Raw genomic sequence first — 53,607 nt, forward strand, 5'->3', positions numbered from 1 at the left:
CGGAGGAAACGAATGGCGCGCTACGATCGAGTGATCCGCGGCGGCATGATCGTCGACGGCAGCCGGCTGCCGCGCTTTCGCGGCGACATCGGCATCAAGGATGGCCGCATCGCCGAGATCGGCCAGATCTCACCGAACGACGCCGGCGAGGTGATCGACGCCGGCGGCCTGATCGTGGCGCCGGGCTTCGTCGACCTGCACACCCATTACGACGCACAGCTCTTCTGGGATCCCTACTGCACGCTCTCTTCGTGGCACGGCATCACCTCGGTGGTGATCGGCAATTGCGGCTTCGGTTTCGCGCCGGTTCGGCCGGCCGAGCGCGAGCGCGCCATGATGTCGATGACCCGGGTCGAGGCGATCCCCATGGCCTCGATGAAGGAGGGCATGCCTTGGAACTGGGTGACGTTCCCCGAGTTCCTCGACAGCGTCGATGCCGCGCCCAAGGCCGTGAACGTCCTGCCCTATGTGCCGGTGTCGCCGCTGCTCATCTGGGTGATGGGATTCGAGGCGGCGAAGGCTGGGAAGATGCCGACGCCGGAGCAGCATGCCGAACTCAGGCGCCTGCTCAACGAGGCGATGGACGCCGGCGCCTGCGGCTGGTCGGCTCAACGCATGAAGCCCACCGGGCCGGCGGCGGTGCAGCGTGACTATGACGGAACCCCGATGCCCACCGACGTGATGCATGACGAGACCTGCCGCGAGCTCGCGCGCGTGCTGGCCGAGCGCAACGAGGGCTTCATGCAGATGCTGCTGATCTCGGGCGACAACGCGGCCGACCGAGCCTTCTATGAGGAGCTCTCGATCCTGAGTGGCCGGCCCATGATCATGAACGTGATCCAGGCCTTCGATCACCGGCCCGAAATCCACCGGCGCGGACTCGCTTGGCTGAAGAGCTGCCGCGAGCGCGGCATCCGGGTCGTAGGGCAGGGCCTCACGACCGACGCGGGCTTCACCTTCACCTTCGAGGATTGGAACCTGTTCGACGATTCGCGGGACTGGTGCGACGCCACGACCGGCACGCGCGAGGAACGGCTGGCCAAGCTCGCCGATCCGGCGCGCCGTGCCCGTCTGCGCGAAAACCTGCCGATCACCGCGACCGGTCCGCTGCCGCAGATCGCCATCGTCGGGCCCAAGACCGAGCGCAACAGGAAGTGGCTCGACCATACGCTGGCCCATGCCGGCGAGAAGATGGGCAAGCATCCGGTCGACGTCATGCTCGACATGGCGGTCGAGGAGAATCTCGAAACCGAGTTCTTTGCCGCACCGCCCAATGGCAGCATCGAGTATCTCAAGGAACTGGTGGACGATCCGTACATCCTGTTCGGCGTGTCCGACGGCGGCGCCCACACCAAGTTCCTGACGGCCGGCCGCTATCCGACCGAGACGATCTGCAAGGTGGTTCGTCAGCACGGCATGCTGAGCCTGGAGGACGTGCACTGGCGGCTGTCGGCGCTGCCGGCCGAGGTCGCAGGTTTCCGCGGCCGCGGCATGCTGAAGAAGGGCGCGCCGGCCGACATCGTGATCTACGACTATGACGGGCTGAAGGTCCTGCCCGACGAGATCGCACACGACCTGCCGGGTGGCGAATGGCGTCGCGTGCAGCGCGCCTCGGGCTACAAGTACATCCTGGTCAACGGCCAGGTGACGATGCGCGATGACCGGCCGACCAATACCTACTCAGGCCGCCTGCTGCGGCATGGGGCTTGAGTGCCTTACTGGCAGCTCTGGCCCTTTACCGGCACGCGCAGTTTCCAGCACAGAGTCTCGCCGTCGGCGGCGCGGCCGGAATTGCAGAAGTAGACGTCCTTGTCCTTCTGCATCCACAGGCCGCCGGGGATCGCCGCCTTGATGTCGAAGCCCGTGGAGATCAGCAGGCCCGGTGACATCGCCGGCGCCTCGGAATATTGCGACACGCGGGTCGGCGGCTTCTGCTGGGGCGGCTGCTGCGGCTGTGCCCACGCTGCGCCGCTTGTCAGGCAACCGAGCGCGAGCGGCAAAAGCGTTTTCATTGGAACTCCGTACGCCAGAATGCAGCAATTCTAGGTTGATAACGGATTTCATGCAACGCAGGCGAGTAGGCGTCACTCCTGTGCGGTACCTACTCCACCACCGTTGTTTCGAAGTCGGCCGGCATCGTGATCTCGATCAGCTCGAGGTCGTCGCTGTGGTCGATTTCCTTGTGCTTCACGCCAGGCGGTTGATAGACGGTCGAGCCGGCGACCAGCTTGTGCTGGCCATAGCCTTCATATTCGAAGATCGCCCAGCCCTTCAGCACGTAGACGAACTGGAACTCGAGCGCGTGGCTGTGGCGCGGCGCGTCCGGATGCTGTCCGGGCACGGCGCGGATGACGTGCGCGCCGACCTTGCCGCCCGTCAGTTCCTTGAGCCCAAGCGGCCGATATTCGAAGAAGGGCCGGAGCCCGTCCCTCTGGAAGGAGTCGGGTCCTAGATGGTTCACGATGCCGGGGCCGCCGGTCGCGGTCGCTTCCTTGAGCTTTTCTTCCTCGGCCTCGCCAGTCGTCGGAAAGAGATCGGGCATGCCATCCTCCATCTTGTGTTGGAAGCCAGCATGCCCGTTTACGCGGACCCGGTCAGCAGTGCGTGACCTCGCGCATCTGCCAGCACTGCACATCGCCTTCGATCGGGCGGCCGGAATTGCAGTAGTAGACGTCCTTGTCCTTCTGCAGCCAGAGGCCGTTGGGCACCGCCGCCTTGATCTCGTACCCGACCCTGATCATCGTGATGGCGGACTGGCCCGGCATCGGTGTGTATTGCGTCAGGCACGAGGGCGCCTGACCCGGTGCCTGGGCCTGGGCCTGGGCCGGAAGCTGGCCCGCAGTCTGCGCCGGGGCCGGCTTGGAGCCGGGCGACTGCTGCGAATAGGCGATAGTTCCGGCAGCGACGGCGGCCACCGCTGCAAGCGCGACGGTGCCCGCGACGAGCATTTTCATGTCCAGCTCCTCGGTCATTCCCCGACTTCGAACTGACGGGTCCGGCATCCCCACACCGGCCCACCCACACACATCGGGGGCGGAAGCTAAATATATTGCAGTAGCGGCGCAACCTTGAAAAATTACGGTCCGGATACGGAAATTGCCGGGCCACCGAGGAGGGGTGCCGGTTCGTCTCTTTGTGCCTTGGCAGACGGGTTGCGGTCTGCGGATTATCGTCGGGATAGCCTGAGGAGGACGATCCTGCCGAAGACACTGTTCATCGATTCGACGCCGGACATCGATCGCGTATGGAAGCAGGTTCATGGCGCGACGGACATCCCGATCGTGGTCGGCATGGGGCCGGTCCCTGAGGAGGAGGTGCCGGGCCGGGTCGAGGGCTATGACACGGTCATCAATGACGCGACCTATTTCAGCGAGTCCACGCTCAGGCGCTGTACCGGGCTGAAGCACATCGTCTTCCTCGGCACGGGGGCCGCGAGCTTCGTCGACCTCGCGGCGGCGGAACGGCTTGGCATCAAGGTCTCGACTATCGGCGGCTACGGCGACACCACGGTCGCCGAACATGCGATGGGCCTGGTCTTCGCCGCAGCCCGCCACATCGCGACCATGCACGTCATCGTGCGCGGCGGCGGGTGGCGGCCGATGCAGGGCATGGAACTAAAGGGCAAGACTTTGGGCGTGGTAGGCTTGGGCGGCATCGGTCGGGAGATGGCGCGCATCGCCCAAGGCGTCGGCCTCAAGGTGATCGCCTACAACCGCTCGCCCGTTCCGGGCGCCAGCGTGCCCATGGTGACGATCGACGAGCTCCTGGCGCAGTCCGACATCGTGAGCCTGCACCTCGCGTTGAACGATGCCACGCGTGGCTTCCTCGACCGCGCGAAGCTAGAGAAGACCCGTCCGGGCGTCCTGATCGTCAACACCGCACGGGCCGGCATCGTCGACGAGCCGACGCTGGTCGACCTGCTGCGTTTGGGTCGCATCGGTCACTACGCAACCGACGTCTTCGGCAAGGAGCCGACGCCTCCCGACGAACCGCTGCTCGAGCTCGACAACGCCACGTTGACTGCGCACGCCGGCTACAACACGCCCGAGGCGGCGATGACGATGTACCGACGCGCCATAGACCTGGCGGCAAAGGGATAGGCCGGGAGCGGCCTCGCTTTTGGCCGGATCTTCGGGCAATGTCCGGTAGCATGATGGAAGAGATTCGCACTTCTATCGCGCAGGACGGGGGGCAATGGTTGCGATGGCGTCGGCGTTGGCAGCCACCGATCTCCGAGGGCCATAGCAGGCAATGAAGCGCAAGATCGTAATCCCCTCCTTGCTTCTTCAACCGATGCTCGTTGCAGTAGTCGCCAGCGTGGCGCGGGCCATAGTCTATGTCGTGAACCCCTTGGCGGAGAACGGCGACGCCTGGGTCGGTTGCCTCCTTGCCGGCGCGTTTGCTGGTTCCATCGCGACGGGGCTCATGGCCAGGGCTTGGCCGGAGACGGACGACACGAACCTGAATCGAGGCATTTCCTGGGGCGGATTCTCGGTCGAGTTTTCCGGTGGCGGTGGAGGCGAGGTGCACGATTATGGCGATGCGGGTAGTGGCGATGCCGGTATCGGCGATGGCGGTGGGGGCGATGGCGGCGGTGGTGGCGGGAAATAAACTAAGCGCCAGAGCGGCAATCTTGGGCAACATCGCCCTTCGTCACGGCGCGTGAAAGTTCGTTCCATACGCCTTTAACCGGTTCCACCAGCGTCTTCCTTTGGTCATCTCCCCGCTGTAAGCTTCCTCGCTTTCCCGCTCCCGGAGGACCGGAAAGCACATGGCGCACATCAGACTGAACACGCATCCCAGCCAGGGCGGCCAGCCGGCCCCGCCGGTCGTCTGGGGCGCGCGCGATCCTGCGGTCCGCGGGCCCGTCGTCGGCACGGTTGGCCTTACCTCCCGGCGGAACGTCATCGGCGTCCATTCTGGTAGCTACGGCATCTATCGCGCGCTCGCCATCGCGGCGCAGGAGCTCAAGGCCGACCACCGGCCGGACCTCACCAACACCTCGCCGGCCGAGCGCATCGGGCCGTTCGAGAGCTGGTTCGATCCGAAGAAGATCGTGTCGCTCGACCCGTGGGGCCACCTGGTTTCTGAGGTCTTCGCCGACAAGCTGGCGGCGGGCTGGGACATCAGACCGACCATCGCCATTACCAAGGCGCACGTGAACATGCCGGAGATCATGGAGGCCCTGGCGGCCGGCCGGCTGAAGCCCGACAACGACATACTGAGCGGCACCGGTGACGTGAAGGTGACGAAGGCCGCGATCGAGCCGGTCTGGTGGCTGCCGGGCATCGCCGAGCGCTTCGGCGTCAAGGAGACGGACCTGCGCCGCACGCTCTTCGAGCAGACCGGCGGCATGTACACCGAGCTGGTGACGCGGCCCGACCTCGAATTGTTCCTGCCGCCGATCGGCGGCGCCACGATCTACTTCTTCGGCGACGTGTCGAAACTAGGCAAGCCCGAAACGAAGATCGCCTGCCGCCTCCACGACGAGTGCAACGGTTCGGACGTGTTCGGCTCCGACATCTGCACCTGCCGGCCCTATCTCGCGCACGGCATCGAGATCTGCATCGACATGGCGCAGAAAGGCGGCGTCGGTGTCGTCATCTACAATCGCAAGGAAGGCCGCGCGCTGGGCGAGGTGACCAAGTTCCTCGTCTACAACGCGCGCAAGCGGCAGCCCGGCGGCGATTCGGCGGCGCAATACTTCAACCGCACCGAATGCGTGGCGGGCGTTCAGGACATGCGTTTCCAGGAGCTGATGCCCGACATCTTCCATTGGCTCGGCATCAGCCGTATCGACCGCTTTGCCTCGATGAGCAACATGAAGTCCGACGCCCTGCGGGAGCAGGGCATCGACATCGTCGAGCAGGTGCCGATCCCCGAGCACCTGATCCCCGCCGACGCGCTGGTCGAGATGGATGCCAAGAAGGCGGCCGGCTATTTCAGCCCCACCAAGCCCGGTTCGAACGAACTGGCGCGGGCCAAGGGGCGTGGCCTCGATGAGTGATTCGTTGGCTTATCTGCGCACGCCCGCCGCGATCCGCGAACGGGCGGCGAAGGTCCTCAAGTATGTCGAGGACGGGCAGTCGCAGTGGTTCCAGCTCGACCCGAACGGGCTTGAAACGGCTGTGCAGGCAACGCTTGCCGTCACGCGCGAGCGCTTTCCCGATCCGGCGGCGATCCCGTTCCATTCGCGCTGGCGGCATTTCGAGTCGGGTGGGCGTGACCGCTGGAAGGCCCTGGCCGAGCGGCTGAAGCATCTGCCGGCCGAGGAGATCGCGCGGCGCCGCATGGACCTTGCTGTCGTGTCCGTCCTGCTCGATGCCGGCGCCGGCGCGACCTGGAGCTATCGCGAGCCCGGCACCGGCGAGACCTATGCGCGCTCCGAGGGGCTGGGCGTCGCCAGCCTGCACATGTTCGCCAACGGCGCCTTCAGCCGCGACGCCACGGGCGATCCGCTAAGGGTCGATGCCGAGCGCCTGGCGCAGCTCACGCCCATGGACATCGCCATGGGTTTCCAGGTGAAGGCGCACAATCCGCTGCTGGGCCTGGAAGGCAGGGCCGAACTGCTGCGCAGGCTGGGCACTGTCGGACTGGAGCGGCCGGGCGCGCTGTTCGACATCGTCGTGGCAAATGCAGTGGGCGGCGAGGTAAAGGCCGAAGCCATCCTGGCGGCCGTACTCGACAAGCTGTCGCCGATCTGGCCCTCGCCGCGCGGCGACGTGTGGGAGCATCCGGTGGTCGGGCTGGTGCCGTTCCACAAGCTCTCGCAATGGATGAGCTATTCGCTGGTCGAGCCGATCGAGGGCACGGGACTCAAGGTCGTGGCGCTCGATGCGCTGACGGGGCTGCCGGAGTATCGCAACGGCGGTCTGCTGGTCGATGCCGGCGCGCTCCAGCCCAAGCAGCGCGTGCTGCTGGAGAAGAGCTTCGCGCCGGGCGACGAGGCGATCGTGGAATGGCGTGCGCTCACCGTGGCGCTGCTCGACCGGATCGCCGAGCATGTCCGCCTGCATCTGGGGATGGATGCCGCGCATCTGCCGCTAGTGAAGGTGCTGGAAGCCGGCACGTGGTTTGCGGGACGCAGGCTGGCCGCGGAGCGCCGCCCGGGCGGCGGCCCGCCCATCACCGTCGAAAGCGACGGCACGGTGTTCTAGGGTTTTTGGGGAGAAGAAGACGATGTCATTGCCGCACTCGATCCATGTCGTGACGCACCCGCTGGTTCAGCACAAGCTCACCAAGCTGCGCGACAAGGCGACTTCGAGCACGAATTTCCGCCGCCTGCTGCGCGAGATCGGGCTGCTGCTGGGGTACGACGCCACGCGCGACCTGCCGATGGTGCAGGCGCGCATCGAGACGCCGATCGAGGCGATGGACGCACCGCTGCTCGACGGCAAGAAGCTGGTCGTTGTGCCGATCCTGCGCGCCGGTCTCGGCCTCGCCGAGGGCGTCACCGACCTCGTGCCACTGGCGAGGGTGGGCCATGTCGGGCTTTATCGCGACCCGCGCACTTTGCAGGCGGTCGAATACTACCTCAAGATCCCGCAGGACATTTCCGATCGCGACGTCATCGTCTGCGACCCGATGCTGGCCACCGCCCATTCGGCCATCGCGGCGGTCGACCGGCTGAAGGAGTCGGGCGCCAAGCGGATCAAGTTCATCTGCGTGCTGGGCTCGGAGCAGGGCGCGCGGGCCTTCGCCGAGGTCCATCCTGACGTGCCTGTCTTCGCGGCAGCCATCGATGCAAAACTCAACGACCACGGGTATATTGTTCCCGGGCTCGGCGATGCGGGGGACCGTCTCTTCGGGACCAAATAACGATAATGGGAGAAACGCCAATGTCTCCGGACCTGAAGTACCTCCTCTTTTCCGTGATCCTGACGTTCGTGCAGATGCTGGTGGCGGCCATGGGCGCCAACCAGGCGGTTGGTCTCAACACGCTCGCGGGCAACCGCGAGGGCCTGCCCGAGATCAAGGGCTGGGCGGGAAGGGCCAAGCGAGCCCATCTCAACATGGTCGAGAACATGGTGCTGTTCGCGGCGCTGGTGCTGATCGCCGCCGTGGCCGGCAAGGCCAACGCCATGACGGCGATGGGCGCGGCGATCTTCTTCTGGGGCCGGGTCGCCTATGCCGTGATCTACGTCGCGGGCATCGCCTGGCTGCGCACGCTGGCCTGGTTCGTGTCGGTCATCGGCATGGTGCTGATCGCCGTCGAGCTGCTTAAGGCGATGTAGAAAGAATCAGCTCCGTCATCCTGAGCGGAGCGCAGCGTAGCCGAAGGATCTCTTTTCGCTTCGTCACATCGTGCGTCGGAAAAGAGGTCCTTCGACTTCGCCGCCCTTTGGGCGCCTTCGCTCAGGACGACGAATTCAGCTAATTCTTCCCGTGGCCGTGCGGCATGGCGCCCATCGCTTCGACGTTGAGCTGGATGTCGATGCTGCCGGCCTTCTCGAAGACAAGCGTCAGCGGCATCTTGGCGTCTTTGGCGAGCGGCGCCTTCAGCTCCATGAACATGATGTGATAGCCGCCGGGCTTCAACGCCACGGTGGCGCCCGGCGGAATCTCGAGCCCATTCTTCAACTCGCGCATGCGCATCACGTTGCCGTCCATCTGCATCTCGTGGATCTCGACCTTGTCCGATGTATTGCTGCGCGCGGCGACCAGCCGGTCCGTGACGGTCCCCTTGTTGGTGATGATCATGAATCCACCTCCGGTGCGTGCCGATGGCGGCGTGGCGCGGGTCCAGGGGGTCGTGATTTCGATCGAACCGATCTTGTAATCCTCGGCCGTTGCCGGCAGCGCGATGAGGGATAAGGCGGCAGCGAGGAAGAGACGGCGGCTTGTCATGATGGCACTCCTGGTGGGTTGGTTGATGGAATTGGTTCAGCGGGTCTTCTGCGCGTCGAGCCAAGCGCGGACCTCTGCGAGGTCAGCGACTCCTGTGAGGACAGTCTCCTTGCCGTCGCGGTCGATCAGCATCGTGCGTGGCAACTCGCCCGCCCAGGCCGGATCGATCTCGTAGCGCAGCCGCTCATTGAAACGGTCGGCGAAGGCCCAGTTCTCGGCCTTTCCGAGATCGGCGCGCGCCAGCATGTCGGCAACTCGCGCCGGATCCTGCGGCACCGGATCGGCGGCGACCATGACGAGGCGCATATCGGGCCGCTCGCTGCGCAGCCTGCCCCATTCCGGCATTTCGACGAGGCAGGGGGCGCAGGTCAGCCCCCAGAAGTGGATGACGGTCGGCTGGCCGTCATGGGCGGCGCGCAGCTTGGACCAGCTTCCACGGCCGAACGATTGAAGGTCGGCGGACTGTGCGGCGGCCGAGGCGAGGCTCAGCACGAGGGCGAGGAGGAACGTGCGGATCATGGCTGGTCCTCCAGCGGAATCAGGCGATAGCCGTCAGCCTTGGTGAGCCACGACAGATAGGCGCGGCCGGCGTTGGCGACGAGCAGGGGATGGTCGGAGGCGTCCGCGGTATCGGCGACGGTGCGCGGATCGCTCCAGGTGCGGCCGCTATCGCGGCTCACCTGCCAGCGCACCATCGACTTGGTGCCGTCGAACTCCTTCCACACCAGGTGGAGGGCGGTGCCGTTGGCCAGCAGATAGGGACGCGCCGGCTGGCGCCTGGGTGCCGACAGTGCTCGCGGCGCGCCGAACGGCGTGTCGCCGTTGTCGGCGCGGGCATAGAACAAGCCCTTGCGCGCCGATCCGTCGGTGAACCAGGCGACGTGATAGGAGCCGTTCGGAAGGATCGCAATGGTCGGCCCGTGATGCGGGCAGGCCTCGATTTTCCATTCGTCGGCGCTGACGCGGCGCACCGGGCCGGGAGTCTTCTCGTCCTTGAAAGTGACGACGCCGTGGTCGCGGATCGAGCCGGGGAAGATGTTGCGGAACACCACGGCGGGCTTGCCGGGGCCGGCGAAGGCGACGCCGAGGCGGCAGCATTCGCAGGTATTGTCGAGGGCGATGGAGGTCGGGCCGAAGCCCGCTTCGCCGTCCTCCCAGGCATAGGCGAGCGCGGCGCCGGGATAGGGCTTCCCGGCGGCGCGCGCCTTGGCGACGTTGCGCTTGTCCAGCCAGGCAGCGAAGACGCGGCCCGTCGACGGGTCGACTGCCGCGGTCTCGAAGCGCTGGCTGGTGGGATCGGCGGTAATCGGCTGCGGCTTGCTGAAGCTCGCGCCGTTGTCGCGTGAGCGCGAATAGAAAGCGCGACCGTTGAAGTTGCGATCCTGGAAGATCGCGAAGGTCACGACCAGCCCGCCCTTCGGATCGACGACGATGCGGGCCCGTGCGTCGGGTCCCCAGTCGAGGTTCATCGGCTGGGGCGTCACGGCGACCGGCTCGGAGAAGGTCTTGCCGAGGTCGGTCGAGCGCACGACGACGATCTTGTCGGCCATGGCGCGGACCAGCCACAGGGTACCGTCCGGGCCGAAGGCCGGTGTGGCGGTGAAGGCCTCCGGCGAGGCCGCCGGTTTGCCGTGCTGGTGCTGATGCTGGGCGGCGGCGGAGCCGGCGACCAGCATCAGCATGGCCAGAGCGAGAAGAGCGCGCATCAGAATTTCACCCTCAGGCCGGCGGTGGCAGTCAGCGGCATGCCAAGCTGCGGGATGGCGGACGGGGCGACCGTCGAGCCCTCGAACGAGGTCCGCGTGTAGCCCTGCGCCAGGTACTGGACGTTCGTCAGGTTCTGGATGCTGCCATAGATATCGACGTCCTTCACGGGGGTCCAACGCAGGCCGAGGTCGATGAGGGTCGCGCCATCGTTCAGCTGCGTATGGTTGGTGTCGTTCCAGTATTGCGGGAAGGACTTCAGTGCGGCCGTCAGCACGAGGGTCTCGATCGGCCGCCATTCGACGCCGGCGGTGAACATGTAGGCCGGCACCTGTCCGAGCTGGACGCCGGTGCGCACCAGCGTCGGATTCACCGAGCTGGTGAGATAGGCATTCGTACTGGTGAAGCCGCCGGTCAGCCGCAGCTGCTCGAACGGCTGCCAGGTGGCGATCAACTCGATGCCCTGGAAGGTGGCATTGCCCACGTTCTGGTATTGGCGGACCGTCGTGAAGTTGGCGCCGAGGCCGGCCGCGCCGACATAGGGCGCGGCGCAGGCCGGGCTGGTGTTGCAGACCGTGATGTAGTCGATGAAGTTGTTCAGGTTGTTGTTGAAGTAGGTGCCCGACAGGGTAAAGCCCTTCCATTCGAAGTCGAAGCCGACCTCCTGGCCGAAGTTCGTCATCGGCTGGAGGTTTGGATTGATCGTCGAGTAGCTCGTGCCGCTGGCGAACACCCGGTACATCTGGTTCATGCCGGGCGCCGAAAAATTGCGGTAGATCGCGGCGCGCAGGGTCAGCTCGTCGCTGGCATAGAACTTCATGCCGATGCGCGGGTCGAAGCTCGCCGCGCTGGCGTTCGGCACGACGTTCAGGTTGCTCGAGTTCGTCGTCAGCACACTGGCATTCATCGCCTGCCAGAAATCGCCGCGAACGCCCACCGTGATGTCGATCGGAATGCCGGTGAAGCGATAGGTGCCCTGGCCGAAGATGCCCTGGAAGCGGTGCTCGCCGTTCACGATGAATGTCGTCGGGTTGGCGGACACGTTGGCATAGAGGTTGTTGTAGTCCGTCACCATCGTGCGGCGGGCGTCGACACCGACCTTGACGTCGCGCAGCGGGCCGAAATTGGCCTCGTAGAAGACCGAGCCGCCGATGTCGGAATTGGGCGCGGCCTCGATCTGGCTGACATACTGGTTGGTGGCGCCGATGTTGTTCAGCGTGTAGGCGCCGCTGCCGACGTTGATGGTGCCGAAGGAGCCGCCGCTCAGCCAGCCGCTGAAGTTCAGCGACTGGTTCTCGTCGAACTTGTAGCTGCCCCCCGCGAGCAGTCGGTAGGTCGACCAGTTGTTGTGGGCGTAGGTCCAGACCAGCCCGTCCTCGAAGGTCTGGTTCCAGTAGCCCTTCGCGAAGAGCTTGAGATTCTCGTTGGGCGTCAGGAACACGCTTCCCGCGATGTTGTCGGCCTTGGACGCCGTCGCGACGAGATTGGCGTTGCGGTACTGGGCGGGCGTGAGGTTGTAGCCCGAGCTCTGGGCGTGATTGTAGCTCGCGCCGATCTTGACCTTGTCGTTCACGACGTAGCTGCCGGCCGCTTCCGCCGTGGAGCTGTTGTAGCTGCCGTAGCTCGTATCGGCCGAGGCCGCGGTGCTCGTCGGTTCGCGCGTGATGATGTTGATCACGCCGCCCATCGCCATGTTGCCCCACAGGCTGGTGGCGCCGCCGCCGCGGATGACCTCGATGCGCTCGACCGAATTCTTGGGGATGGTGCTCCAGTTCATGGTCCGGAAGTAGGGATCGTTGACCGGCACGCCGTCGACCATGATCAGGGTGTTGATCGTGGTGCTGGTGCCGAAACCGCGGATGTTGACGGGCTGGGCGGTCGGATGGAGTTGGCCGGTCGGGATGGTGGGCAGCCAGACGCCGGGGATGCGGTTCACGATCTGGTCAACGCCGGTTTCGGGCGTGGCCTGGATCTGCTCCCGGCTCATCACGGTCGTGCTGACGTCGAGCTTCTGGAGGTCGGAGCCGCGACCCGCGCTGACCGTGATCGGCGGCAGCGAAACGGGTTGCTGGCTTGCGGCGGGTGCCGGAGCTGCGGCTGGCGGCGCATCCTGCGCGCAGGCGAACGACGGAATCAGCCCGAGGGCTGCAAAGGCGGTGGCCGTGGCCACGCGAACGGACAGCATGAAGACTTCCCCACGAATGACAGACGAACGCGACGCACGGCATGGTGCGTCGCGGGTTCAGGCGTCAGACGGGAGAGGGTGGACCGCGTGGTCGGTTGGGCCCGTCGCGGATGCCGACGGGAGCGAGCGCTTCATCGTCTGCTGCAAGGACAATCGTTCCGGCAACAGGCTCGACGAGCAGGAAGGCGGTATCGGAAGGCTCGCCCAGCATCGGCGCGTGCGCGAGGCCCAGGCAGCATTCGTGGATCTTGCCGGCCGGCTGTCCGGGCGCCTGCGCGTCGTCTTCGCCGGCGGAGGGCAGGCAGAAGACACCCCAGGTCCGTGCGGCGGCGTCGGGCCCGCCGTCGCGCATCAGGACGGCATGGGCCAGCGGCTGGAAGAAGTTGAGCGTGATCGCAAACAACGCCACGGCGAAAGCCGCCGCGCGCCAGCCCCGGTCGGGTCTTTTGCGAATCATGGCTGAATTACGCATGAAAGGAGGCGGAGTGGAAGGGGGCAGCTTGTCGCTTTATGGTCCAGCCGCATCATCTCGGGGGAGGAATAAACCTATGGGACGTAATGACATTCCGCGCGTCATCGCGGCTTTCCTGGACAGCGGCATCGGCTGGTTCGTGGCGCGGCTGGTGCTGACCTTCGTCTTCTGGAGTGCAGGTCTCGCGCACCTGATCGGCTTCGAGCACAGCGTCGCCGAACTCAAGACGCTGGGCCTCGAGCCGGCCGGTTTCCTCAACGTCGTGCTGATCGTGACCTTGCTGGTCGGCTCGCTGCTGATCCTGCTCGATCGCTGGCTGTGGCTGGGCTGCGGCATCCTGAGCGGCTTCCTCGTGGTCGCCATCGTGCTCGCCCATCCCTTCTGGACGATGCAGGAACCTGCCCGCACCCCGCACTTCCGCGTCGCCATGGAGCACATCTCGCTGATCGGCGGCTTCATGGTCTGCGCCATCGCGGGTCGGCTGCGCGATTTGCGGCGGTAGCTAGTCCAACAGCGCCGCCAGCCGCCTGTCCCGCGTCTTGCGCGCGAAGGTGTGCAGCAGCCACATCGCGCCGCTCTGGAAACCGTGCAGGGTGCGGCGCCCGTCGCGCAGTTCCTCGAGGAAGGTGGGAAAGGGCACTTCGTGTGTGACGATGACTTCGCCGTCGTCGAGCCGGGGCTCGGAGACCTTGCGCGCATCTAGGGCCACGAAACAGTGCACGCGGTTGTCGAGCCGCGGCGCATTGGCGAAGAAGGAGCCGAGCGGGTGCCACTCCTCGCTCGCGAAACCGGTCTCTTCCAGCAGCTCGCGCCTGGCCTGTTCGACCGGCTCGCCCGGCCCTTCCTGAACGCCGCACGGCAGCTCGATCACGATCTCTGTCGCGCCGTGCCTATATTCCTCGACCAGGACGATGTTGCCGTCGCGGGTGATCGCGATCGCAGTGATCCAGTCGGGCTGCTCGATGACATGAAAGGGCGTGAGGACGCGGCCGTTGGGCAGCTCGACCGTGTCGGAGCGCAGCGCCAGCCAGCGGTCGCGGTAATTGTATTTCGACTCCAGCACCTTCCAGGGCGCGACGGTCTTGCGGTCTTCCGCCACGTCAGACCGCCGTCCAGCCGCCGTCGACCACCAGCTCCGCGCCGGTGACGTAGGAAGACTCGTCCGATGCCAGGAACAGGATGGCATTGGCCACTTCGTCGACCTCTCCGGCGCGGCCAAGCGGCACGCCCTTCAAGGTCTTGGCGCGCTCCACCGGATCGGCGGTGCGGCCGGACGTGCGCATCGGCGGCATCAGCCCCGGATGTACCGAGTTCACGCGGATGCCTTCCTTCCCATGCTGCGCTGCAGCAGCTTTGGTCATCAGCCGGACGGCGCCCTTTGAGGCGTTGTAGCCGACATGGATGTAGGACTGGCCGACGATCCCCGAGATCGACGACAGATTGATCACCGAGCCCGGGCCGCCGCTCTTGCGGATGGCGGCGATGCCGTACTTCATGCCGAGGAAGACGCCGGTCGAGTTGATGTCCATCAACCTGTGCCACAGCGCCGTATCGTAGAGGTCCTCGGCCGCCGAGCCGGAGATTCCGGCGTTGTTCACCAGCACGTTGAGACCGCCATGGGCGGCGACCGTCTGGTCGACGGCGCCCTGCCATTCATCTTCCTTTGTGACGTCGAGATGCATATAGGTCGCCGTGCCGCCAGCTCTGCGGATCTCCCTAACGACGGCCTCGCCGTCCGTGTCGAGTACGTCCGCCACGACGACAGCCCTTGCACCCTCGCGGGCGAAAAGGCGCGCGGTGGCTGCGCCCATGCCGCTTGCGGCGCCGGTCACCAACGCCACCTTGTCCTTCATCCTCATCCTGTGTCCCCTCAGGCGAGCTTGAGGCCGACGATGCCGGCCACGATGAGGGCGATCGAGACGATGCGGATCGTCGAGGCGGTATCGCCGAAGGCCAGGATGCCCACGGTGAAGGCGCCCACGGCACCGATACCAGTCCAGATTGCGTAGGCAGTGCCCATCGGGATGGTGCGTTGTGCCCACATAAGCAGCGCGCCGCTCACCACGATGGCAACCGCGGCAAAGAGAAGCCATCCGGGCCGGATTCCCTCATCCGTCCAGCCGAGCTTCAACCCCACGGGCCAGCCGATTTCGCAAAGTCCCGCCAGGAAAAGAGATATCCAAGCCATCCAATGCCTCCCCCGGAGCAAGTGCTGTCGTTGACTGCGGCGTTACAGCCTGTAACGATCAAGGATTGCACGCATCTTGCAGCATAGCGAGGGCGGCATTGGGAAGGGCATCGATCTTGGGAGTTTTGAAATGAACGAACGTGAACTGCGAGGCCTCATCGGCAAGGTGAAGGCCGGCAAGCTTTCGCGACGTGGTTTCGTGCAGGCGATGATGGCGGTGGGCATCGGCGCCCCGGCCGCGGGCCAGATCCTCATGCATTCCGGCGTGGCGATGGCGCAGAGCCCCTCGACCTACAAGCCGACCAAGCGCGGCGGCGGCGGCCCGCTCAAGCTGCTCTGGTGGCAGGGTCCGACGCTCCTCAACCCGCATTTCGCGGTCGGCACCAAGGATCAGGACGGTTCGCGCCTGTTCTATGAACCGCTGGCGGCGTGGGATGGCGACGGCAACCTCAAGCCCAAGCTGGCGGCCGAGATCCCGACCAAGGAGAATGGCGGCCTTTCCGCCGACGGCCTGTCGGTGACCTGGAAGCTGAAGCAGGGCGTCACCTGGCACGACGGCAAGCCCTTTACGGCCGACGACGTCGTGTTCAACTGGGAATATGCCAAGGACCCGGCGACGGCCGCCTATACGATCGCGTCCTACCAGGATGTCATGGTCGAGAAGGTCGACCAGTACACCGTCAGGGTGAAGTTCAAGAAGCCGACTCCGTTCTGGGCCGATGCCTTCGTCGGCACGCGCGGCATGCTGATCCCCAAGCACCTGTTCGCCGACTTCATCGGCGCCAAGTCGCGCGACGCACCCACCAACCTGAAGCCGGTCGGCACCGGTCCCTACATGTTCAAGGACTTCAAGCCGGGCGACCTGGTCACGGGTGTCGCAAACCCGAACTACCATCAGGCCAACAAGCCTTATTTCGACTCGGTCGAAATGAAGGGCGGCGGCGATGCCGTTTCGGCGGCGCGCGCGGTGCTGCAGACCGGCGAGTTTGATTTCGCCTGGAACCTGCAGGTCGAGGACGAGATCCTCACGCGCCTGGAGAAGGGTGGCAAGGGCAAGGTCTCGATCACGCCCGGCGGCAACATCGAGTTCTTCCTGATGAACACGACCGACCCGTGGACGGAAGTCGACGGCGAGCGCTCCAGCCTGAAGACCAAGCACCCGACGCTGAGCGACCCCGAAGTCCGCAAGGCCCTGGCGCTGCTGGTCGACAACAAGTCGATCCAGGATCACATCTACGGCCGCACCGGTCCGGCGACGCGCAACTTTCTCTACGGTCCGTCGCGCTTCGATTCGAAGAACAACCCCATCGAGTTCAACGTCGACAAGGCCAACGATATCCTTGAGAAGGCGGGCTGGAAGAAGGGCGCCGACGGCATCCGCGCCAAGGACGGCAAGAAGCTCAAGTTCGTCTACCAGACCTCGATCAACCAGCCGCGCCAGAAGACGCAGGCCATCATCAAGCAGGCGGCCCAGAAAGCCGGCATCGACATCGAGCTCAAGTCGGTGACGGCCTCGGTGTTCTTCTCGTCGGACGTGGCCAATCCCGACACCTACACGAAGTTCTACACCGACCTCGAGATGTACACGACGACCATGGGCCAGCCCGATCCGGGCACGCACATGCTGCAGTTCGTCTCGTGGGAAGCTGCCACCAAGGAAAACAAGTGGCAGGGCCGCAACATCACCCGCTGGCAGAGCCCGGAGGCCGACAAACTCTACCGCGAGACCGAGGCGGAACTCGATCCCGTCAAGCGGGCCGCGTCGTTCATCAAGCTGAACGACCTCGCCGTCCAGAACCAGATCGTGATGGGCATCGTGCAGCGCCCGACGGTTTCGGCGCAGGCTTCGAAACTCAATTGCCAGATCAGCGGCTGGGACAATAACACCTCGGATCTCAGCGACTGGTTCAAGGACGCCTAAGTCCGAAAACGCCCTCCCCGCCACGCGCGGGGAGGGCTTTCCTTTTTGCAGGTCCATCGCGTGAGCAGGCAGTACGTAATCCGGAAGCTCCTGATCATGATCCCGAGTCTGCTCGGGATCAGCATCGTGCTCTTCGCCCTCCTGGCCATGGCGCCCGGAGATCCTTTCGACGAATTGGCGACAAACCCGGCGGTTCCGCCCGAGGTGCGTGCCGCATTGCGTGCCAAGTTCGGTCTCGATGACCCGATCTGGATGCGTTACTGGCACTGGCTGATCGCCCTGCTGCAGGGCGACTGGGGCTTCTCCTTCGTCAGCCGCATGGACGTGAGCACGCTGATCCTGCAGCGCCTGCCCGTGACCCTTGTCGTCATCGGCGCGTCGCAAATCCTGGCCATCGCCATCGCCATCCCGGTCGGCGTGCTGGCGGCGACGCGGCCCTACTCGCTGTTCGACCAGATCGCCAACACCTTCGCCTTCATTGGCTTCTCGCTGCCGACCTTCTTCACCGGCCTGGTGCTGATCCTGGTCTTCTCGATCCAGCTAGACTGGCTGCCGTTCGTCTACCGGGCGGACATCAACGCGACCGGCTGGGCGTTCTACTGGGAGCACATCAAGCAGTCGATCATGCCGGTGACGGTGCTGGGGCTGTTCCAGGGAGCGGCGCTGGTGCGCTTCGTGCGTTCCTCGGTGCTCGACGTCATCCGCCTCGACTACGTCACCACGGCGCGGTCCAAGGGCATCGGTGAGCGCAAGGTCATCACCCGGCACGTGGTGCGCACGGCGTTGATACCGGTCGTGACCCTGGTCGCGCTGCAGATGCCCATCGTCTTCAGCGGCGCGGTCGTCACGGAGCAGATCTTCCGCGTGCCCGGCATCGGTTCGCTGCTGATCACCTCGATGCTTTCGAACGACACACCTGTCGTCATGGGCGTTACCTTCGTCTCGGCCTGCCTGGTCGTCATCTTCAACCTCATTGCAGATATCCTTTATGGCTGGCTCGACCCCCGCATCGCTTTCCGCTAGCGCTCCGGCCGCTGTGCCCGGCGGGCGCAAGGCGCAGCGCTTCTCGCCCTGGCACGAGGCCTGGCGCCGCTTCCGGCGGCACAAGATGGCCCTGTTCTCGGCCTTTGCGCTGTTCCTGATCGTGTTCGGCGTGCTGGCCGGCCCGTTCATCTGGCGCGTGCCGATCAACGAGATCGACTTCGCTGCCAAGCTGCAGGGGCCGTCCTGGAGCCATCCGCTGGGCACCGACGATCTCGGCCAGGACCTGCTGGCGCGGCTGATCTACGGCGGCCGCATCTCGATCGCGGTCGGCGTCGCGGCGATGGTCGTCGCCATCTTCTTCGGTGTCCTGGTCGGCGCCATCGCCGGCATGTCGAGCGGCCGGGTCGATGCGGCGCTGATGTGGGTGACCGACCTCTTCCTGTCGCTGCCGCAGCTGCCGCTGCTGCTGCTGGTCATCTATCTCTTCCGCGAGCCGGTGAAGGGCGTGCTGGGAGTCGAGGGCGGTGCCTTCGTGCTGATCGTCGCCGTCATCGGCGGCACGCGCTGGATGTCGGCGGCGCGCCTGGTGCGCGCGCAGTTCCTCTCCTTGCGCGAGAAGGAGTTCGTCGAGGCGGCCCGCGCGCTGGGCGCCTCGAAGCTGCGCCAGGTGGTCCAGCACATCCTGCCCAACGCGCTGGGGCCGGTGATCGTGGTGGCGACCATCGACATCGCCGCCGCCATCATCGCCGAGTCGACGCTGTCGTTCCTCGGCCTCGGCTTTCCGTCGGACGTACCGACCTGGGGCAGCGTGCTGCGCGACGCCAAGGATTATCTCGACATCGCGCCGCACTGGGCGCTGTTTCCCGGCTCGCTGATCTTCATCACCGTGCTGGCGATCAACTTCATCGGCGACGGACTGCGCGACGCGCTAGATCCGCGGCGTGTTCTCTAGGACGGGTGTAGCGTGGCTGAACCTCTGCTCGACATTCGCGGTCTCAAGACCTGGTTCAAGACCGACGACGGCATGGTACGCGCCGTCGATGGCGTCGACCTGCATATCGACCGCGGCGAGACGCTGGGCGTCGTGGGCGAGTCGGGCTGCGGCAAGACCGTCACGGCCCGCTCGGTGCTGAAGCTGATCGACATGCCGCCCGGCCGGTTCGAGGACGGGCAGATCCTGTGGCAGGGAAGGGACCTGATTCCGCTGTCTCTCGAGGCGATGGACAAAATCCGCGCCAAGGAGATCGCGATCATCTTCCAGGAGCCGATGACCTCGCTCAACCCGGTCTATACGGTGGGCGACCAGATCGCCGAGGTGGTCGAGCTGCATCAGAAGCTGTCGCGCAAGCAGGCGCTGGCGGCGGCGGCGGAGATGCTGCGGCTGGTCAACATACCCAACCCGCAGCGCCGCGTGCACGACTATCCGCACCAGTTCTCCGGCGGTATGCGCCAGAGGGTCATGATCGCCATGGCGCTCTCTTGCCAGCCCAAGCTGCTGATCGCCGACGAGCCCACCACCGCCCTCGACGTCACCATCCAGGCGCAGATCCTGGAACTGATGCAGGAGATGAAGGAGCGGTTCGGCATGGCCATCATGCTGATCACCCACGCGATGGGCGTCGTCGCCGAGACCTGCCAGCGGGTTACCGTCATGTATGCCGGCAAGGTCGTCGAGGAGGCGCCGGTCGAGGCGCTGTTCGGCAATCCGCGGCATCCCTACACCCAGGGCCTGATCCGCTCGATCCCGCGCGTCGACCGCTCGGCCGAGAAGAAGCAGCGGCTGGAGGCGATCGCCGGCACCGTGCCCAACCTGCTAGATCCGCCGCCGGGCTGCCGCTTCGCCTCGCGCTGCAAGTTCGCCATGGATCTCTGCACCCAGGCCGTGCCGCCGCTCAAGGAGGTCGGGCCCGGCCACTACGTGAGGTGCGTGCTGTGAGCGCACCCGTGATCGGTCCCGTGAGTGCTTCGACCGCCGCTCTGGCCGCGGATGCCGCCAAGCCGCTCCTGTCCGTGCGCGACCTGCGCAAGCACTTCGCGATCCGCGGCGGCATCCTCTCGCGCGTCGTCGACAAGGTGCATGCCGTCGATGGCGTCAGCTTCGACATCAAGGCCGGCGAGACCCTGGGTGTCGTGGGTGAATCCGGTTGCGGCAAGTCGACGACCGGCCGCTGCATCCTGCGCCTGATCGAGCCGAGCTCCGGCGAAGTCTGGTTCCAGGGCGCGGACGTCATGAAGATGAACCATGCCCAGCTGCAGGCGATGCGGCGCGACATGCAGATCATCTTCCAGGATCCCTATGCGTCGCTGAACCCGCGCCTCACGATCGGCGCGATCATCGGCGAGGCGCTGACCATCCATAAGCTCGTGAAGTCGCGGCAGGAGCTCGAGGATCGCGTCGTGCAGCTGCTCGAAACGGTGGGGCTGCGGCCCGACCACATGCGGCGTTTCCCGCACGAGTTCTCGGGCGGCCAGCGCCAGCGCATCGGCATCGCCCGCGCGCTCGCCGTCGAGCCCAAGCTGCTGATCTGCGACGAGCCGGTCTCGGCGCTCGACGTCTCCATCCAGGCCCAGGTCATCAACCTGCTGGAGGACCTGCAGGAGCAGTTCGGCCTCACCTACCTGTTCATCGCCCACGACCTCAGCGTCGTGGAGCACATCTCGACGCGTATCGCGGTGATGTATCTCGGCCGCGTCGTCGAGATCGCGCCGGCAGCGGAACTCTACGACACGCCGATCCATCCCTATTCGGAAGCGCTGCTGTCGGCCGTGCCGATTCCCGACCCGACGATCAAGCGCAAGCGCATCATGCTGGAAGGCGACGTCCCCAACCCGATCCGCCCGCCGTCCGGCTGCCACTTCCACACCCGCTGCCCGATCGCGCGCCCCGACTGCAGCCAGCGCTCTCCGGTCCTCGAGGAGAAGCGCCCGGGCCATTGGGCGGCCTGTCACTACAGGGAATAGGCTGGGGACCTGCCACTCCAGTGGCGCGCCCCCAGCAGTGAACTGTGCTGATCCCTTTCGCAGATGGGGTACGCCGGCTAGAAGTCTGGCCCCAACAGGCGAGGATCCCATGTCTGAGGACAGCAAGAAGGCGGCCAGCGCGATCCTCACCGAGAACGAGGAAGCGCTGTTTCAGATCATGAAGATCGTCATTGCGACCGTTGCCGCCGGCGACCCGGTCAAGGGCAAGCAGCTGGACGAGCAACTGACCTATCTGAAGAACGCCTTCTACTCGAACGGCAAGAAGAAGGCGGCGATCATGGCGGAATCGATCCGGATCGCGGCGTTTGCCTCAAGCCGCGATGCCGCTCGCTTGGCAAGCTTGCGGGGAAGTCCGAAGGCAAATTCGTAGGACGCACCGTTGGTGCCCCCGGCCGGACTCGAACCGGCACGATCCTTTCGGATCAAGCGATTTTAAGTCGCTGGCGTCTACCAATTCCGCCACGGGGGCCCCGCGCGGGCGACCATAGTCAGGCTCGATTCCCGTGTCATCCCACGAAGCATCTCATTCACCTCTCCCCCCGAGTGGGGGAGAGGAACATGAATCACTCCACCGCGAAGCGCGCAGGGGAAAGCGAGTCCTCCGTGACACCGAGGTCGGCGACTTCGGCGGGGAGGGGCTTGCCCAGCGCCAGGGCGGCGGCGAGCTGGCCGGCGGCGTAGCCGGTCTGGATGCCGTAGCCGCCCTGGCCCGCCAGCCAGAAGAAGCCCTCGATCTTCGGGTCGTAGCCCGCGACCAGGTTCTTGTCGTGTACGAAGGAGCGCAGGCCTGCCCACTTGTTCTTGATGCGGCGGATCTGCAGCGTGCTCGCGGTCTCGATGCGGTCGACGGCGGTGGCGACGTCGATCTCCTCGGGCTGGGCGTCGCAGGGCGGCGAGGGCGTCTCGTCGGCGAGCGAGCCCAGGAACTGCCCGACCTCGGGCTTGAAATAGAAGCTCTCGTCGAAGTCGATCAGCATCGGCAAGGGGCCGAGATCGAGGCCCTGCGGCGCGTCGAAGGTGAAGGCGGTGCGCCGCTTCGGCACCAGCCCGATCGGCACGCAGCCGGCAAGGCCGCCCAGTACGTCGGCCCAGGCGCCGGCGGCGTCGATGATGTTGGCCGCGCGAATGACTTCGCCGTCGCGCAGGGTCACGTTCCACAGCCTGTCGAGGCGGGCGAGTCCCAGGACTTCGGCATTGAGCCGCAGCACCGCGCCCGCGGCGCGCGCGCCCTTCAGGAAGCCGCCATGGATCGAGGCCACGTCCATGTCGTCGGCCTCGGGTTCGAACACGGCGCCCCCGCCCGCGGCCTCGGGCTTGAGGATGGGCAGGCGACGCAGGACCTCGGCGGGCTCCAGCCAGCGCACCGACGGCACGAGGCTCGCATACTCGGCGGCTGCGGCGCGTACGGCGGCTTCCTGTCCGGCATGGCCCGCAACCAGCGCGCCGCGCGGCGTCAGCAGGGGATGGTCGGAGAAGCCGGCCGGCGGATTGCGGTAGAAGCGGCCCGAGGCGACCGTGATGGCGCGGATCTGGGCGCTGCCATAGGTCTCCGAGTGCAGCGCGGCCGACCGGCCGGTCGTGTGATAGGCGGGCACGTTTTCGCGCTCGAGGATGATCACTTTCGCATGGGGCGCGAGGTGATAGGCGACGGAGACGCCGGCAATGCCGGCGCCGACAATGGCGAAATCGAAATCCTGCATGGGCGGCACATTGCAAGGTCGATGCCGCGCCTGCAATAGTCGACGCGCGAGGAAACGACGCATGAACATCGCCCATCTGCTGCTGGGCTCCGCGCAGGAGTTCCGTGATCTGCCCGCGCTGGCCCGTGGGACATCGCCGCACCTCAGCTATCGCGAGCTGTGGCGCAAGGTCTCGGTAATGAGCACGCATCTCACCGGCCGCTTCGGGCTCGCGCGCGGTGACCGCGTGGCTTTCGCCATGGCCAACGGTGTCGAATCGATCGAAGTCATGTACGCGATCTGGCATGCGGGCCTCTGCGCCGTGCCGATGAACGCCAAGCTGCATGCCAGGGAATTTGCGTTCATCCTGGAGAATTCCGGCGCCAGGCTCTGCTTCGTGACGCCCGACCTCGCCGACACCATCGCCGAGGCCGCGAAGGAGGCGCCTGAGCTCAAGGAGATCGTCGACGTCACGACGCGCTCCTACAGCTTCATGGCGGTGGGCGATCCGAGCCCGATCGCCGACGCCGAGCCCACGGATCTGGCGTGGCTGTTCTACACGTCCGGCACGACCGGCCGGCCCAAGGGCGCCATGCTCACGCATCGCAACCTGCTGGCGATGACGCTCAACTACTATGCCGATGTCGACCGCCCGCCGCCCGGCGGCTCGATCGTGCATGCCGCGCCGATCAGCCACGGCTCGGGCCTGTGGAACTTCCCGATGCTGGCGCGCGGCTCGGTGCAGGTCTTCCCCGAGAGCGGCAAGTACGAGGTGCCCGAGACGGTCGAGCTGATGAACCGCTGGCCCGAATGCTCGATCTTCCTCGCGCCCACCATGGTGAAGCGGCTGATCGAGCATGGCAGCGTGTCGGACCTGAAGCCCGATGCGCTGCGGCTCATCACCTATGGCGGCGCGCCGATGTATGTCTCCGATCTCAAGCGCGCGCTGGACATTCTCGGCAACAAGCTGGCGCAGCTCTACGGCCAGGGCGAGAGCCCCATGACCATCACCCATCTCGGCCGCGACTATCATTGGGATCGCACCCATCCGCGCTGGGAGCAGCGCCTGGCCTCGGCCGGCCGCGCCGACACCTGCATGGAGGTGAGGGTGGTCGACGAGGCGGGGCGCCCGCTGCCCGTGGGCGAGGTCGGCGAGATCATCTGCAAGGGCGATCCCGTCATGGCGGGCTACTGGAACGATACGGAGGCCACGGCGCGCTCGCTGCGCGATGGTTGGCTGTGGACCGGCGATGTCGGCGCCTTCGACGAGGAGGGGCTGCTGACGCTCAAGGATCGGTCCAAGGACATGATCATCTCCGGCGGCTCCAACATCTATCCACGCGAGATCGAGGACGTGCTGAACCTCCATGCCGGCGTCGCCGAATGCTCGGTGGTCGGCCGCCCGCACCCGGAATGGGGCGAGGAGGTCGTGGCCTTCGTCGTCGCGCGCGCGGGCGAGACGCTCTCGCCCGCGGAGCTCGACCGGCTCTGCCTCGACAACATCGCCCGCTTCAAGCGCCCCAAGGACTACAAGTTCATCGAGGCGCTGCCGAAGAACAACTACGGCAAGATCCTGAAGACGGAGCTGCGCAAGCTGCTCTAACTCTTCAGAATCATGTTCCTCTCCCCCTTGGGGGAGAGGTTAGGTGAGGGCGAATGCAGGACGACGCGACTGTGCGGGCCCGAGAATTACGTCGCGACGGCAGCCGCGCGGAGCGAATCTGCTGGGAGCTTCTTCGAGGGCGTCGCCTGCATGGGTTCAAGTTCAGGCGGCAGCATCCCATCGGTCCGTACTTTGCCGACTTCGCCTGCATATCGCTCAAGATCGTTATCGAAATTGACGGCGATCATCATGCTTTCCAAATTGACGCCGATAGTCGACGCACGCTGGCGATGGAACGGGACGGATGGCGTGTATTGCGGTTCTGGGCAAAACAAGTCGTCGAGAATCGGGAAGGTAAATGGGCGGAGATCGAGCAAGCTCTCTTGGCAAGCGCCCCTTCACCTAGCCTCTCCCTCGAGGGGGAGAGGAACATGAAATAATCACGCAATGAGGAATGTTGTCATGCTGAGCGAAGCGACGCATCTTTTGGCGACACAGGATCCAAGGAGAACATACACATGGGCAACCTGATCGACTTCAAGCGTCCCGACGGATCGACCTGCAAGGGCTATCTGGCCGAGGCGGGGAAGGGCAGGCCGGGGATCGTCGTGATCCAGGAATGGTGGGGGCTCAACGACCAGATCTGCGGCGTCGCCGACCGGTTTGCGCGCCAAGGCTACAACGCGCTGGCGCCCGACCTCTACAAGGGCCGCGTGACGCAGAAGCCGGACGAAGCCAATCACATGATGAGCGGCCTCGATTTTGTCGGCGCCTCCGACCAGGACATCGCCGGTGCGGTGGGGCATCTGGCCGGTCTCGGCGGCAAGGTCGGCGTGATGGGCTTCTGCATGGGCGGCGCGCTGACCATCGCGGCGTGTGCTCGCGTGGGCGGCATCTCCTGCGGCGTGCCGTTCTACGGCATCCCACCGGGACAGCTCGCCGACCCGGCCAAGATCAAGGTGCCGCTGCAGGGTCACTTCGCCAACAAGGACGACTGGTGCACACCGGCCGCCGTCGATGCGCTCGAGAAGACGATGAAGGGCGCCGGCCAGAGCCCGGAAATCTTCCGCTACGACGCCGCGCATGCCTTCTCCAACGAACGCAGCGAGGCCTACGACGTGAAGTCGGCCAACGCGGCATGGGAGAGGATGCTCGAATTCCTGAAGAAGCACCTCTGAGCCGGCTGCGGGCATGAGGCCAGCCTTCGGCCTCGCGATCGTCGGGCTGGGCGCGTCGCTTGCGCCGCTCGACATTGCCGTCAACGTGGCGCTGCCGGCGATCACGAGCCATTTCAAGGTCGCCTTGGGTGACGTGCAGTGGCTCGTGATCTGCTACGTCCTGGTTTACGGCTCGCTGATGCTGGTCTGCGGCAAGCTGGGCGACCTGTTCGGGCACCGGCTGATCTTCCGCATCGGTCTCGCGATCTCGGCGATCGGCTGCGCGGCCTGCGCGGCTGCACCGGACTGGCCGCTCTTCCTGTGGGCGCGCGGAGTCCAGGGCGTCGGCACGGCGCTGGCGCTCTCCTGCACGCCCGCACTGGCCACCTCTCTGTTTCCCGAGAGCGACCGCACCAAGGCGCTGGCGGGCTTCGCCAGTTCCATGGCCATTGCGGCCGCCGTCGGTCCGTTCCTCGGCGGCGTTCTGGTCGAACTGTGGGGCTGGCCCGCGGTCTATTGGGTGCGCGTGCCGCTCGCCCTCGCGACGCTCGCTCTATCGGGCCTGCTGCCGTCGCCGAAGCCGGATTCGCGGCCGTTCGATGCGCCGGGCGCGGTCCTGCTGGCGGCCTGCATGAGCACGCTGCTGCTGGCGCTCACCTTCTCCCAGCGCAAGGAGATCCCGGGCCTGTGGGCGCTTGCGATGGCGATTGTCGCGCTGGTGCTGATCCTGGCCTATGTCCGTCGCGCCAGCCGGGTTCCGGAGCCGATCATCCGGCCGTCCCTCTTCGCCGATCCGCGCTTCGCGATCCCCAATGTGCTGAATGCGCTCGCAAACCTCGCGGGCTTCGCCATCCTGCTGCTGACGCCCTATTACCTCGTAAACGTGCTGAAGCTGACGCCGCTGGGCGTCGGCATCGTGCTGGCGATGGCCTATGGCGGCAGCCTGACCGGAGCGCCGCTCTCGGCTGTCCTGGTGAACCGCATCGGCCAGCGGCCGACCGTGTTTGCTGGCATTGCCTGCGTCGGCCTCGGCCTGCTGCCGCTGGGCTTCACCGGCATCGATACGCCGGTTCTCGTCGTGGCGGCGCTGCTGGTCCTCGAGGGCGTGGGGCAGGGCCTGCTGACGGTCGCTTACACCGACATCGTCACGGCGACCCTGCCAGCGCGCGACCGGGGCGTCGCGGGCAGCCTGTCGCTGCTCACCCGGACTATCGGCATCGTGGCCGGCGCCTCGGTGCTGACGGCGCTGCAGGCACACGGCGCGCAGGGCTTCATGAATATAGCCGGCTTCCTCGCCGGCTACCGCTTCGCCTTCGTGGCGGCCGGAGGCGGTCTGCTGGCGATCCTGTTGCTGTCGCTCCTCTGGCCGGGCGTCTGGTCCGCGCAGCCTCGCGCCCCCCGCAAACCGTGAAGTCCTTCATCCTCACGGCAGCTTGATATCGCCCTTCTTGATGATCGTCCCGAACATCGCGCTTTCGGCGCCGATCTGCTTCCTGAAGTCGACCGGGTTGAGATAGGTCACGCGCATGCCGCCATTGTGGACCTTGGCCATGATGTCGGGCGCGCGCAGGGCTTCGGCAATCGCCTTGTCGAGGCGCGCGATCGCCTCGGGCGAGGTGCCGGCCGGGGCGAGGATGCCGAACCAGGAATCGCCGCCCTCCTTGCCGTAACCGGTCTCCCGCAGGGTCGGGACGTCCGGGAAATCCGGATGCCGCACCTCTGCCAGCATCGCAAGCGCCCGCAGCTTGCCTGTCTTGATGTGCGGCAGGGTGGTCTGGTCGAACTGCGCCTGGATCTCGCCGGCCAGCAAGGCATTGGTCGCGGGCGCGCTGCCGCGATAGGGGACATGGGTCATCTTAATTCCGGCTTCGAGGCAGAGCATCTCGCCGAACAGGTGGGTGATCGTGGCGAGGCCGGCCGACCCGTAGTTCAGCTTGCCCGGATTGGCCTTCGCATAGGCCACGAACTCCGCGACCGTGTTGGCCGGCACCGACGGATGGACCGCGAACGCGCCCCACGAGGTCGACATGCGCGAGACCGGGATGATGTCGCGGTCGGGGTCGAAGGGGATCGGCTGCAGGTGGCGCGTGATGCAGACCATCGCCGTCGTCGTGGTGAGGAAGGTGTGGTGGTCGACCGGCTGGTTCTTGACGAACTCCGCCCCGATCATGCCCGAGGCGCCGGCCTTGTTGTCGAACAGTACGCTCTGGCCCAGGAGCTGGGCCGCGCGCTCCATGACGATGCGGCTGGAAACGTCCGACGGCCCGCCGGGCGGATAGGGGATAACGAGGCGGAGTGGCTTGGCTGGCCAGGAAGCCTGAGCGATCGCAGGCGACGCGAGCGCGGTGGCAAAGGCCGAGGCGGTGAACGCACGACGACGCATGGACGCTCCTCCAATTCATTCTTGTTTGAAGGCAGCCTCCCACGCGGGCGCCGGTTCCGCCAGACCTGCTCCTTTGGCTTCGTGTTAGGCTTGGTCCATGAAACGGTTTTGCGATCCCAGGGTGGCGGCGGCCTTCAAGGCTTATGCGCCCGACGTGCGCGACCGATTGCTGGCGCTGCGCGAGACCATCTTCGACGTGGCGGCCACGACCGACGGCGTCGGCGTGCTGACAGAGACACTGAAATGGGGCCAGCCCAGCTATCTCACCGAGGAGACCGGCAGCGGTACCACCGTGCACATCGACCAGCTGAAAGGTGATAGTGGCGGCTACGCGATCTACTTCCACTGCCAGAGCGGGCTGGTCGGTCAGTTCCGCGACCTCTATCCCGAGACCTTCAGCTACGGGGGCGAGCGCGCCATTCTGTTCGAACCCAAGGCGCGCGTTCCGGCCAGAGAACTGCGTCATTGCATTGCGCTGGCTCTCACCCATCATTTGCGGAAGAAGAAAAGGAAGTAACGCACGGGAGAGAAGCGTCATGTCGGGCAAGCTAAAGGACAGAGTGGCAATCGTCGTCGGGGCGGGCTCGAGCGGGCCGGGCTGGGGCAACGGCAAGTGCACGGCGATCACCTTCGCGCGCGAGGGCGCCAGGGTGTTCTGCGTCGACGTGAAGCGTGCCGCCGCCGACGAGACGGTGGGTCTGATCGAAAAGGAGGTCGGTCCGGGCTTTGCGGTCGCCCACGAGGCCAATGCTTCGAGCAACGCCGACGTGAAGGCCATGGTCGATGCCTGCATGGCGAAGTGGGACCGGGTCGACATCCTCGACAACAATGTCGGCATCGGCTCGCAGGGCGGGCCGGTCGAGCTCAGCGAGGACGAGTGGCATCGCGTATTCGACGTCAACGTGAAGAGCTTCTTCCTCACCGCCAAGCACGTGCTGCCGATCATGGAGAAGCAGGGCAAGGGCGCGATCGTCAACGTGAGCTCGATCGCCTCGATCCGCAGCCCAAAGGGGATTTCCTACCTTGCCTACAATGCCAGCAAGGGCGCGGTGAACTCGCTCACCATGGCGATCGCCTCGCAATATGCGGAGAAGGGCATCCGCTGCAACGCGATCCTGCCCGGCCTGATGCACACGCCGATGATCGATTTCCTGGCCGAACAGTATGCCAGGAACGAGAAGGACCATAACCAGGCCTACGAGAAGATGATCGCCATCCGCGACCACGCCTCGCCGACCGGCAAGATGGGCACGGGCTGGGACACGGCGAACGCGGCGCTGTTCCTGGCGTCGGACCAGTCGGCCTATGTGAACGGCCACCTGCTGGTGGTCGACGGCGGCATCACGATACGGGCCTAGAGCGCCTTGATTTCAAAGGGAATCGAGGTCTGTAAACGAAACAAACGAAATAAACGAACTGAAAATTCGGATATTTGGCCAAGTGGTGCCTGAGTGCCGCGAGAATCAGCGGCGCGCGCGTCTCAGGATCGTCCGGAAGACGATCGGTCCGGTGATGATGATCAGGAACAGCCGGAACAGATGGTGGGTCGCCACCATCGCGATCTCGATGCCGAGGGCGAGGCCGATCAGGCTCATTTCGGCGAAGCCGCCGGGAGCGTAGCTCAGGACCGTGGCGTCGAGGTTGAGGCCGGTCAGGGCGTGGGTGATCTCGGCGAAGCCGACGGCGCAGGCGATCAGGATGAAGGCGGCGCCGACCGAGGCCGCCATCTCCTTGTGCAGCCTGTCGAAGTTGGCGCCGACGAAGCGGCAGCCGATGCCGGTGCCGACCACGACCTGGGCGGCCGCGACCAGGAATCCGGGCGGCTGGGAGTTGGTGAGGCCGCCGAGATGGGCGAGGGCGCTCACGATCATCGGCCCCATCATGAAGCTCGCCGGCAGGCGGAGCAGGCGGCCCGCGACCGCGCCGATCACGCCGCAGGCGATGAGGACGGCATAATCCTTCCAGTCGTTGCCCGTGGGACCGTGAACCATGGTGAGCACGCTGGTCTGCGCGCCGTTCACCAGCCGGTACCAGACCGGGATGGTGAGCACGACCGTCAGGATGCGCAGCGCATGGGCAAGGGCGATCGAGCGCTCCTCGCCGCCCATGGCGCCGCCCATGATGGTCATGTCGTTCAGGCCGCCCGGCATGGCGGCGAAGTAGCAGGTGACCTTGTCCCAGTCGGTGACGCGGCGCAGCCAGGCATAGCAGAGGGTGGCGCCGGTCATGGTCATGCCGGTGAGGACGCACAGGCTCACCGCCCATTCGCCCAGCCGCTGCAACAGTTCGGGGGTGAAGCCCGAGCCCAGCAGGACGCCGAGGATGATGATCATGCCCTGCCGCAGCCGCACCCGCATGCCGACCCGCAGCCCGAGGAAGGCGGCGACGGTGGAGAAGACGCAGGCGCCCAGCATCCATGCGAGCGGCATGCGCAGCCAGTCGAAGACGAAGCCGCCGACCGTGCCGATGACGAGCGCCAGCGCGAGAGGCTGCCAGCCCTCGTGGCCGATGATCCTCTTCTTCTCGGGCTTGAAGGGAATGTCCTCGGCGCTCAAGGCGCGAACTGCTCCTTGAGGATGCGTTCCTCGAGATCGTGCTCGGGGTCGAACAGCAGGGTAAGCGTCGTGTCGCTGGCCTCGGTGACCTCGACATGGGCGACGTTTGCGATCTCCACCGAGTCGGCTGCCGCCGCGACCGGCCGCTTCTTCGGATCGAGGATCGTGAATTCTACCTTGGAGGTGCGCGAGAGCAGTGCCCCGCGCCAGCGCCGGGGCCGGAAGGCGTTGATCGGCGTCAGCGCCAGCAGGCCGGCGCCCAGCGGCAAGATCGGACCGTGAGCCGAGAGATTGTAGGCGGTGGAACCGGCGGGCGTCGCCACCAGGACGCCGTCGCAATGCAGCTCGGGCAGCCGCTTCTGGCCATCGACCGCGACCTCGATGCGCGCCGTCTGACGGCTCGAGCGCAGCAGCGACACCTCGTTGATGGCGAGGACTTCGGAGACCTTGCCGCGCGTATTGGTGGCCAGCATGCGCAGCGGTGTCAGCGTCACCTGGCGGGCCTTCTTGAGGCGCTTCAACAGGTTGGTTTCCCTGTATGTGTTGAGCAGGAAGCCGACCGTGCCGAGGTTCATGCCGTAGATCGGCTTGAGCCGCCGCATGTTGCGATGGAGCGTCTGCAGCATCAGCCCGTCGCCGCCCAGCGCGACGATGATGTCGGCCTCGGCGGAGGTCGACGCGCCATAGATCTCTTCGAGGCGGGCCTTGGCCTTGCGGGCCGCGGGCGTGCTGGCACAAACGAAGGCGAGGCGGGGAGCGGGCGGGGACTGGACGGCCATACGGGATACAGCAATGCCTCGGGTGCAGGAATCGTACTATAGCCGCCCGCCGTGCCGGTGCGATAAAATCCCGGTCACAAAAGAAACCGCGAGGAGGAACGCGATGGAACTGGTCCCGCTGGCCGATGGCTTCGGCGTCGAGGTGAAGGGCGTCTCGCTGCTGGATGTCGCGACGGACGCCCAGGCCTACAAGGAAGTTCGCGCCGCCTTCGAAACCCATTCACTCCTTGTGTTCCGCGACCAGCAGATCGCCGACGACATCCAGGTCGCCTACAGCCGCGCCTTCGGGCCGCTGGAACTCACCAAGGTCGCGTCGCTCGGCGCCAACAGCTTCTATTCGCGTCTGACCAACGTGGGCCAGCAGGGCGAGATCGTGCCGCACGACCACCGCCAGGTGCTGGTCGCCAAGGCCAACGCGCTCTGGCACACGGATTCATCCTTCAAGAAGACACCGGCGCTCGCCTCGGTGCTGACGGCACGCGTGCTGCCGGACGCCGGGGGCGAGACCGAATACACCTCGACGCGGCTCGCCTGGGAACGGCTGCCGGCCGACCTGCAGGAGAAGCTCAAGACGGCCGTGGCGACCCACTCCTATGCCAACAGCCGAGACCAGATCCATCCCGACCTCGCCAATGCCGAGGAGCGAAAGGCGCTGCCGCCGGTGCGCTGGCGGCTCAACTGGCGCAACCCGGCCAACGACCGCCGCGCTCTCTATGTCGCCAGCCACGCCTATGCGATCGACGGCATGGACGATCGCGACGCGCGCCAGCTCCTGTCACAGCTCCTGGACGAGGCGACGCGGCCGGAATTCGTCTACAGCCACAAATGGCGCCAGGGTGACGCGGTGATGTGGGACAACCGCGCCATGCTCCATCGCGGTCGCCCCTGGGACTACACGCGCGAACGCTCGATGGTGCGCACCACGATCTCGGCAACGGAAGCCGACGGGCTCGGCGAAGTGACCCCGCCGGTCGTTCACTAGGATAGAAAGGGACTGGCGGCCCGCCCGAGGGACGCGCCGCCAGGCTCCGGACGTCGCTACTCGGCGGCGGCGAGGCGCTGCTGGTTCTGCTGCGCCGCGACCTTGGCGCGGGCGAGGTCCTCGCCGCGCCGCTTGTTGACGGCCGCACCGCCGCCCGCCGTGTCAGCGAACAGCGACAGCTTGTCCATGTCGTCGTCCATCACCGGCTGGAGCGCGAGGTCGGTGTATTCCAGCCGCCGGGGATCGTTCTTGACCTTCCGGCCGATGGCGATGCCCTGCAGCGTGAGGCGCGTGTAGATCTTGAGCTTGTGCCAGAAGTTCTTGGCCACCTTGTAGTGGAACACGCCGATTGGCTCGATCGGCATGCCGTAGCGGCGGTCGAGGCGGTATTTCATGCGCACGGCGCCGCCTTCCAGCGGATGCACGCCTTCGGCCTCGAACATGATCTTGAACATGGTCATGAAGCGCGCGGGCTCGGCCGGATCGCGGCCGGGAATCGCTCCGTGGCGGCGCGCCACCGTCTCGATATGCTCGGGCGTGTAGTACGACTTCCAGGCCTCGCGATAGACCTGCTCGAATTCCGCGTCGCTCATCTTGGGATGATGCACGCAGCGATGATGGACGTCGTACTTGTTGAGGTCGGGGTCCATCCAGACGCCCTGCTTCCACAGAGTCTGGTGATCTTCGGAGCCGGGAAGCGGCGTCAGCATGAAGAGCTCGAGGATGTCGAGCGGCAGTTCCTTCTTGATGATCTCCATGTCGCGCAGGATCGATTCGCGCGTGTCCCCGGGGAAGCCCAGGATGTAGCCGGCCCAGGTCGAGGCGCCGCTGGTGTGCCACGCCTGCAGCATCTTGCGGTACTCGGTGATCTTGTTCTGGCGCTTCTTGGCGGCCAGCAGATTGTCCGGGTTGACGTTCTCGAGGCCGATGAAGACGCGATAGACGCCGGCCCAGCGCGCCTTGTTGATGAAGTTCGGGATGCGATGGCACTGCGTGTCGACCTGGATGATCAGGGACAGCTGGATTCCCTCGTTCTCCTTGAGCTCGATGAGCCGGTCGAAGAAAGCCTCCCAGTGCTTGTTGCGGGCCATGTTGTCGTCGGTGATGAAGAACGACGTGATGCCCTGCTTGTAGTTCTCGCGGATGATGGCTTCGAGATCGTCGGCGGTGCGGAAGCGGCTCTTGCGGCCCTGCACGTTGATGATGGTGCAGAACGAGCACTGGAATGGGCAGCCGCGGCCAAGGTCGAAGCTCGACATGCCGCCTTCATTGCGCGCCAGCGCCGACGGTGGCAGGTGCGGGGTCGGCGCACCCTCGAGGCCCGGCAGATCGTCCATGTAGTTGTAGAGCGGCTTCATCGTGCCGTTCATCGCGTCGCGCAGCACGAGGTCGAAGCGGCCTTCCTCGGCCTCGCCGGCGAAGATCGACACGCCCATGTCCATGGCTTCCTGGATCTCGGGCGGTACCACCGGCAGCATCGAAAGGCAGCCGGACACGTGGAAGCCGCCGATGGCCACAGGGAAACGGCCCTTCAGAAACTTGCGGGCAAGATCGACCGCGTGCGGATACTGGTTGGTCTGGACACCCACCAGGCACACCAGCCCCTTGCCGCCGCTGCGTTCGACCTGGGCCATGAGGCGGTCGGGGCGGACTCGGGTATTGGTCTCGTCGATCGGGTGTATGACGATATCGACGTCAGGACCCAGCACCTCGCGCCGGCGGCAATCCTCGCCCAGCCCATACAGCGCGGCGAGGGTGTTAGACGGAATGTGTGACCGAAGCCAGGTGATCGGGTAGCCGTCGTCATCGTAGTGAGTTGGCTTGATCAGAATCAGATGAAATTTCGTACGCTTCACAGCACCGCCCATTGCGGACTTCTCCAAGACATAACCCGCACGCGGTTCCAGCCTTATACCGCTTGACGGCATCCATCGTCACAATGCTCTGAGCCGGTCTCCAACGCAATACGAAGCGACTCAAATTCACAGGTCGAATGCATAATAGAGCCACTAGAATTAGGGATTTATAAGGCCAAGCCCAGCAATTAGTGCGTATGCGCCATTCCGAGGGGATTATTGCAGTCCGTGGCGTGAAGGCGCAGGTTTTAGGTGGCCCTGAAGCACTCCGATGAAAGGCGCAGGGGGGGAGGGAACGAACAAGAATTGAGCCTCATCGCGCGTGCGCCCGCCCTGGCGCCCTTCAGGATTCGGAGCTTCCGCTTCCAGTGGCCGGCCGATCTCCTCGCCTCCTGGGCGTTCGAGATGGAAGGCGTTATCCTCGGCTGGTTCGTGCTGGTGTCGACCGGCTCGGTTCTGGCGCTGGCGGTGTTCGGCTCGCTGCAGTTCCTCGGTACGCTGATCTCGCCCCTGTTCGGCATGGCGGGCGACCGGATCGGCAATCGCAACGTCCTTCTTCTCATGCGGGCCGCCTACCTCGTCCTGGCGGCTTGCCTGACGGGCCTGTTCCTGACCGGCCTCGCGACACCGGTCCCGGTGTTCATCCTGGCTTCGATTATGGGGCTCGTGCGCCCTTCGGATATCACGCTTCGCAACCTGCTGGTCGGTGAGACCATGCCGGCCGACTACCTGATGCGCGCCATGGGCGTGTCGCGGACGACGGCTGATTCCGCCCGCATCGTCGGTGCGCTGTCGGGGGCAACCCTGGTCGCGGCCCTAGGGTCGGGGCTGGCCTACGTGGCGGTCTGCGGCGTCTACGCGGTGTGCCTCGCGCTGACCTTGGGCGTCGGCATCCGTCGCCTGCGCATCCTGGGCGAAGCCGAGGCCAGGCCGACGGCACTGGGCGCCCTGCGACAGGGGTTTGCCTATGTCTGGTCGACGCCTGTGGTACGCGCGGTGATGATGCTGGCCTTCCTCGTGAACTTCGCGGCCTATCCGCTGACCGGCTCGCTGCTCGCCTATGTGGCCAAGGATGTTTACGGCATGGAGCAGACGGGGCTTGGCTGGCTCATCGCCAGCTTCGCCGGCGGCGCACTCGCGGGTTCAATTCTGGTGTCGATGTACGGTGCCCATATCCGGCCGGCGCGCACCATGATCGTCTGCGCGGTCCTCTGGCTGTCCTGCAATCTCGTCTTCTCCTGGCTCACGACACCTCTAATGGGCGAGATCGTCCTGTTCGTCGCTGGCTTCTTCCAGAGCTTCTGTATGATCCCGATGTCGGTGATCCTGCTCCGGGTCACCAATCCCGCGTTGCGTGGCTGCGTCATGGGGGTGCGCATGCTCGCGGTGTATGGGATGCCGCTCGGGCTGCTGATGTCGGGACCGCTGGTGGAATGGACCGGCTTCACCACGACGGGATCTCTCTACAGTCTGTTGGGCATCGTCTTTACACTGGTGATCGCCCTATGGTGGCGGGCCGACCTGTGGGACCGCCGGGCGCCGGTGAATGTCAGATAGCGTCTGCACGACATAGAAGGGGCGCCCGAAGGCGCCCCTTTTCTGCGGCGTGGGCCGGCTAAATTCGTCCCATCAGCAGCAGGATGATGACGATGATGAGCACCAGTCCGATACCGCCGCTCGGGTAGTATCCCCAGCCGCTGCTGTGCGGCCAAGTCGGCAACGCCCCGATCAGGATGAGGATCAGGACGATCAGAAGAATGGTGCCCAGCATCTATTGCTCTCCTTATCCCAGGTTTTTCTCGGCGAACGACCAGTTGGCGAGCTTGTCGAGCCAGGCCTGGATGTGATCCGGCCGGCGGTTCTGGAAGTCGAGGTAGTAGGCGTGCTCCCACACGTCGGCGACGAGGAGGGGAGTGCCGCCGTGGGCGATCGGGGTGTCGGCGTTGGCGGTCGTCTCGATCTTGAGCTTGCCGTCGGCGCCCTTGACGAGCCACGCCCAGCCGCTGCCGAACTGACCGACGGCCGCGGCCTTGAAGGCCGCCTTGAAGGCGTCGAGACCGCCAAAGCTGTCATCCAGCGCCGACTTGATCTTGCCGGTCGGCTCGCCGCCCTTCGGCGCCATGCTGTTCCAGTAGAAGGTGTGATTCCAGATCTGGCCGGCGTTGTTGAAGATCGCCTTGCCCTTCTCGTCCTTCGCGGACTTCTTCACGATCTCCTCGAGCGACAGGCCCTCGTACGCCGTGCCGGGAACGAGTTCGTTCAGCTTGTCGACATAGGCTTTGTGATGCTTGCCGTAATGGAAGGAGATGGTGTTGGCCGAAACGACCGGCGCGAGCGCGTCATCGGCATAGGGCAGTTTCGGAAGGGTGAAGTTCGACATAACGCGAGTCCTCAAGCTGGCTGGCCCGGATCGTCCCGGGCGGGCGGCGTCCGGTATGAACGCACCTCACCTTATGACGTTGCGCGTCGCGATGGCGCTACGTTTTTTCCTGTAAAACGGCAAAGCCCCGATTCGTCGTGTGGGATCACGCCGAGCCACCGCTTTGTGCGGAGCGCGCGATCTCGGGAAAGGGGGCTCGCTCGCCCGCCTTGAGGGCGATGCCCACGATTTTTTCAGCGAACGTTTCTCAGTCGCCCACTCAGGAGTTGCGTGCCTGGAATCGGTGAGTATTTGTGAGAACCGGCTCATTCACAGAGGAGGTTCGTCATGAAGGGCAACCCGCAGATCATCGCCGAACTCAACAAGCTCCTGAAGAACGAGCTGACGGCGATCAATCAGTATTTCCTGCACGCTCGCATGATGAAGCATTGGGGCTTCGATCGTCTCGGCAAGAAGATCTACGAGGAGTCGATCGGCGAGATGAAACACGCTGACAAGCTCATCGAGCGCATCCTCATGCTCGACGGCCTGCCGAACCTGCAGGACCTGGGGCGGCTCGCGATCGGCGAGAACGTGCCGGAGGCGCTCGACGCGGACCTCAAGCTCGAGAACGCCGCGCGCACCGCGCTGGTCGAGGCGGTGACGGCCTGCGAGGCGGCCAAGGACTATGTCAGCCGTGAGATCGCCGTCAGCATCCTCGAGGATGCCGAGGAGCATATCGACTTCCTGGAAACAGAGATCGGCCTGATCGAGAAGGTGGGCGTGCAGAACTACCTGCAGAGCCAGATGGGCGAAGGGAAGGGCCCGAGCTAAAGGCTCGGGGACCCGGATCAGTCGGCGGCGAGAAGCGTCGGTTGAACCGAGCGCTCATGAGCGATCGCGTGGGCAATGCGATCGCGCATGTCGCAGGCGCAGGTTCCACATTGGGGGCTCTTGCCGCAGGCCCGGAAGACGTCGGCGGGACGCCGGGCCCCCGCCCGGACGGCGGCATCGACTTCGCGCTCGCGTATGGCTTTGCAGATGCAGATATACATGCCCTGACGGCCGCTTCTTCCCGCTGTTGCGACTTACTCGCACGCGCAAGATAGGGGCGGGAACCCGCGCCGGTCAAGCCCCCGGTGCGCTTCCCTCGGGCGTTTATCCAGCGCCCGCTAACCGGCCATCGCGCGGTGCTCCCGAAAGGCCGCAGCCAGCGTGCGCAGCGCGGCCCGCGACTTGAAATCGGTGAGTGTGGAGTGCAGCACGATCTCTGAAGACGGCAGGCGCGGCAACCTGAAGCGTTCGCCGACTTCGACGGTGCCGGGCGGAGCAAGGCGACAGGAAAAGATGGCCATGGCGAGCCCGGCGGAGACCGCTGCAGCCACCGCCGAGGAGCCGCCACCGAGAAATACCTCCGTCCAGGCGATGCCCGCCTCGTCGAGGGATCGAGTCGCGACATCGCGGACGCCACAGGATTGGGACAGTGCGGCCAGCCGCAGAGGCTCGCCCTGCCGATGTTCGAAATTCGGCGTGGCGAACCATCCGAAATGTTCTGGCCCAAGAACCTCGCCATCGCGCCGGTCGTCTTCGCGACGAATGATACAGGCGTCGAGTTCTCCGCGATCGAAAGCGTCGAGCAGCGTGCGCGAGTTTTCGAGGCGCACCTCGATGCGCAGACCTGGATCATGCGCGTTGAGTTGCGCCAGAAGGGTCGGTAGTTCGGAACCTGCCACGTGCGCTGCGATTCCAAGCCCGAAGCGGCGCGGGGTGGCGGAAGCGAGCGCGAACAGCGCGGCTTCGTGCGCAGCCAGAAAATCGCGTGCCCGGTCGAGAAAAACGGCGCCGTGAGCGGAGAGGCGGACGCGGCGCGGCGTACGCTCGATCAACCGTTGGCCGATCCGTTCTTCCAGTCGCCGCAGCTTGACGCTGATCGCCCCTTGCGTAGTGCCGAGGGCCTCCGCCGCTCGCGTGAAACTCCGAAGGTCGGCGATGGTCACGAAAGCCTGGACCGATTCGACATCGAGGGATGCCACTTTGATCATCCAGATTTGTTGTCTCTGTAATACTCAGCCACATCATTACTTTATCGTCAAGGTCGGCCTACGATCAGGTCCATCAACAACAGTCGCTCGCAAGACTGCCGTGCCAACCCCAGCCCCTCAGCGTGCGGGGAAACGGCCTCGCGCGGGACGCCGAGTGATCTCGGCACTGAAAGGCCTGATCATGTCGCTTGCTTCGTCACGTCAAGGCAACGTTGCCTTGGCCGCTGCCTGCCTCTCGTCGCTGATGTTCGGACTGGAAATATCCAGCGTACCGGCGATCCTTCCGACACTGGAGAACGTTCTCCACGCCGATTTCGAAAAGCTCCAATGGACGATGAACGCCTACACCATCGCCGTTGCAACGGTCCTGATGGCGGCCGGTACTCTGGCCGACCGATACGGCCGCAAGCGTTTGTTCGTCGTGACCATCATCGCCTTCGGGGCAACCTCGCTACTGTGCGGCCTCGCGCCTGACATGTCGGTCCTTATCTTCGGTCGGGCGCTCCAGGGGGCGAGTGGCGGCGCCATGCTGATCTGCCAAGTCGCAGTCCTTTCAAACCAGTTCGGTGAAGCGAGGGACCGAGCCCGGGCGTTCGGATGGTGGGGCATCGTATTTGGCGTAGGGCTCGGCTTCGGTCCGGTGATCGGCAGTGGGATTGCAGCACTCATGGGTTGGGCTTGGGTGTTCCTGATCCACGCCCTTGTTGCGGTTCTGACTGTCATTCTGGCTCTACTTGGTGTTCGGGAATCGAAAGACCCCGAGGCCCGGCGCCTCGATCTCGCCGGCATCGTGACCTTGTCGCTGGCCGTCTTTTGCGTCGCCTACGTCATCACCCAGGGTAGCGAACTCGGCTTCACTAGCCCGAGCGCATTGGTGATCGTCGCCATCGCCGCCCTCAGCCTCATCGCCTTCATCGCCGTCGAGCAGATTGCGCCACACCCGATGTTCGATTTCTCAGTGTTCCGGCTCAGGCCTTTTTCCGGAGCACTGTTCGGCTCCATGGGCATGAACTTCAGCTTCTGGCCGTTCATGATCTATCTGCCGATCTGGTTTCAGGCAGGGCTCGGGCTCGATGGACTGACCGCAGGCCTCGCACTTCTCGTCTATACTCTGCCGACGCTGGTCGTCCCGCCCTTCGCCGAGCGCCTTTCGCTGCGCCTTGGCGCTGGCACCGTCATCCCGGCGGGACTGTTCGTGATCGGTCTTGGTTTCTTCATCATGAAAGTTGGCGCTGGCGGTGGTTCGCTGGCCCTGGCGACGACGTTGGTCGGCGCAATGCTGGCCGGAGTCGGCCTCGGGGCGACCAACACGCCGGTCACAAACACCACGACCGGATCTGTATCGAGCGACAGGGCCGGTATGGCCTCCGGCATCGATATGAGTGCCCGGATGATCTCGCTCGCCATCAACATCGCGCTGATGGGCTTCGTCTTGCTCCATGGCGTTCAGAATCGCCTGAGTGCAGCATCGGGGTCATTCGACGCGGTGCAGCTTCGGCATGCCGCTGAACAAATTGCCGCCGGAAATGTCTCCGCCCTCGATCGGTCCGCGTTGGGAGCGTCGTCGGTGATCGGTTCGACCGCACTCGCAGGCGGCTTCGGAGACGTGATGCTCTATGGCGCCATTGGTGTCTGGGTGCTGGCCGCGCTCAGCTTCTTTACCTTCGGGAAGAGGAGTGATGTCGATGGCGCGTCATGAGGCTGGAGACCGGCGGCCGGCCCATCTGCGTATGCGCTCGACGCTCTGGAACCTGCGGTCAGGATGGCCGTCAATGAGGTGCTCTTCACCGAGGTAACCTACTGTGGCGCCACCATGAACGGTCCAATGGCGGTGATGGCGCATTCGGAGCCGCCGGCATCGCGGCAAGCCTGCAGCGCCGTCGAGGTGGCGTCCTGCTCGCTCGATCGGTTGGTCGCAATGCCAACGCGGCCATTGGCGGCCAGCGCGACGGCACGCCAGCCATCGGCGATCAGATATTGGTCCAGGGCCTTGGTCTGGGCGTCATCCAGGCCGCTCATCTCCTGTGGGGTGAAGATGTCGGTGACGCGCATCGTCTGCGGCGTGCGTACCAGGACCTCGTTGTTGACCGCATAGACGACGCAGGGCCGGCCCGTCAGGTGGCCGCAGATCTGCAGGTTGCGGCGGATCGCATCGGCGTCGTTCTCGCTCGGTGTCCACCAGTCGAACCGATTGTGCCCCAGAACCAGCGCACGGCTGTGCCTGTTGGTGAGGTAGCGGGCGGTCAACCGCTCGCGGGCGGCGGCACTGAGCAGCGGCGCCGTCGCGGGATCAAGGGCGATCGGCGGCGACGGCTTCGTCGCGGGCACATAGGGCGGAGGCGGCATGGGCGGGGACCGGAACGACCAGACCACGTCGTTCTCGACGGCGTAGAGCGAGCAGCGGTCGTAGGCGCGCACGATCGGCACGTCTCTCTCGACCTTCCTGTTGCAGTCTTCCAGGGCGGCCCGGCGCGCGGCCGCCTCGTCGATGCGGTCGGTCGCCATCGCGAAGATGCCGCGTACGTTCAGCGCAAAGGCCTTGGCGCCAGGCGCATCGGCGTAGTTCTGCAGCGCGCGCCAGTGGAAGTCAGGAACGAAGGGGACCTCCTTGGGGACGAAGCGACGAAGTTCGGTAGAGGAGCTTGGGGTAGCCGGAGGAACAGCCGGTGTGGAAGGCGCTTCCGGCGTCGTCGCGCGGGGGACGGTCTGGGTGGCGACGGTTTCCGGTACTGGCGGGGTCGCAACCGGCAGGGCAGAGGTGGGTTCAGCCGTCTGCAGCGACGGCGGTGCCGAAGGATTGCGCAGATAGAAGGTTCCGGCGAGCGCACCCAGGATCAGAATCGCCACAACCCCGCCGACCAGGAACAGGCGCGTGCGCGGCATCGACCGAGCCACGGCCTGCGCAGGGTGGGCGGTGGTGCCCGCTCGCCGGCCGTCGACTGTCAGTCGATAGGCATGGATGGGACGGGGGATGTTCTTGACGTGCTGCTCGCCGATATCCTCGGCGCCCAGCATCAGCTTGCCGAGGATCTGGTCGTAGACGGACGATGAGATGCAGATGCCACCGGGTGCGGAGATCGACTCCAGGCGTACTGCCACGTTGACGGCGTCTCCCATCAGATCGTCGCCGCTCTCCACGACATCTCCCAGGTTGACGCCGATCCTCAGGATGAGTTGGTCGTCGGCCTGCGCGCTGGCATTGGCCGAGCGCATGGCCTCCTGGATTTCGAGGGCGGCGCGGACGGCCTCGACCGGGCTCGCGAACTCCGCCAGCAGCCCGTCGCCGGTCATCTTGAAGACACGCCCGCGATGCTGGCGCACGAGCATGCCGGCCGAATCGAGGCGGGTGGCCAGCAGGGCCAGGGCACGTTCCTCATCGCGAGCCGACATGGCGCTGAATGCCACCACGTCGAGGGCGAGGATCGTGGTGAGCCGTCGGACGAGATTCAAATCTGTCATTGCGCGTTCGTTCCGGACAGCACGGTACCATAGCGCGCGCCGGAGGACATGCTTGCGTGATTGCCCATGCTCTGCGAAGACCAAAATATGCAATCTGCAGAGCCCCGCTACTGGGAAGACTACGAAGTCGGCAGGAAATACCCTCTCGGCTCGACCAGCTTCACGGCCGAGGAAATCGTCGAGTTCGCCGAGAAGTTCGATCCGCAGAGCTTTCACGTCGATGCCGAAGCCGCAAAATCCTCTCTTTTCGGGGGGCTTTGTGCGTCCGGTTGGCACGTCGCCGCCAAGCTGATGCGGCTCTTCGTCGACAATTACGTCGACAAGCGCACGGCGCTGGGCTCTCCTGGTATCGACGAGCTGCGCTGGCTGAAGCCGGTGCGGCCGGGCGACACGCTCACGGCCTGGGTCGAGTGCGCGGACAAGGTCCCGTCCAAAAGCCGGCCGACGCTGGGCGTGATCCACGAGCATTGGACGGCGGTCAATCAGAACGGCGAGCTGGTCATGACCTCCAAGGGCGTCAACATGGTGCGCAGGAGGCCGGTATGAAGCGTGCGGTGAAGGGGCTCGACCATGTGGTGGTCATGGTCGATGGCATCGACGCGGCCGAGGTGGCCTACAGGAAGCTCGGCTTTCAGGTCCAGCCGCGCGGGTTTCACAAGAAGCTCGGCACGGCCAACCACCTGATGATCTTCGATACCGACTACTTCGAGATCCTGGGCATCGTCGAGGATACCGAGTTCAATGCCGCGCGGCGCGAGTGGTTGAAGGCTGGTGGCGGGCTCGCCAACGTGGCGCTGGCGACCGACGGCGCCGACGTTGCCTACGAAGCCTTCAAGGCGGCCGGTCTCAATCCCGATGCCCCGCTCTTCTTCGACCGTGCGGTCGAGGTGGCGGGAAAGACGGAACTCGCCAGGTTTCGCACGGTGCGTATTCCGAAGGACAACATGCCGGTGGTCGGCTTCTTCGTCTGCGAGCACCAGACGCCGGAATTCGTCTACCGGCCGGAATGGGCCGCTCATCCCAACGGTGCGCGCGGCATCCTGGGTGTAACCGTGATCGCCGAACAGCCGGCCAAGTGGATCCCCGAGTTGGAGAAGTATTTCGGCCCGGACTCCGTCAAGCGGGAGGGCGAAGGGCTCGTGGTCGACACCGGTACCCAGCCGATCCGCTACATGACGCCCAAGGATTATGCCGTCCGCTATCCCGGCATCACGCCGGTGCGCAGGGACGATCATCCCGCACTGCTCACGATTCGCGTCGAGAACCTCGCGGCCTGCGAGGCCCTGCTGAAGAAGAACGGCGTCAAGTTCACGAAGCCCGATTCCGGGCGGCTGGTCGTCCCGCCGTCGGAAGCCGCGCATCTCACCCTGGAATTTTCGGAGCTCTAGTCTTCATGGCGTTCGATCTCGCCGACCGCGGCATCTACGGCTTCTCGACCACCGAAAACCTGCGCTTCGCGGACGTCGACGCCAACGGGCACATCAACAACGGAGCCTTTCTCGAACTGCTGGAGAATGTGCGCGTCGCGTACCTTCGTCAGATCGTTCGCACGGGGCTACCGCGCTTCCGGATGGTCGTCGGCCGCATCGAGGCCGACTTCAAGCGACAGATGTTCTATCCCGGCACAGCCGTGGCCTGCTGCCGCCTGATCGAGGCGCACGAGCGCAAGTGCATCGTCGGCCAGGGACTGTTCGACGGTGAGGGAAACTGCACCGCCGTGCAGAAGGTGATCATGGTCTCGCTGAACGAGAAGACGCACCGCGCCACGCCGTTCGATCCCGTGGTGCGCACCATGCTCGACCGGCTCGTCGCCTCCCGGGATGGGCTCAATTCATGACGGCTTCGACTCCGGAAGGTTTCCGCAAGCTCAATGTCACCGACGACTTCGTCGGGCTCGTGGGACCTCTCTGGTTCAAGGCGGAAGAGGACGGTCTCAGGATCGGCCTGCCGCTGGAGAAGCGGCACGGCAACCCGATGGGCTGGGCTCACGGCGGCCTGCTCGTCACAGTCGCCGACATGGTGATGGGCGTGGGCTCGGGTTTCTCGACCGGCTTGTTCTGGCCGCATCCGACGATCTCGCTGACCAGTGAGTTCGTGCGCGGTGCCAGGTTGGGGCAGTGGCTGGAAGGCAAGGCGCGCATCGCACGGCGCACCCTCAATTTCTGCTTCGCAAGCTGCGACCTCGTCTGCGGCGAGGAGATCGTGCTGGTCGCCTCGGGCGTCTTCAAGGTGCCCGATCCGGAGAAGATACCGGAGGCCGCACGCGCCGCTGCGCTGTCGCCGCCATGGAAGGCCTGAGCCTCCTGTCATCCTGACTGAAGCGAAGGATATCGCGCCAGCCAGGGTGTACTTCGGTCGTTCCGTCAGATCCTTCGCTTCGCTCTGGACGACATTATTTCTTCAGCTTCTTCCGGCGGTAGATCCGGTAGCGGTCGAAATCCATCAGGTGTTCGTAGTTCTCGAAGGCGTCGGCGAAAATCCGATTCTGCATGAAGTATTCGAGATAATCGAACTCCCTGCCCTGGCAGCGCGGCACGCCGGCGATCCGGTCGACGATCAACAGGTCGGGATGTTCGCGGGCGAAGTCCTCGCTCACCGTGTCGAACACGAACTTTTCGGAGTCGCCCATCGTGTCGGGCGGATTGTAGAGGGCCGGGAAGTCATCGCAGGTCGCATAAACTCCCTGCAGCACCCACATGGTGAGGAACCGCGTGGTCATGCGGCCACCGATGTAGTTGATCATCGGCCAGAACGGGTAGATGCCCGGTGACAGGACGAGGACGGTCCGGTGCGGTGCGTTCTGCTCGATGATGTGCTGCAGCCGGCCGCCGATGGATGCCTCGAACTGGCGCTGCTTGTAGAAGGGCGGCGTGTAGAGCGCGGCCTGGAAGTAGAGCAACACCATGAAGGTGGCGCAGATCACCGCCACCGGAAGGCGGTGGGCGCTGCGACTGATCGGCAAGTAGCGGTCGACGGTCTGGGAGACGGTGAGGGCGGCGAGCAGGATTGCGGCGGAAAGTGCGGGCAGCACGTGATAGGGCCAGCCCTTGGCCTGGCCGATGGCCGAGAGGGCCGCTCCTACGCCGAATACTACGAGGACGCGCGCCGCGATGGTCTTGGTAAATACGATAGCCAGCAGGCCGAAGATCGCCAGCGCGAGCAGGGTGGGCCCCAGCACGTTGCTGGTCAGCACCTCGCGCCAGCCCGACTCGCCGATCGGCGCATAGGCCTCGACCGCGAGCGGCAGGACGAAGTGTCCGAACTCGGGGAACACCAGGTACATGATCGCCAGGTGGGCTACCGCCATGAGGCCGATCGCCCAGGGGATCGGGTCGGTGAAGGTCGGTCGCACGCCGCGCCGGAACAGCAGGTAGAGCTCGACCGCGGCCGGGATGGCGAGATAGTGCGGCTTCATCGCCAGAGCGATGCCCGCCACCAGGCCCACGGCGATGGAGGCGAAGCGCGACGGGGTCACCCCCTCGGCGCGCGCCATCGAGGCGATTAGGTAGGGCGCGCTGGCCACGAACATGATGTGCTCGCGCTGGCCGAAATGCTCGTTGGGCAGCACGGAGAACAGGAAGAGCAGAACCGGCGGCAGCAGCGCTTCAGTGAGCGCATGGTCGGCCGATGGAACGAGATGGATGAGCCGCCGACAGGCCCAGAACGAGGCGAAAATGCCCGCGACGACCCAGGCCGTGAACCAGAATGCCACCGTGCCGGGCAGGATCTTCGCCGTCAGCACTGGCAGCCCATGTACGACGAAGGTCAGCGGCAGGTTCTCGTCCAGCACCTCGACATAGAGCTTCTCGCCGCCGATCCAGCGCGTCGACACGTCGAGGATGGCCGCGACATCGTGGTTGATGGGTGGGAAGAAATAACCGGCCAGCCAGAGAATGGGCAGCGCGAACAGCGGGACCAGCAGGAGCTGCTCGACACGTGGCGGGATCGTCGGAGGTTTGGTCTGAACGGTTGGCAAGGCGGGGCGAAGATATCATAAGCGGACGGGAAGGGGAGACTCCCCGGGAGAGAGGCCGCTTCGTGGAACGGGCCGAATACGAACATATGCATGCGGTCGAAGACCGCATGTGGTGGTATCGCGGCCTGCGGAAGCTGGTCGCCGACCAGCTCGCCCGGGCGCTGTCGCGATCGCGAGCCGGCGGACCGGTCCTCGATGCAGGATGCGGCACCGGCGGCATGCTGCGGGTTCTTGGCCCGGCCGTCGCCGGCCGACCGACTATTGGCCTCGAATACGACCCCAAGGCTGCGGGCATGGCGAAAGCCAAGGCCGGCCGCCCGATCCTGTCTGGGTCGGTCAATGAATTGCCGCTTGGCGATGGAACCCTCGGTGCCTACGTTTCGCTCGACGTTCTCTGCCACGCCAGCGTGGAGCCCGTGCGTGCCTTGGAAGAGGCGCATCGTTGCCTTGGGCCAGGCGCGATCGCGATTTTCAATCTGCCGGCCTATTCCTGGATGCTGTCGGCGCACGACAGGCGCGTCCATAATGCCCGCCGCTTCACCCGCGGCGAGGCCCGCGCACTGATCGCCGCGCCCGGCTTCCGTATCCTTAGGGCGAGCTATTGGAACACGCTCCTGTTTCCCCTGATGCTCATCCACCGGCTGGTCGAGCGCGGGGACGCCGAGAGTGATGTGCGCGATTATCCACGCTGGCTCGATGCCATCTTCTCCACTGCGCTCGCCATCGAGCGCGCCGCCATCGGTGCCGGGCTCAGCCTCCCGTTCGGCGGTTCCCTCATGATCGTGGCGGTGCGTGATGCTTGAGAATTCAGCCGAGGGGCCGGCCCTCTCCGTCGTCGTGCCCGTATATAACGGCGCAGCCACCGTCGGCGAACTGGTGAAGGCCCTGCGCGCCCTGGATATCCAGGGGGGGCTGGAGATCGTCCTGGTGGTCGATGGCAGTCCCGACAACAGTCTCGACGTCTGCAAGCAGCTCGCGGCCGAGCCTGGGGCGCCGGTGACCGTTCTGAGCCTCAGCCGCAATTTCGGCGAGCACAATGCGGTCATGGCGGGCTTTGCAAGGGCGCGCGGCGCCTACACGATCACCATGGACGACGACCTGCAGAACCCGCCGGAGGAAGTCCGCCGTCTGTTCGAGCATGCGCGCGACGGCATGTACGATGCGGTCTACACCTACTACGAGGAGAAGAAGCACGCCGCCTGGCGCAATCTCGGCAGCCGCTTCACCAACTGGTGCGCCGACAAGCTGATCGACAAGCCGCCCGGCCTCTACCTCTCGAGCTTTCGCTGCGTTTCGCGCTTCCTGCGCGAGCGGGTCGTGTCGAGTTACGAGGGGCCGGCGCCCTATGTCGATGGCCTGATCTTCCAGATCACCCAGAACGTGAGCCGCCTGCAGGTCAATCACCTGCCACGCGCCGAAGGGCGATCGAATTACACGTTGCGCCGCTTGTTGCGACTGTGGTTGGCGATGTTCCTGAACTTCTCGGTGATGCCGCTCCGTATTGCGACGATCCTCGGCCTGGTCTTCGGTGCGCTGGGGGCGGTGGCCGCGGGCATCACGATCGTCGAGGCGATCATCTCCGACCGGGCGCCGCAGGGCTGGGCCTCGCTGATGGTCGCGGTGCTGGTGCTGGCGGGCGTGCAGCTGCTCGTGATCGGCATGATCGGAGAGTATCTCGGCAGCATGTTCCTGGCCGTGAACCGCAAGCCGCAATACCTCGTGCGGGAAGTGTTCCGCCGCGATCCTGAAGCCGGGGGGCTCGACATCGAGCGGCCGAAGGTCGATACGCGGGCGGCCGGCCAGCCGCATCGCGAACCATCGCGCGAGCCGGATCGCAGGGAGAGCTGAAGGATGATGATCTACTACGTGGCGCTGGGGATCGGGATCCTGACCGGCATCGGCGGCCAGATGTTGCTCAAGGCGGGGGCCGATGCCCCGGACTTCGTGAGCCAGCTCTTTCGACCCTCGACCATCGCCGGACTGGCGCTCTACGGGTCGGCCGCCTTCCTCTACATAGTCGCACTGCGGAAGATTCCGGTCTCGGTGGCCTTTCCCAGCGTGTCGCTCTCCTATGCGATCGTTGCAGTGCTCGGGCACTTCCTTTTCGGCGAGCCGTTCGGCATCAAGCAGATCGGCGGCATCGCGCTGATCGTGGGCGGCGTCGTTCTCATCAACCAGGCCTGAGAGGGACGTCCCCGTGAATTACGAGCAGATCAACTACGAAGCCAAGGACGGCATCCTCACCATCACCCTCAACCGTCCCGACAAACTCAACGCCTTTACCGGCAAGATGCTGTCGGAATTGCTCGACGCGATGGACCGTGCCGACCGCGACGACGATGTGCGCGCCATAGTGTTCACCGGGGCTGGCCGCGGCTTCTGCGCGGGGGCCGACCTGTCGGGAGGCGCCAATACCTTCAACGCCGAGAATCGCGGGCCGATCGATCCCGGCCTCGACGGCCATCGCGACGGCGGCGGCCTCTTTACCCTGCGTCTCTACGAATCGCTGAAGCCCACTATCGCCGCGTGCAACGGCCCGGCGGTCGGCGTCGGCATTACCATGCAGCTCGCCATGGACATTCGCCTCGCATCCGAAGCGGCGCGCTACGGTTTCGTTTTCACCCGCCGCGCCATCGTGATGGAGGCCTGCTCGAGCTGGTTCCTGCCCCGCCTCGTCGGGCCGCAGCAGGCACTGGAATGGGTGATGACCGGCCGCGTCTTCTCCGCCGAGGAGGCGCTGAACGGCCGCCTCGTACGCTCGATCCACAAGCCCGACGATCTCCTGCCGGCCGCCTACGCGCTGGCCCGCGAGATCGCCGACAACACTGCGCCGGTTGCGGTCGCGCTGAACCGCCAGATGATCTGGAAGATGCTTGGCGCCGACCATCCAATGGAAGCCCACAAGGTCGATTCCAAGGGCATCTACTCGCGCGGCAAGTCGGACGACGTGAAGGAAGGTGTGACCGCCTTCCTTGAAAAACGCCCGGCGCGCTTCCCCATGAAGGTGAGCGACGGCATGCCGTCCTACTTCCCGTGGTGGACGGAGCGGACGTTCAAGTAGTCGGGCTTTCTCCGCGACTGGCGGCGGTTGCCGCGACGGTTGGCTTGCGGCAAGCTGCAGCAAAACAAACCTGTCGTGGAGGAAACGATGACCAAGCTGCAGATGCGGCGCCGGACCTTGCTGGCGGCCGCCCCGATCGTACTGGCTGCACCCCATGTCGCCCGGGCGCAGGCCAAGCCCGAGAAGAGCAAGGTCGTCCTGGCCGTCGGCGGCAAGTCCGCCCTCTATTACCTTTCGCTTACCATCGCCGAGCGCAAGGGCTTCTTCAAGGAAGCCGGCCTCGACGTCGAGATCAATGATTTCCAGGGCGGCGCCAAGTCGCTACAGGCCCTGATGGGCGGCAGTGCCGACGTCGTCGCCGGCGCCTACGAGCATACGATCCGCATGCAGCAGCGCGGCCAGCCCATCGTCGGCTTCGCCCTGATTGGTCGCGGCATGCAGCTCGCGATCGGTCTGCGCACCGATGTCGCCGCCAAGGTCAAGGGCCCCGCCGATATTAAGGGCATGAAGTTCGGCGTCACGGCGCCTGGCTCCCAGACGCACATGCTCGTCAACAACTGGGCCGCCAAGGGTGGGCTGAAGCCGACGGATATCGTCGCAATCGGAGTCGGCGCCGGCGCGTCTGTGGTCGCGGCTATCGAGAAGGGCGAGGTCGATGGCGTGTCCCAAGCGGATCCCGCGCTGACGATCCTGCAGGAGAAGGGCGCGATCAAGATCATGGTCGACACCCGCACGATGAAGGGGAATCAGGAACTGTTCGGCGGCTCGATGCCGGCGGCCTGCCTCTATGCCCAGCCCGACCTTCTGAAGAAGACGCCGGGAACGGCGCAGGCGCTGGCGACGGGTATCGTCCGGGCGGATCAGTGGCTGCAGACGGCCAGCCCGGCCGACGTGGCGGCTGCGGTGCCGGAAGCCTTCCTGCTGGGCGACCGCGCGATCTACGAGAAGGCCTTCGCCAACGTGCGCGACACCATCTCGCCGGACGGCGTCATGCCTTCGGACGGCCCGGCCAACTGCCTCAAGTTCCTGGCCGAGGGTGATCCCAAGATCGAGCCAGCCAAGATCAAGCTCGCCGACACGTGGACCAACGAGTTCGCCCAGCGGGCCGGCAAGCGCAGCTAACCCGGCGTGAATACCAACGGTGTGCCGGCGCTGCGGCTGGCAAACGTCACTTGTCGCTTCGCGGACCGTGACCGAAAGGGCGAGGCCTATACTGCGGTCGCCGACGCGACGCTGACGATCGAAGTGGGGGAGTTCGTGTCCGTCGTCGGCCCGACCGGCTGCGGTAAGTCGACCCTGCTGAACGTTGCGGCCGGACTGCTCGATCCCTCAGCCGGTTCGGTCGAGGTCTTCGGCCAGCCGCTGCGGGCGGCCGACGGCGTGAATCGCCGGGCCGGTTACATGTTCCAGGCGGACGCCCTGATGCCGTGGCGGACCGGGATCGACAATGTCGTGGCGGGTCTGGAGTTCCGAGGGGTGCCCCGCGCCGAGGCCAGGGCTCAGGGCGAGGAGTGGTTGCGCCGGGTCGGTCTTGCGGGCTTCGGCGACCGCTATCCGCACCAGATGTCGGGCGGCATGCGCAAGCGGCTGGCCCTTGCCCAGACCTTGATCCTCAGTCCCGATATCCTGCTCATGGACGAGCCGTTCTCCGCGCTCGATGTCCAGACACGCCAGCTCATGGAGAATGAACTGCTCGATCTCTGGGCGCAGGACCGGAAGTCGGTGCTGTTTATCACTCACGACCTCGAGGAGGCGATCGCGTTGTCCGATCGGGTGGTCGTGCTCTCGGCCGGCCCGGCGACACGGCCGATCGGCGACTTCAAGGTCGATCTGCCGCGTCCGCGCGACGTGCAGGAGATCCGCATGACGCCGGCGTTCCTCGCCCTCCATCGCGAGATCTGGGGCGCCATGAAGCAGGAAGTCCTGAAGGCCTATCAACGCCAGAAGGTGGGCTGAGATGCAGCTGCGCGCCCTGCAACTGCTCGTGCTCGCGGTCCTGATCGCCATCTGGTACGCGATGACGGCACCCGGCCTGATCCCGCCCTTCTATTTCGAGCAGGACAACCGTGCCGCCTTCTTCTTCGGCGAGCCGCAGAAGGTGTTCGGTGTTGTCGTCGACTGGTTTGCGACCGGCGAGATTTTCCCCCATCTCGGTGTCACGCTGCTGGAGACCGCGCTGGGCTTCTTCATCGGTGCGTCCTTCGGGCTCGGTGTCGGCCTGTGGCTGGCGCTGTCTCCTACCGCGTCGGCGGTGCTGGACCCCTACATCAAGGGCTTCAATTCGATGCCGAGGGTCGTGCTGGCGCCGATCTTCGCCGTGTGGTTCGGGCTCGGCATCTGGTCGAAGGTGGCGCTGGGTGTCACGCTCGTCTTCTTCGTGGTGTTCTTCAACGTCTACCAGGGCGTGCGCGAGGTCAGTCCCAACCTGATTGCCAACGCACGCATGCTGGGCGCCTCGCAGCGGCAGCTCCTGCGCTCGATCTACCTGCCGAGCGCGATGAGCTGGGTGTTCGCCAGCCTGCACAATGCCGTGGGCCTCGCTTTCGTGGGCGCCGTGGTCGGCGAGTATCTCGGCTCGTCGATGGGCGTCGGCTACCTGATCCTCCAGGCCGAGGGCACGTTCGACATCAACACCGTGTTCGCCGGCATCCTGGTCCTGACCGCCTTCGCCCTCGTGCTCGACGGTCTGGTCGGCACCGTCGAGCGGCGGCTGATGACGTGGCAGCCAAAGGCGGGCCAGACGGAGAAGGTTTAGACCTACTTACCGGTGAATCGCGCGGCGCGCTTCTCGAGATAGTGGGCGACGCCTTCCTTGAAGTCGGCGGTCTGAAAGGACAGTTCCATCTCGTGATTTGCCTGCACCGTGGCCTCGGTCAGGGTCTGGAACTCTGCCTCCCAGAGCTGGCGCTTCATGACGGCGACCGAGCGCGGCGAAACGGTGTTGGCGAGCAGGGTGGCATAGGCGCGCGCCTCGGCCAGCAGCTTGTCGTCGGGGATGACCCGGTTCACGAGGCCCATCGCCAGCGCCTCGGGTGCGCGGAACTTGCGGGCGGAGCAGAGCAGGTCGAGTGCCGTCGGCAGGCCGACCAGCCGCGGCAGCAGCCAGCTGATCCCGTGTTCGGCGATCAGGCCGCGCTGGGCGAAGGCGGTGGTGAAGACGGCGGATTCACCCGCGAAGCGCAGGTCGGCGTAGAGCGGGATCACCATGCCGAGGCCGGCCGCCGGGCCATTGATCGCCGCGATGATGAACTTCGGGATCGCCGGGAAATAGGAATAGTTCATTTTGAACTCGGGCAGGGTGCTGCCACCGGGAAGCCCTTCCTGGGCTTTGCTCGTCCGGTCGGCGGAGGCTCCCGAACCGATCGCCTGGAGCCCGCCCATGTCGGCGCCAGCGCAGAAACCGCGCCCGGCGCCTGTCAGGATGATCGCCCGAACCTCGGCATCGGCGCCGGCCCTGTGCATGGCGTCCTTGAGGTCGAAGTGCATCTGCCGCGTCCAGGCATTGAGCTTCTCGGGACGGTTGAGCGTGATGGTGCAGATGCGATCCGCGACGTCATAGAGGACGGTCTCGTACGCCATGTGGGGGTCTCCTCCTGTGCATTCTTGAGAGTGGCATGATGGGCAAAACCTCGCGACGATACAAACTTGGGGAGCAGCACAAGCGTGGCAGCCGGGCATTTCGGTTGTCGATTGCAGCGAAAGTGCAATTAATGGAGCTGAGGCAAGATGGCAAAGCGTGAGTTCGCCCATCCGAACGAGATGCAGAAATACGTGGGCCAGGAGATCGGTGTAAGTGACTGGGTCGAGATCACCCAGGAAAGGATCAACCTCTTCGCCGATGCCACCGGCGACCATCAGTGGATCCACGTCGACGTGGAGCGTGCGAAGAAGGACATGCCGGGCGGCAAGACCATCGCCCACGGGTTCCTGACCCTGTCGCTGATCCCGATGCTCAATAGCCAGATCTCGCACATCAACAACGTGCGCAACGGAATCAACTACGGCTGCAACAAGGTGCGTTTCACCAGCCCTGTCCCGGCCGGCTCGAAGGTGCGGGCGCGCGCCAAGCTGATCGCGGCCGATCCGATGGACAAGGGCGGCGTGCGCCTGACCAACCAGGTCACCATCGAGATCGAGGGCCAGGAGCGTCCGGCCTGCGTGGCCGAGACCATGGCCATCGTCTACGGAACCTGAGGTACCGCATTTGCTGACACGCGAGGACCTGAAGTCGGAACGGATCGATCAGATCGTCGCCGACGCCCGTGCCGCCGGCTACGACTTCTTCCTGTCGACGCCGGAACGCGAGGCCAGTCTCAACGAGGCGCTGCGCGACCGTCCGCCGGGTGAGGAGACCTGGATCTTCGCCTACGGCTCGTTGATGTGGAACCCGGCCCTCGAGTATGCCGAGGTCCAGCCCTGCAGCGTGGAGGGCT

The 53,607-nt window shown here is 65.3% G+C and carries 60 protein-coding genes and 1 tRNA gene (1 of these 61 running past the window's edge); 37 read left to right on the plus strand and 24 right to left on the minus strand.

Features of this window, described 5'->3' with window-relative positions:
* Positions 1-12 precede the first annotated feature (12 nt).
* Complete coding sequence (locus Q0Q48_RS19270) at positions 13-1,710, plus strand: amidohydrolase family protein (RefSeq protein ID WP_295141089.1); 1,698 nt, start codon at positions 13-15, stop codon at positions 1,708-1,710.
* Between the two features lie 5 nt (positions 1,711-1,715).
* Here the strand turns inward: Q0Q48_RS19270 and Q0Q48_RS19275 are convergent, their stop codons facing one another.
* The 3 genes from Q0Q48_RS19275 to Q0Q48_RS19285 form a co-directional block, all read right to left on the minus strand.
* A complete protein-coding gene (locus tag Q0Q48_RS19275) occupies positions 1,716-2,012 on the minus strand; it encodes a hypothetical protein (RefSeq protein ID WP_295141092.1) in 297 nt (98 codons plus the stop codon).
* An 89-nt stretch (positions 2,013-2,101) separates the two neighbouring features.
* The gene (locus tag Q0Q48_RS19280) at positions 2,102-2,542 is read right to left on the minus strand and encodes a cupin domain-containing protein (RefSeq protein ID WP_295141096.1); all 441 of its coding nucleotides are present in this window, start codon (positions 2,540-2,542) and stop codon (positions 2,102-2,104) included.
* Between the two features lie 52 nt (positions 2,543-2,594).
* A complete protein-coding gene (locus tag Q0Q48_RS19285; protein WP_295141098.1) occupies positions 2,595-2,954 on the minus strand; it encodes a hypothetical protein in 360 nt (119 codons plus the stop codon).
* 186 nt (positions 2,955-3,140) lie between these two features.
* On the opposite strand from Q0Q48_RS19285, the gene Q0Q48_RS19290 reads away from it, so the two are divergent.
* The 6 genes from Q0Q48_RS19290 (at position 3,141) to Q0Q48_RS19315 (ending at position 8,234) form a co-directional block, all read left to right on the plus strand.
* The gene (locus Q0Q48_RS19290) at positions 3,141-4,100 is read left to right on the plus strand and encodes an NAD(P)-dependent oxidoreductase (RefSeq protein WP_295141100.1); all 960 of its coding nucleotides are present in this window, start codon (positions 3,141-3,143) and stop codon (positions 4,098-4,100) included.
* Positions 4,101-4,251: 151 nt separating this feature from the next.
* Positions 4,252-4,611: a hypothetical protein gene (locus tag Q0Q48_RS19295; protein ID WP_295141101.1), complete on the plus strand. Its 360-nt coding sequence runs from the start codon at positions 4,252-4,254 to the stop codon at positions 4,609-4,611.
* A gap of 160 nt (positions 4,612-4,771) precedes the next feature.
* Positions 4,772-6,007 (plus strand): GTP cyclohydrolase II, encoded by a 1,236-nt coding sequence (locus Q0Q48_RS19300; RefSeq protein ID WP_295141104.1) that lies wholly within the window; start codon positions 4,772-4,774, stop codon positions 6,005-6,007.
* Positions 6,000-7,157, plus strand: a complete 1,158-nt coding sequence (locus tag Q0Q48_RS19305) for a URC4/urg3 family protein (RefSeq protein ID WP_295141107.1) — start codon at positions 6,000-6,002, stop codon at positions 7,155-7,157. Before Q0Q48_RS19300 ends, Q0Q48_RS19305 begins: the two co-directional genes overlap by 8 nt.
* Positions 7,158-7,179: 22 nt before the next feature.
* Positions 7,180-7,818, plus strand: coding sequence for a uracil phosphoribosyltransferase (upp, locus tag Q0Q48_RS19310; RefSeq protein ID WP_295141110.1), 639 nt, complete (start codon positions 7,180-7,182; stop codon positions 7,816-7,818).
* 20 nt (positions 7,819-7,838) lie between these two features.
* Entirely contained in the window at positions 7,839-8,234 is a 396-nt protein-coding gene (locus Q0Q48_RS19315) for an MAPEG family protein (protein WP_295141114.1), read from the plus strand.
* Between the two features lie 139 nt (positions 8,235-8,373).
* Here the strand turns inward: Q0Q48_RS19315 and Q0Q48_RS19320 are convergent, their stop codons facing one another.
* The 5 genes from Q0Q48_RS19320 to Q0Q48_RS19340 form a co-directional block, all read right to left on the minus strand.
* A complete protein-coding gene (locus Q0Q48_RS19320) occupies positions 8,374-8,847 on the minus strand; it encodes a copper chaperone PCu(A)C (protein ID WP_295141117.1) in 474 nt (157 codons plus the stop codon).
* Positions 8,848-8,883: 36 nt separating this feature from the next.
* Positions 8,884-9,366, minus strand: coding sequence for a TlpA disulfide reductase family protein (locus tag Q0Q48_RS19325; RefSeq protein ID WP_295141120.1), 483 nt, complete (start codon positions 9,364-9,366; stop codon positions 8,884-8,886).
* Positions 9,363-10,553: an exo-alpha-sialidase gene (locus Q0Q48_RS19330; protein ID WP_295141123.1), complete on the minus strand. Its 1,191-nt coding sequence runs from the start codon at positions 10,551-10,553 to the stop codon at positions 9,363-9,365. The genes Q0Q48_RS19325 and Q0Q48_RS19330 overlap by 4 nt, the downstream gene beginning before the upstream one ends.
* On the minus strand, positions 10,553-12,736 hold the full coding sequence (locus Q0Q48_RS19335; protein ID WP_295141126.1) for a TonB-dependent receptor: 2,184 nt from the start codon (positions 12,734-12,736) through the stop codon (positions 10,553-10,555). Before Q0Q48_RS19335 ends, Q0Q48_RS19330 begins: the two co-directional genes overlap by 1 nt.
* Positions 12,737-12,800: 64 nt before the next feature.
* Complete coding sequence (locus Q0Q48_RS19340) at positions 12,801-13,193, minus strand: DUF2946 family protein (protein WP_295141128.1); 393 nt, start codon at positions 13,191-13,193, stop codon at positions 12,801-12,803.
* A 91-nt stretch (positions 13,194-13,284) separates the two neighbouring features.
* Between Q0Q48_RS19340 and Q0Q48_RS19345 the strand changes: the two genes are divergently transcribed.
* Positions 13,285-13,710, plus strand: a complete 426-nt coding sequence (locus Q0Q48_RS19345; protein WP_295141131.1) for a DoxX family protein — start codon at positions 13,285-13,287, stop codon at positions 13,708-13,710.
* On the opposite strand, the gene Q0Q48_RS19350 is transcribed toward Q0Q48_RS19345, so the two are convergent.
* The 3 genes from Q0Q48_RS19350 to Q0Q48_RS19360 are packed head-to-tail and all read right to left on the minus strand — an operon-like array spanning position 13,711 to position 15,396.
* Positions 13,711-14,307 (minus strand): NUDIX hydrolase, encoded by a 597-nt coding sequence (locus Q0Q48_RS19350; protein WP_295141135.1) that lies wholly within the window; start codon positions 14,305-14,307, stop codon positions 13,711-13,713.
* Position 14,308: 1 nt separating this feature from the next.
* Positions 14,309-15,067 (minus strand): glucose 1-dehydrogenase, encoded by a 759-nt coding sequence (locus tag Q0Q48_RS19355; RefSeq protein WP_295141138.1) that lies wholly within the window; start codon positions 15,065-15,067, stop codon positions 14,309-14,311.
* Positions 15,068-15,078: 11 nt separating this feature from the next.
* The gene (locus Q0Q48_RS19360; RefSeq protein WP_295141141.1) at positions 15,079-15,396 is read right to left on the minus strand and encodes a multidrug efflux SMR transporter; all 318 of its coding nucleotides are present in this window, start codon (positions 15,394-15,396) and stop codon (positions 15,079-15,081) included.
* Between the two features lie 130 nt (positions 15,397-15,526).
* Between Q0Q48_RS19360 and Q0Q48_RS19365 the strand changes: the two genes are divergently transcribed.
* From Q0Q48_RS19365 to Q0Q48_RS19390, 6 genes are all read left to right on the plus strand, one after another.
* A complete protein-coding gene (locus tag Q0Q48_RS19365; RefSeq protein WP_295141171.1) occupies positions 15,527-17,317 on the plus strand; it encodes a peptide ABC transporter substrate-binding protein in 1,791 nt (596 codons plus the stop codon).
* A 60-nt stretch (positions 17,318-17,377) separates the two neighbouring features.
* Positions 17,378-18,340 (plus strand): ABC transporter permease, encoded by a 963-nt coding sequence (locus Q0Q48_RS19370; protein WP_295141174.1) that lies wholly within the window; start codon positions 17,378-17,380, stop codon positions 18,338-18,340.
* Positions 18,306-19,253, plus strand: a complete 948-nt coding sequence (locus Q0Q48_RS19375) for an ABC transporter permease (protein ID WP_295141177.1) — start codon at positions 18,306-18,308, stop codon at positions 19,251-19,253. The genes Q0Q48_RS19370 and Q0Q48_RS19375 overlap by 35 nt, the downstream gene beginning before the upstream one ends.
* Before the next feature lie 72 nt (positions 19,254-19,325).
* Complete coding sequence (locus tag Q0Q48_RS19380) at positions 19,326-20,237, plus strand: ABC transporter ATP-binding protein (RefSeq protein ID WP_295141487.1); 912 nt, start codon at positions 19,326-19,328, stop codon at positions 20,235-20,237.
* 20 nt (positions 20,238-20,257) lie between these two features.
* Positions 20,258-21,262 (plus strand): ABC transporter ATP-binding protein, encoded by a 1,005-nt coding sequence (locus Q0Q48_RS19385; RefSeq protein ID WP_295141180.1) that lies wholly within the window; start codon positions 20,258-20,260, stop codon positions 21,260-21,262.
* A gap of 109 nt (positions 21,263-21,371) precedes the next feature.
* A complete protein-coding gene (locus Q0Q48_RS19390) occupies positions 21,372-21,653 on the plus strand; it encodes a hypothetical protein (RefSeq protein WP_295141183.1) in 282 nt (93 codons plus the stop codon).
* Positions 21,654-21,663: 10 nt separating this feature from the next.
* Here Q0Q48_RS19390 and Q0Q48_RS19395 read toward each other — a convergent pair.
* Both Q0Q48_RS19395 and Q0Q48_RS19400 read right to left on the minus strand, forming a co-directional pair.
* Positions 21,664-21,752, minus strand: a tRNA-Leu gene (locus Q0Q48_RS19395).
* Positions 21,753-21,846: 94 nt separating this feature from the next.
* Positions 21,847-22,983 carry an FAD-dependent oxidoreductase gene (locus tag Q0Q48_RS19400; protein WP_295141185.1) on the minus strand — a complete coding sequence of 379 codons (1,137 nt, stop codon included), beginning with the start codon at positions 22,981-22,983 and terminating at the stop codon, positions 21,847-21,849.
* Between the two features lie 61 nt (positions 22,984-23,044).
* On the opposite strand from Q0Q48_RS19400, the gene Q0Q48_RS19405 reads away from it, so the two are divergent.
* From Q0Q48_RS19405 to Q0Q48_RS19420, 4 genes are all read left to right on the plus strand, one after another.
* Positions 23,045-24,565: an AMP-binding protein gene (locus Q0Q48_RS19405; RefSeq protein ID WP_295141189.1), complete on the plus strand. Its 1,521-nt coding sequence runs from the start codon at positions 23,045-23,047 to the stop codon at positions 24,563-24,565.
* Between the two features lie 53 nt (positions 24,566-24,618).
* Positions 24,619-25,005, plus strand: a complete 387-nt coding sequence (locus Q0Q48_RS19410) for a DUF559 domain-containing protein (RefSeq protein ID WP_295141192.1) — start codon at positions 24,619-24,621, stop codon at positions 25,003-25,005.
* Between the two features lie 78 nt (positions 25,006-25,083).
* A complete protein-coding gene (locus tag Q0Q48_RS19415; RefSeq protein WP_295141195.1) occupies positions 25,084-25,743 on the plus strand; it encodes a dienelactone hydrolase family protein in 660 nt (219 codons plus the stop codon).
* A gap of 13 nt (positions 25,744-25,756) precedes the next feature.
* Entirely contained in the window at positions 25,757-27,133 is a 1,377-nt protein-coding gene (locus Q0Q48_RS19420; protein WP_295141197.1) for an MFS transporter, read from the plus strand.
* Between the two features lie 12 nt (positions 27,134-27,145).
* Here the strand turns inward: Q0Q48_RS19420 and Q0Q48_RS19425 are convergent, their stop codons facing one another.
* The gene (locus tag Q0Q48_RS19425; protein ID WP_295141199.1) at positions 27,146-28,105 is read right to left on the minus strand and encodes a tripartite tricarboxylate transporter substrate binding protein; all 960 of its coding nucleotides are present in this window, start codon (positions 28,103-28,105) and stop codon (positions 27,146-27,148) included.
* 97 nt (positions 28,106-28,202) lie between these two features.
* Here Q0Q48_RS19425 and Q0Q48_RS19430 point away from each other — a divergent pair, with 97 nt between their 5' ends.
* Together Q0Q48_RS19430 and Q0Q48_RS19435 are read left to right on the plus strand one after the other, a co-directional pair.
* The gene (locus tag Q0Q48_RS19430) at positions 28,203-28,622 is read left to right on the plus strand and encodes a DUF1801 domain-containing protein (RefSeq protein ID WP_295141200.1); all 420 of its coding nucleotides are present in this window, start codon (positions 28,203-28,205) and stop codon (positions 28,620-28,622) included.
* A gap of 19 nt (positions 28,623-28,641) precedes the next feature.
* The gene (locus Q0Q48_RS19435) at positions 28,642-29,463 is read left to right on the plus strand and encodes an SDR family NAD(P)-dependent oxidoreductase (protein ID WP_295141203.1); all 822 of its coding nucleotides are present in this window, start codon (positions 28,642-28,644) and stop codon (positions 29,461-29,463) included.
* 105 nt (positions 29,464-29,568) lie between these two features.
* Here Q0Q48_RS19435 and Q0Q48_RS19440 read toward each other — a convergent pair whose 3' ends face one another.
* Entirely contained in the window at positions 29,569-30,660 is a 1,092-nt protein-coding gene (locus Q0Q48_RS19440; RefSeq protein WP_295141206.1) for an AbrB family transcriptional regulator, read from the minus strand.
* Positions 30,657-31,439: an NAD kinase gene (locus Q0Q48_RS19445; RefSeq protein WP_295141209.1), complete on the minus strand. Its 783-nt coding sequence runs from the start codon at positions 31,437-31,439 to the stop codon at positions 30,657-30,659. Before Q0Q48_RS19445 ends, Q0Q48_RS19440 begins: the two co-directional genes overlap by 4 nt.
* Positions 31,440-31,542: 103 nt before the next feature.
* Here Q0Q48_RS19445 and Q0Q48_RS19450 point away from each other — a divergent pair, with 103 nt between their 5' ends.
* Positions 31,543-32,421, plus strand: a complete 879-nt coding sequence (locus tag Q0Q48_RS19450; RefSeq protein WP_295141212.1) for a TauD/TfdA family dioxygenase — start codon at positions 31,543-31,545, stop codon at positions 32,419-32,421.
* A gap of 56 nt (positions 32,422-32,477) precedes the next feature.
* Here the strand turns inward: Q0Q48_RS19450 and Q0Q48_RS19455 are convergent, their stop codons facing one another.
* Complete coding sequence (locus Q0Q48_RS19455; RefSeq protein WP_295141214.1) at positions 32,478-34,289, minus strand: radical SAM protein; 1,812 nt, start codon at positions 34,287-34,289, stop codon at positions 32,478-32,480.
* Positions 34,290-34,583: 294 nt separating this feature from the next.
* Here Q0Q48_RS19455 and Q0Q48_RS19460 point away from each other — a divergent pair, with 294 nt between their 5' ends.
* A complete protein-coding gene (locus tag Q0Q48_RS19460; protein WP_295141216.1) occupies positions 34,584-35,834 on the plus strand; it encodes an MFS transporter in 1,251 nt (416 codons plus the stop codon).
* Positions 35,835-35,892: 58 nt separating this feature from the next.
* Here Q0Q48_RS19460 and Q0Q48_RS19465 read toward each other — a convergent pair whose 3' ends face one another.
* Positions 35,893-36,048 (minus strand): DUF3309 family protein, encoded by a 156-nt coding sequence (locus tag Q0Q48_RS19465; protein ID WP_230552445.1) that lies wholly within the window; start codon positions 36,046-36,048, stop codon positions 35,893-35,895.
* A gap of 12 nt (positions 36,049-36,060) precedes the next feature.
* A complete protein-coding gene (locus Q0Q48_RS19470; protein ID WP_295141225.1) occupies positions 36,061-36,657 on the minus strand; it encodes a superoxide dismutase in 597 nt (198 codons plus the stop codon).
* Between the two features lie 327 nt (positions 36,658-36,984).
* Between Q0Q48_RS19470 and bfr the strand changes: the two genes are divergently transcribed.
* Positions 36,985-37,470 (plus strand): bacterioferritin, encoded by a 486-nt coding sequence (gene bfr / locus Q0Q48_RS19475; RefSeq protein ID WP_295141227.1) that lies wholly within the window; start codon positions 36,985-36,987, stop codon positions 37,468-37,470.
* A 17-nt stretch (positions 37,471-37,487) separates the two neighbouring features.
* Here bfr and Q0Q48_RS28705 read toward each other — a convergent pair whose 3' ends face one another.
* Positions 37,488-37,691 (minus strand): (2Fe-2S)-binding protein, encoded by a 204-nt coding sequence (locus Q0Q48_RS28705; protein ID WP_296320909.1) that lies wholly within the window; start codon positions 37,689-37,691, stop codon positions 37,488-37,490.
* Between the two features lie 117 nt (positions 37,692-37,808).
* On the minus strand, positions 37,809-38,678 hold the full coding sequence (locus Q0Q48_RS19480) for a LysR family transcriptional regulator (RefSeq protein ID WP_295141229.1): 870 nt from the start codon (positions 38,676-38,678) through the stop codon (positions 37,809-37,811).
* Between the two features lie 181 nt (positions 38,679-38,859).
* On the opposite strand from Q0Q48_RS19480, the gene Q0Q48_RS19485 reads away from it, so the two are divergent.
* Complete coding sequence (locus Q0Q48_RS19485) at positions 38,860-40,377, plus strand: MFS transporter (RefSeq protein ID WP_295141489.1); 1,518 nt, start codon at positions 38,860-38,862, stop codon at positions 40,375-40,377.
* Between the two features lie 98 nt (positions 40,378-40,475).
* On the opposite strand, the gene Q0Q48_RS19490 is transcribed toward Q0Q48_RS19485, so the two are convergent.
* Positions 40,476-42,137, minus strand: coding sequence for an adenylate/guanylate cyclase domain-containing protein (locus tag Q0Q48_RS19490; protein WP_295141231.1), 1,662 nt, complete (start codon positions 42,135-42,137; stop codon positions 40,476-40,478).
* 87 nt (positions 42,138-42,224) lie between these two features.
* On the opposite strand from Q0Q48_RS19490, the gene Q0Q48_RS19495 reads away from it, so the two are divergent.
* From Q0Q48_RS19495 to Q0Q48_RS19510, 4 genes are read left to right on the plus strand one after another with little or no spacing between them, the layout of a single operon-like run.
* Positions 42,225-42,683: a MaoC family dehydratase gene (locus Q0Q48_RS19495; RefSeq protein ID WP_295141233.1), complete on the plus strand. Its 459-nt coding sequence runs from the start codon at positions 42,225-42,227 to the stop codon at positions 42,681-42,683.
* Positions 42,680-43,525: a VOC family protein gene (locus Q0Q48_RS19500; protein WP_295141235.1), complete on the plus strand. Its 846-nt coding sequence runs from the start codon at positions 42,680-42,682 to the stop codon at positions 43,523-43,525. Before Q0Q48_RS19495 ends, Q0Q48_RS19500 begins: the two co-directional genes overlap by 4 nt.
* A 5-nt stretch (positions 43,526-43,530) precedes the next feature.
* A complete protein-coding gene (locus Q0Q48_RS19505; protein WP_295141238.1) occupies positions 43,531-43,974 on the plus strand; it encodes an acyl-CoA thioesterase in 444 nt (147 codons plus the stop codon).
* Positions 43,971-44,435 (plus strand): PaaI family thioesterase, encoded by a 465-nt coding sequence (locus Q0Q48_RS19510; protein WP_295141241.1) that lies wholly within the window; start codon positions 43,971-43,973, stop codon positions 44,433-44,435. Before Q0Q48_RS19505 ends, Q0Q48_RS19510 begins: the two co-directional genes overlap by 4 nt.
* 94 nt (positions 44,436-44,529) lie before the next feature.
* On the opposite strand, the gene Q0Q48_RS19515 is transcribed toward Q0Q48_RS19510, so the two are convergent.
* Positions 44,530-46,113 (minus strand): hypothetical protein, encoded by a 1,584-nt coding sequence (locus Q0Q48_RS19515; RefSeq protein ID WP_295141243.1) that lies wholly within the window; start codon positions 46,111-46,113, stop codon positions 44,530-44,532.
* Between the two features lie 62 nt (positions 46,114-46,175).
* Here Q0Q48_RS19515 and Q0Q48_RS19520 point away from each other — a divergent pair, with 62 nt between their 5' ends.
* The 7 genes from Q0Q48_RS19520 (at position 46,176) to Q0Q48_RS19550 (ending at position 51,929) form a co-directional block, all read left to right on the plus strand.
* Positions 46,176-46,916: a bifunctional 2-polyprenyl-6-hydroxyphenol methylase/3-demethylubiquinol 3-O-methyltransferase UbiG gene (locus Q0Q48_RS19520; protein WP_295141245.1), complete on the plus strand. Its 741-nt coding sequence runs from the start codon at positions 46,176-46,178 to the stop codon at positions 46,914-46,916.
* Positions 46,909-47,961, plus strand: a complete 1,053-nt coding sequence (locus tag Q0Q48_RS19525) for a glycosyltransferase family 2 protein (protein ID WP_295141248.1) — start codon at positions 46,909-46,911, stop codon at positions 47,959-47,961. Before Q0Q48_RS19520 ends, Q0Q48_RS19525 begins: the two co-directional genes overlap by 8 nt.
* A 3-nt stretch (positions 47,962-47,964) precedes the next feature.
* Entirely contained in the window at positions 47,965-48,297 is a 333-nt protein-coding gene (locus Q0Q48_RS19530) for an EamA family transporter (RefSeq protein ID WP_295141251.1), read from the plus strand.
* 13 nt (positions 48,298-48,310) lie between these two features.
* Positions 48,311-49,174, plus strand: a complete 864-nt coding sequence (locus tag Q0Q48_RS19535) for a crotonase/enoyl-CoA hydratase family protein (protein ID WP_295141254.1) — start codon at positions 48,311-48,313, stop codon at positions 49,172-49,174.
* Positions 49,175-49,261: 87 nt separating this feature from the next.
* Positions 49,262-50,296, plus strand: a complete 1,035-nt coding sequence (locus Q0Q48_RS19540) for an ABC transporter substrate-binding protein (RefSeq protein ID WP_295141257.1) — start codon at positions 49,262-49,264, stop codon at positions 50,294-50,296.
* 36 nt (positions 50,297-50,332) lie between these two features.
* Positions 50,333-51,130: an ABC transporter ATP-binding protein gene (locus Q0Q48_RS19545; protein WP_295141492.1), complete on the plus strand. Its 798-nt coding sequence runs from the start codon at positions 50,333-50,335 to the stop codon at positions 51,128-51,130.
* Position 51,131: 1 nt separating this feature from the next.
* A complete protein-coding gene (locus Q0Q48_RS19550; protein WP_295141260.1) occupies positions 51,132-51,929 on the plus strand; it encodes an ABC transporter permease in 798 nt (265 codons plus the stop codon).
* A 2-nt stretch (positions 51,930-51,931) separates the two neighbouring features.
* On the opposite strand, the gene Q0Q48_RS19555 is transcribed toward Q0Q48_RS19550, so the two are convergent.
* Positions 51,932-52,753: an enoyl-CoA hydratase gene (locus Q0Q48_RS19555; protein ID WP_295141263.1), complete on the minus strand. Its 822-nt coding sequence runs from the start codon at positions 52,751-52,753 to the stop codon at positions 51,932-51,934.
* A 147-nt stretch (positions 52,754-52,900) separates the two neighbouring features.
* Between Q0Q48_RS19555 and Q0Q48_RS19560 the strand changes: the two genes are divergently transcribed.
* Together Q0Q48_RS19560 and Q0Q48_RS19565 are read left to right on the plus strand one after the other, a co-directional pair.
* Positions 52,901-53,368 carry a MaoC family dehydratase gene (locus tag Q0Q48_RS19560; protein WP_295141266.1) on the plus strand — a complete coding sequence of 156 codons (468 nt, stop codon included), beginning with the start codon at positions 52,901-52,903 and terminating at the stop codon, positions 53,366-53,368.
* Positions 53,369-53,378: 10 nt separating this feature from the next.
* On the plus strand, positions 53,379-53,607 hold the 5' portion of the coding sequence (locus Q0Q48_RS19565) for a gamma-glutamylcyclotransferase (protein ID WP_295141269.1). It continues 464 nt past the right edge of the window; 229 of the gene's 693 nt are visible here — the first part of the coding sequence; it begins with the start codon at positions 53,379-53,381; its stop codon lies off the right edge, out of view.

Source organism: uncultured Reyranella sp. (assembly GCF_945957355.1).
Taxonomy (GTDB): Bacteria; Pseudomonadota; Alphaproteobacteria; order Reyranellales; family Reyranellaceae; genus Reyranella.

Bases quoted from the DNA above. Each gene is read 5' to 3' on its own strand.
- Q0Q48_RS19320 (WP_295141117.1), bottom strand. From the start codon at position 8,847: ATGACAAGCCGCCGTCTCTTCCTCGCTGCCGCCTTATCCCTCATCGCG.
- Q0Q48_RS19455 (WP_295141214.1), bottom strand. From the start codon at position 34,289: ATGGGCGGTGCTGTGAAGCGTACGAAATTTCATCTGATTCTGATCAAG.
- Q0Q48_RS19555 (WP_295141263.1), bottom strand. From the start codon at position 52,753: ATGGCGTACGAGACCGTCCTCTATGACGTCGCGGATCGCATCTGCACC.
- Q0Q48_RS19540 (WP_295141257.1), top strand. From the start codon at position 49,262: ATGACCAAGCTGCAGATGCGGCGCCGGACCTTGCTGGCGGCCGCCCCG.
- Q0Q48_RS19335 (WP_295141126.1), bottom strand. From the start codon at position 12,736: ATGCTGTCCGTTCGCGTGGCCACGGCCACCGCCTTTGCAGCCCTCGGG.
- Q0Q48_RS19295 (WP_295141101.1), top strand. From the start codon at position 4,252: ATGAAGCGCAAGATCGTAATCCCCTCCTTGCTTCTTCAACCGATGCTC.
- Q0Q48_RS19325 (WP_295141120.1), bottom strand. From the start codon at position 9,366: ATGATCCGCACGTTCCTCCTCGCCCTCGTGCTGAGCCTCGCCTCGGCC.
- Q0Q48_RS19480 (WP_295141229.1), bottom strand. From the start codon at position 38,678: ATGATCAAAGTGGCATCCCTCGATGTCGAATCGGTCCAGGCTTTCGTG.
- Q0Q48_RS19365 (WP_295141171.1), top strand. From the start codon at position 15,527: ATGAACGAACGTGAACTGCGAGGCCTCATCGGCAAGGTGAAGGCCGGC.
- Q0Q48_RS19485 (WP_295141489.1), top strand. From the start codon at position 38,860: ATGTCGCTTGCTTCGTCACGTCAAGGCAACGTTGCCTTGGCCGCTGCC.
- Q0Q48_RS19500 (WP_295141235.1), top strand. From the start codon at position 42,680: ATGAAGCGTGCGGTGAAGGGGCTCGACCATGTGGTGGTCATGGTCGAT.
- Q0Q48_RS19510 (WP_295141241.1), top strand. From the start codon at position 43,971: ATGACGGCTTCGACTCCGGAAGGTTTCCGCAAGCTCAATGTCACCGAC.
- Q0Q48_RS19430 (WP_295141200.1), top strand. From the start codon at position 28,203: ATGAAACGGTTTTGCGATCCCAGGGTGGCGGCGGCCTTCAAGGCTTAT.
- Q0Q48_RS19425 (WP_295141199.1), bottom strand. From the start codon at position 28,105: ATGCGTCGTCGTGCGTTCACCGCCTCGGCCTTTGCCACCGCGCTCGCG.
- Q0Q48_RS19495 (WP_295141233.1), top strand. From the start codon at position 42,225: ATGCAATCTGCAGAGCCCCGCTACTGGGAAGACTACGAAGTCGGCAGG.
- Q0Q48_RS19530 (WP_295141251.1), top strand. From the start codon at position 47,965: ATGATGATCTACTACGTGGCGCTGGGGATCGGGATCCTGACCGGCATC.
- Q0Q48_RS19300 (WP_295141104.1), top strand. From the start codon at position 4,772: ATGGCGCACATCAGACTGAACACGCATCCCAGCCAGGGCGGCCAGCCG.
- Q0Q48_RS19285 (WP_295141098.1), bottom strand. From the start codon at position 2,954: ATGAAAATGCTCGTCGCGGGCACCGTCGCGCTTGCAGCGGTGGCCGCC.
- Q0Q48_RS19465 (WP_230552445.1), bottom strand. From the start codon at position 36,048: ATGCTGGGCACCATTCTTCTGATCGTCCTGATCCTCATCCTGATCGGG.
- Q0Q48_RS19375 (WP_295141177.1), top strand. From the start codon at position 18,306: ATGGCTGGCTCGACCCCCGCATCGCTTTCCGCTAGCGCTCCGGCCGCT.
- upp (WP_295141110.1), top strand. From the start codon at position 7,180: ATGTCATTGCCGCACTCGATCCATGTCGTGACGCACCCGCTGGTTCAG.
- Q0Q48_RS19490 (WP_295141231.1), bottom strand. From the start codon at position 42,137: ATGACAGATTTGAATCTCGTCCGACGGCTCACCACGATCCTCGCCCTC.
- Q0Q48_RS19345 (WP_295141131.1), top strand. From the start codon at position 13,285: ATGGGACGTAATGACATTCCGCGCGTCATCGCGGCTTTCCTGGACAGC.
- Q0Q48_RS19355 (WP_295141138.1), bottom strand. From the start codon at position 15,067: ATGAGGATGAAGGACAAGGTGGCGTTGGTGACCGGCGCCGCAAGCGGC.
- Q0Q48_RS19280 (WP_295141096.1), bottom strand. From the start codon at position 2,542: ATGCCCGATCTCTTTCCGACGACTGGCGAGGCCGAGGAAGAAAAGCTC.
- Q0Q48_RS19420 (WP_295141197.1), top strand. From the start codon at position 25,757: ATGAGGCCAGCCTTCGGCCTCGCGATCGTCGGGCTGGGCGCGTCGCTT.
- Q0Q48_RS19505 (WP_295141238.1), top strand. From the start codon at position 43,531: ATGGCGTTCGATCTCGCCGACCGCGGCATCTACGGCTTCTCGACCACC.
- Q0Q48_RS19340 (WP_295141128.1), bottom strand. From the start codon at position 13,193: ATGATTCGCAAAAGACCCGACCGGGGCTGGCGCGCGGCGGCTTTCGCC.
- Q0Q48_RS19270 (WP_295141089.1), top strand. From the start codon at position 13: ATGGCGCGCTACGATCGAGTGATCCGCGGCGGCATGATCGTCGACGGC.
- Q0Q48_RS19275 (WP_295141092.1), bottom strand. From the start codon at position 2,012: ATGAAAACGCTTTTGCCGCTCGCGCTCGGTTGCCTGACAAGCGGCGCA.
- Q0Q48_RS19445 (WP_295141209.1), bottom strand. From the start codon at position 31,439: ATGGCCGTCCAGTCCCCGCCCGCTCCCCGCCTCGCCTTCGTTTGTGCC.
- Q0Q48_RS19380 (WP_295141487.1), top strand. From the start codon at position 19,326: ATGGTACGCGCCGTCGATGGCGTCGACCTGCATATCGACCGCGGCGAG.
- Q0Q48_RS19560 (WP_295141266.1), top strand. From the start codon at position 52,901: ATGGCAAAGCGTGAGTTCGCCCATCCGAACGAGATGCAGAAATACGTG.
- Q0Q48_RS28705 (WP_296320909.1), bottom strand. From the start codon at position 37,691: ATGTATATCTGCATCTGCAAAGCCATACGCGAGCGCGAAGTCGATGCC.
- Q0Q48_RS19400 (WP_295141185.1), bottom strand. From the start codon at position 22,983: ATGCAGGATTTCGATTTCGCCATTGTCGGCGCCGGCATTGCCGGCGTC.
- Q0Q48_RS19435 (WP_295141203.1), top strand. From the start codon at position 28,642: ATGTCGGGCAAGCTAAAGGACAGAGTGGCAATCGTCGTCGGGGCGGGC.
- Q0Q48_RS19330 (WP_295141123.1), bottom strand. From the start codon at position 10,553: ATGCGCGCTCTTCTCGCTCTGGCCATGCTGATGCTGGTCGCCGGCTCC.
- Q0Q48_RS19550 (WP_295141260.1), top strand. From the start codon at position 51,132: ATGCAGCTGCGCGCCCTGCAACTGCTCGTGCTCGCGGTCCTGATCGCC.
- Q0Q48_RS19470 (WP_295141225.1), bottom strand. From the start codon at position 36,657: ATGTCGAACTTCACCCTTCCGAAACTGCCCTATGCCGATGACGCGCTC.
- Q0Q48_RS19405 (WP_295141189.1), top strand. From the start codon at position 23,045: ATGAACATCGCCCATCTGCTGCTGGGCTCCGCGCAGGAGTTCCGTGAT.
- Q0Q48_RS19360 (WP_295141141.1), bottom strand. From the start codon at position 15,396: ATGGCTTGGATATCTCTTTTCCTGGCGGGACTTTGCGAAATCGGCTGG.
- Q0Q48_RS19525 (WP_295141248.1), top strand. From the start codon at position 46,909: ATGCTTGAGAATTCAGCCGAGGGGCCGGCCCTCTCCGTCGTCGTGCCC.
- Q0Q48_RS19415 (WP_295141195.1), top strand. From the start codon at position 25,084: ATGGGCAACCTGATCGACTTCAAGCGTCCCGACGGATCGACCTGCAAG.
- Q0Q48_RS19305 (WP_295141107.1), top strand. From the start codon at position 6,000: ATGAGTGATTCGTTGGCTTATCTGCGCACGCCCGCCGCGATCCGCGAA.
- Q0Q48_RS19450 (WP_295141212.1), top strand. From the start codon at position 31,543: ATGGAACTGGTCCCGCTGGCCGATGGCTTCGGCGTCGAGGTGAAGGGC.
- bfr (WP_295141227.1), top strand. From the start codon at position 36,985: ATGAAGGGCAACCCGCAGATCATCGCCGAACTCAACAAGCTCCTGAAG.
- Q0Q48_RS19315 (WP_295141114.1), top strand. From the start codon at position 7,839: ATGTCTCCGGACCTGAAGTACCTCCTCTTTTCCGTGATCCTGACGTTC.
- Q0Q48_RS19410 (WP_295141192.1), top strand. From the start codon at position 24,619: ATGCAGGACGACGCGACTGTGCGGGCCCGAGAATTACGTCGCGACGGC.
- Q0Q48_RS19390 (WP_295141183.1), top strand. From the start codon at position 21,372: ATGTCTGAGGACAGCAAGAAGGCGGCCAGCGCGATCCTCACCGAGAAC.